This is a genomic window from Promicromonospora noduliphila, assembly GCF_056951025.1.
On the sequence record NZ_CM167806.1, the window covers coordinates 5,947,902 to 6,005,572 of the forward strand.

At 71.1% G+C, this 57,671-nt stretch carries 48 protein-coding genes (1 of these 48 only partly in view); 17 read left to right on the forward strand and 31 right to left on the reverse strand.

All coding sequences use genetic code 11. The features are described 5' to 3' along the window. On the forward strand, window positions 1-335 hold the final stretch of the coding sequence (locus AC0QU1_RS26055) for a sensor histidine kinase (protein ID WP_483573545.1). Its footprint begins 730 nt before the window's first position; 335 of the gene's 1,065 nt are visible here — the last part of the coding sequence; its start codon lies off the left edge, out of view; its stop codon occupies window positions 333-335. Window positions 336-391: 56 nt separating this feature from the next. Here the strand turns inward: AC0QU1_RS26055 and AC0QU1_RS26060 are convergent, their stop codons facing one another. From AC0QU1_RS26060 to AC0QU1_RS26105, 10 genes are all read right to left on the reverse strand, one after another. Next, window positions 392-1,204: an amino acid ABC transporter ATP-binding protein gene (locus AC0QU1_RS26060; protein ID WP_483573546.1), complete on the reverse strand. Its 813-nt coding sequence runs from the start codon at window positions 1,202-1,204 to the stop codon at window positions 392-394. Next, window positions 1,201-2,166 (reverse strand): amino acid ABC transporter permease, encoded by a 966-nt coding sequence (locus AC0QU1_RS26065; RefSeq protein ID WP_483573547.1) that lies wholly within the window; start codon window positions 2,164-2,166, stop codon window positions 1,201-1,203. The genes AC0QU1_RS26060 and AC0QU1_RS26065 overlap by 4 nt, the downstream gene beginning before the upstream one ends. Window positions 2,167-2,257: 91 nt before the next feature. Continuing rightward, window positions 2,258-3,190: an ABC transporter substrate-binding protein gene (locus AC0QU1_RS26070; protein WP_483573548.1), complete on the reverse strand. Its 933-nt coding sequence runs from the start codon at window positions 3,188-3,190 to the stop codon at window positions 2,258-2,260. Window positions 3,191-3,441: 251 nt separating this feature from the next. Further along, the gene (locus AC0QU1_RS26075) at window positions 3,442-3,618 is read right to left on the reverse strand and encodes a methionine/alanine import family NSS transporter small subunit (RefSeq protein ID WP_483573549.1); all 177 of its coding nucleotides are present in this window, start codon (window positions 3,616-3,618) and stop codon (window positions 3,442-3,444) included. Then, on the reverse strand, window positions 3,615-5,177 hold the full coding sequence (locus AC0QU1_RS26080; RefSeq protein WP_483573550.1) for a sodium-dependent transporter: 1,563 nt from the start codon (window positions 5,175-5,177) through the stop codon (window positions 3,615-3,617). The genes AC0QU1_RS26075 and AC0QU1_RS26080 overlap by 4 nt, the downstream gene beginning before the upstream one ends. 66 nt (window positions 5,178-5,243) lie before the next feature. Further along, window positions 5,244-6,500: an FAD-binding protein gene (locus tag AC0QU1_RS26085; RefSeq protein ID WP_483573551.1), complete on the reverse strand. Its 1,257-nt coding sequence runs from the start codon at window positions 6,498-6,500 to the stop codon at window positions 5,244-5,246. A 77-nt stretch (window positions 6,501-6,577) separates the two neighbouring features. Continuing rightward, window positions 6,578-6,925 carry an STAS domain-containing protein gene (locus AC0QU1_RS26090; RefSeq protein ID WP_483573552.1) on the reverse strand — a complete coding sequence of 116 codons (348 nt, stop codon included), beginning with the start codon at window positions 6,923-6,925 and terminating at the stop codon, window positions 6,578-6,580. Window positions 6,926-7,222: 297 nt separating this feature from the next. Further along, the gene (locus AC0QU1_RS26095; protein WP_483573553.1) at window positions 7,223-7,690 is read right to left on the reverse strand and encodes an aminoacyl-tRNA deacylase; all 468 of its coding nucleotides are present in this window, start codon (window positions 7,688-7,690) and stop codon (window positions 7,223-7,225) included. Window positions 7,691-7,779: 89 nt separating this feature from the next. After that, window positions 7,780-8,094 (reverse strand): DUF2087 domain-containing protein, encoded by a 315-nt coding sequence (locus AC0QU1_RS26100; RefSeq protein ID WP_483573554.1) that lies wholly within the window; start codon window positions 8,092-8,094, stop codon window positions 7,780-7,782. 8 nt (window positions 8,095-8,102) lie between these two features. Then, entirely contained in the window at window positions 8,103-9,920 is a 1,818-nt protein-coding gene (locus tag AC0QU1_RS26105; RefSeq protein WP_483573555.1) for a M15 family metallopeptidase, read from the reverse strand. A gap of 323 nt (window positions 9,921-10,243) precedes the next feature. Between AC0QU1_RS26105 and AC0QU1_RS26110 the strand changes: the two genes are divergently transcribed. The 5 genes from AC0QU1_RS26110 to AC0QU1_RS26130 all read left to right on the forward strand — a co-directional run bounded on the left by AC0QU1_RS26110 (window position 10,244) and on the right by AC0QU1_RS26130 (window position 15,540). Further along, window positions 10,244-10,522, forward strand: coding sequence for a hypothetical protein (locus tag AC0QU1_RS26110; RefSeq protein WP_483573556.1), 279 nt, complete (start codon window positions 10,244-10,246; stop codon window positions 10,520-10,522). 190 nt (window positions 10,523-10,712) lie between these two features. Then, window positions 10,713-11,300, forward strand: a complete 588-nt coding sequence (locus tag AC0QU1_RS26115; RefSeq protein WP_483573557.1) for a hypothetical protein — start codon at window positions 10,713-10,715, stop codon at window positions 11,298-11,300. A 349-nt stretch (window positions 11,301-11,649) separates the two neighbouring features. Beyond that, window positions 11,650-13,116, forward strand: coding sequence for a polyprenol phosphomannose-dependent alpha 1,6 mannosyltransferase MptB (mptB, locus tag AC0QU1_RS26120; protein ID WP_483573558.1), 1,467 nt, complete (start codon window positions 11,650-11,652; stop codon window positions 13,114-13,116). Further along, window positions 13,113-14,639 (forward strand): hypothetical protein, encoded by a 1,527-nt coding sequence (locus AC0QU1_RS26125; RefSeq protein ID WP_483573559.1) that lies wholly within the window; start codon window positions 13,113-13,115, stop codon window positions 14,637-14,639. Before mptB ends, AC0QU1_RS26125 begins: the two co-directional genes overlap by 4 nt. A gap of 232 nt (window positions 14,640-14,871) precedes the next feature. Further along, window positions 14,872-15,540, forward strand: coding sequence for an HNH endonuclease family protein (locus AC0QU1_RS26130; RefSeq protein WP_483573560.1), 669 nt, complete (start codon window positions 14,872-14,874; stop codon window positions 15,538-15,540). A 156-nt stretch (window positions 15,541-15,696) separates the two neighbouring features. Here AC0QU1_RS26130 and AC0QU1_RS26135 read toward each other — a convergent pair whose 3' ends face one another. After that, a complete protein-coding gene (locus AC0QU1_RS26135; protein ID WP_483573561.1) occupies window positions 15,697-16,305 on the reverse strand; it encodes a hypothetical protein in 609 nt (202 codons plus the stop codon). Further along, a complete protein-coding gene (locus AC0QU1_RS26140; RefSeq protein WP_483573562.1) occupies window positions 16,302-16,847 on the reverse strand; it encodes a hypothetical protein in 546 nt (181 codons plus the stop codon). The genes AC0QU1_RS26135 and AC0QU1_RS26140 overlap by 4 nt, the downstream gene beginning before the upstream one ends. A 278-nt stretch (window positions 16,848-17,125) precedes the next feature. Here AC0QU1_RS26140 and AC0QU1_RS26145 point away from each other — a divergent pair, with 278 nt between their 5' ends. Together AC0QU1_RS26145 and AC0QU1_RS26150 are read left to right on the forward strand one after the other, a co-directional pair. After that, window positions 17,126-18,670, forward strand: coding sequence for a glycoside hydrolase family 76 protein (locus AC0QU1_RS26145; protein ID WP_483573563.1), 1,545 nt, complete (start codon window positions 17,126-17,128; stop codon window positions 18,668-18,670). Between the two features lie 104 nt (window positions 18,671-18,774). Then, the gene (locus AC0QU1_RS26150) at window positions 18,775-23,667 is read left to right on the forward strand and encodes a DUF3418 domain-containing protein (RefSeq protein WP_483573564.1); all 4,893 of its coding nucleotides are present in this window, start codon (window positions 18,775-18,777) and stop codon (window positions 23,665-23,667) included. Between the two features lie 36 nt (window positions 23,668-23,703). On the opposite strand, the gene AC0QU1_RS26155 is transcribed toward AC0QU1_RS26150, so the two are convergent. After that, the gene (locus AC0QU1_RS26155; protein WP_483573565.1) at window positions 23,704-24,537 is read right to left on the reverse strand and encodes a hypothetical protein; all 834 of its coding nucleotides are present in this window, start codon (window positions 24,535-24,537) and stop codon (window positions 23,704-23,706) included. A gap of 45 nt (window positions 24,538-24,582) precedes the next feature. Beyond that, the gene (locus AC0QU1_RS26160; RefSeq protein WP_483573566.1) at window positions 24,583-26,985 is read right to left on the reverse strand and encodes a hypothetical protein; all 2,403 of its coding nucleotides are present in this window, start codon (window positions 26,983-26,985) and stop codon (window positions 24,583-24,585) included. A 223-nt stretch (window positions 26,986-27,208) separates the two neighbouring features. On the opposite strand from AC0QU1_RS26160, the gene AC0QU1_RS26165 reads away from it, so the two are divergent. Continuing rightward, the gene (locus AC0QU1_RS26165; protein ID WP_483573567.1) at window positions 27,209-27,400 is read left to right on the forward strand and encodes a PspC domain-containing protein; all 192 of its coding nucleotides are present in this window, start codon (window positions 27,209-27,211) and stop codon (window positions 27,398-27,400) included. A 154-nt stretch (window positions 27,401-27,554) separates the two neighbouring features. Then, window positions 27,555-28,994, forward strand: coding sequence for an alpha-amylase (locus tag AC0QU1_RS26170; RefSeq protein ID WP_483573568.1), 1,440 nt, complete (start codon window positions 27,555-27,557; stop codon window positions 28,992-28,994). A gap of 142 nt (window positions 28,995-29,136) precedes the next feature. Here AC0QU1_RS26170 and AC0QU1_RS26175 read toward each other — a convergent pair whose 3' ends face one another. Then, window positions 29,137-31,554 carry an esterase-like activity of phytase family protein gene (locus AC0QU1_RS26175; protein ID WP_483573569.1) on the reverse strand — a complete coding sequence of 806 codons (2,418 nt, stop codon included), beginning with the start codon at window positions 31,552-31,554 and terminating at the stop codon, window positions 29,137-29,139. A gap of 105 nt (window positions 31,555-31,659) precedes the next feature. Between AC0QU1_RS26175 and AC0QU1_RS26180 the strand changes: the two genes are divergently transcribed. Next, the gene (locus tag AC0QU1_RS26180) at window positions 31,660-32,961 is read left to right on the forward strand and encodes an MFS transporter (RefSeq protein ID WP_483573570.1); all 1,302 of its coding nucleotides are present in this window, start codon (window positions 31,660-31,662) and stop codon (window positions 32,959-32,961) included. 101 nt (window positions 32,962-33,062) lie between these two features. Further along, window positions 33,063-33,467 carry a hypothetical protein gene (locus AC0QU1_RS26185; protein WP_483573571.1) on the forward strand — a complete coding sequence of 135 codons (405 nt, stop codon included), beginning with the start codon at window positions 33,063-33,065 and terminating at the stop codon, window positions 33,465-33,467. A gap of 88 nt (window positions 33,468-33,555) precedes the next feature. Here AC0QU1_RS26185 and AC0QU1_RS26190 read toward each other — a convergent pair whose 3' ends face one another. Continuing rightward, on the reverse strand, window positions 33,556-34,377 hold the full coding sequence (locus tag AC0QU1_RS26190; protein ID WP_483573572.1) for a hypothetical protein: 822 nt from the start codon (window positions 34,375-34,377) through the stop codon (window positions 33,556-33,558). Window positions 34,378-34,514: 137 nt separating this feature from the next. On the opposite strand from AC0QU1_RS26190, the gene AC0QU1_RS26195 reads away from it, so the two are divergent. The 3 genes from AC0QU1_RS26195 to AC0QU1_RS26205 all read left to right on the forward strand — a co-directional run bounded on the left by AC0QU1_RS26195 (window position 34,515) and on the right by AC0QU1_RS26205 (window position 39,878). Next, complete coding sequence (locus tag AC0QU1_RS26195) at window positions 34,515-37,919, forward strand: DEAD/DEAH box helicase (protein ID WP_483573573.1); 3,405 nt, start codon at window positions 34,515-34,517, stop codon at window positions 37,917-37,919. Between the two features lie 171 nt (window positions 37,920-38,090). Then, window positions 38,091-38,921 (forward strand): response regulator, encoded by an 831-nt coding sequence (locus AC0QU1_RS26200; protein WP_483573574.1) that lies wholly within the window; start codon window positions 38,091-38,093, stop codon window positions 38,919-38,921. Between the two features lie 69 nt (window positions 38,922-38,990). Beyond that, on the forward strand, window positions 38,991-39,878 hold the full coding sequence (locus tag AC0QU1_RS26205; RefSeq protein WP_483573575.1) for an HNH endonuclease: 888 nt from the start codon (window positions 38,991-38,993) through the stop codon (window positions 39,876-39,878). A gap of 124 nt (window positions 39,879-40,002) precedes the next feature. Here AC0QU1_RS26205 and AC0QU1_RS26210 read toward each other — a convergent pair whose 3' ends face one another. Continuing rightward, a complete protein-coding gene (locus AC0QU1_RS26210; RefSeq protein ID WP_483573576.1) occupies window positions 40,003-40,923 on the reverse strand; it encodes a hypothetical protein in 921 nt (306 codons plus the stop codon). Window positions 40,924-40,976: 53 nt separating this feature from the next. Then, window positions 40,977-41,642 carry a hypothetical protein gene (locus tag AC0QU1_RS26215; RefSeq protein WP_483573577.1) on the reverse strand — a complete coding sequence of 222 codons (666 nt, stop codon included), beginning with the start codon at window positions 41,640-41,642 and terminating at the stop codon, window positions 40,977-40,979. Between the two features lie 290 nt (window positions 41,643-41,932). Here AC0QU1_RS26215 and AC0QU1_RS26220 point away from each other — a divergent pair, with 290 nt between their 5' ends. Next, window positions 41,933-42,466: a PDDEXK nuclease domain-containing protein gene (locus tag AC0QU1_RS26220; protein ID WP_483573578.1), complete on the forward strand. Its 534-nt coding sequence runs from the start codon at window positions 41,933-41,935 to the stop codon at window positions 42,464-42,466. An 8-nt stretch (window positions 42,467-42,474) separates the two neighbouring features. Here AC0QU1_RS26220 and AC0QU1_RS26225 read toward each other — a convergent pair whose 3' ends face one another. Then, window positions 42,475-43,335 (reverse strand): hypothetical protein, encoded by an 861-nt coding sequence (locus AC0QU1_RS26225; protein ID WP_483573579.1) that lies wholly within the window; start codon window positions 43,333-43,335, stop codon window positions 42,475-42,477. 14 nt (window positions 43,336-43,349) lie between these two features. Beyond that, entirely contained in the window at window positions 43,350-43,943 is a 594-nt protein-coding gene (locus AC0QU1_RS26230; RefSeq protein WP_483573580.1) for a DUF6318 family protein, read from the reverse strand. Between the two features lie 229 nt (window positions 43,944-44,172). On the opposite strand from AC0QU1_RS26230, the gene AC0QU1_RS26235 reads away from it, so the two are divergent. Beyond that, window positions 44,173-44,379: a hypothetical protein gene (locus AC0QU1_RS26235; RefSeq protein ID WP_483573581.1), complete on the forward strand. Its 207-nt coding sequence runs from the start codon at window positions 44,173-44,175 to the stop codon at window positions 44,377-44,379. Window positions 44,380-44,567: 188 nt separating this feature from the next. Here AC0QU1_RS26235 and AC0QU1_RS26240 read toward each other — a convergent pair whose 3' ends face one another. From AC0QU1_RS26240 to AC0QU1_RS26290, 11 genes are all read right to left on the reverse strand, one after another. Further along, on the reverse strand, window positions 44,568-49,127 hold the full coding sequence (locus tag AC0QU1_RS26240) for a LysM peptidoglycan-binding domain-containing protein (RefSeq protein WP_483573582.1): 4,560 nt from the start codon (window positions 49,125-49,127) through the stop codon (window positions 44,568-44,570). Further along, window positions 49,127-49,519, reverse strand: coding sequence for a pilus assembly protein TadG-related protein (locus tag AC0QU1_RS26245; protein ID WP_483616345.1), 393 nt, complete (start codon window positions 49,517-49,519; stop codon window positions 49,127-49,129). The genes AC0QU1_RS26240 and AC0QU1_RS26245 overlap by 1 nt, the downstream gene beginning before the upstream one ends. 143 nt (window positions 49,520-49,662) lie before the next feature. Beyond that, entirely contained in the window at window positions 49,663-50,043 is a 381-nt protein-coding gene (locus AC0QU1_RS26250; protein WP_483616347.1) for a TadE/TadG family type IV pilus assembly protein, read from the reverse strand. 212 nt (window positions 50,044-50,255) lie between these two features. Then, window positions 50,256-50,636 carry a TadE family protein gene (locus AC0QU1_RS26255; protein WP_483573585.1) on the reverse strand — a complete coding sequence of 127 codons (381 nt, stop codon included), beginning with the start codon at window positions 50,634-50,636 and terminating at the stop codon, window positions 50,256-50,258. 11 nt (window positions 50,637-50,647) lie between these two features. Further along, window positions 50,648-50,938, reverse strand: coding sequence for a hypothetical protein (locus AC0QU1_RS26260; protein WP_483573586.1), 291 nt, complete (start codon window positions 50,936-50,938; stop codon window positions 50,648-50,650). An 86-nt stretch (window positions 50,939-51,024) separates the two neighbouring features. Continuing rightward, window positions 51,025-51,945, reverse strand: a complete 921-nt coding sequence (locus AC0QU1_RS26265; protein ID WP_483573587.1) for a hypothetical protein — start codon at window positions 51,943-51,945, stop codon at window positions 51,025-51,027. 1 nt (window position 51,946) lies between these two features. Further along, a complete protein-coding gene (locus AC0QU1_RS26270; protein WP_483573588.1) occupies window positions 51,947-52,825 on the reverse strand; it encodes a type II secretion system F family protein in 879 nt (292 codons plus the stop codon). After that, the gene (locus AC0QU1_RS26275) at window positions 52,822-54,474 is read right to left on the reverse strand and encodes a TadA family conjugal transfer-associated ATPase (protein WP_483573589.1); all 1,653 of its coding nucleotides are present in this window, start codon (window positions 54,472-54,474) and stop codon (window positions 52,822-52,824) included. The genes AC0QU1_RS26270 and AC0QU1_RS26275 overlap by 4 nt, the downstream gene beginning before the upstream one ends. Then, the gene (locus AC0QU1_RS26280) at window positions 54,471-55,388 is read right to left on the reverse strand and encodes a CpaE/TadZ family protein (RefSeq protein WP_483573590.1); all 918 of its coding nucleotides are present in this window, start codon (window positions 55,386-55,388) and stop codon (window positions 54,471-54,473) included. Before AC0QU1_RS26280 ends, AC0QU1_RS26275 begins: the two co-directional genes overlap by 4 nt. Before the next feature lie 5 nt (window positions 55,389-55,393). Further along, window positions 55,394-56,089, reverse strand: coding sequence for an SAF domain-containing protein (locus tag AC0QU1_RS26285; RefSeq protein WP_483573591.1), 696 nt, complete (start codon window positions 56,087-56,089; stop codon window positions 55,394-55,396). Between the two features lie 496 nt (window positions 56,090-56,585). Then, window positions 56,586-57,443: a sigma-70 family RNA polymerase sigma factor gene (locus AC0QU1_RS26290; protein ID WP_483573592.1), complete on the reverse strand. Its 858-nt coding sequence runs from the start codon at window positions 57,441-57,443 to the stop codon at window positions 56,586-56,588. Window positions 57,444-57,671: the final 228 nt, after the last annotated feature.

The following is a 57,671-nucleotide window of genomic DNA, read 5'->3' on the forward strand; positions in this document are numbered from 1 at the left end:
CGGGCGGCACGGTGCGCGTGGCGGTGGCGTGCGAGGACTCCGCCGGGGCCGCGGCCAAGAACCCGGGCGCCAAGCCCGACGCCAAGCCGGCCAAGACCGTGGTGATCGCCGTCGAGGACGAGTGCGGCGGCATCCCGGAGGCGGACCTCGGCCGCGTCTTCGAGGCGGGCTGGCGCAGCTCCGGCGCGCGCACGCCCGAGCGCGGGGACACCCCGGGAAGCGGGGCGGGCCTCGGCCTCTCCATCGTCCGTGGAGTGGCCGAGGCCCACGCGGGGACGGCGTCGGTCAGCAACGTGAACGGCGGCTGCCGCTTCGAGGTCCGCCTGCCGGCCTGAGGCTCCGGGTCGGAGGCACGGGTCACGCGAGAGACCCGCACCTCCGGCCCGCACGGTCACAGCACGTGCGCCAGGAAGTCCCTGGTGCGCTGCTCCTTCGGGTCGTCGAGCACCGCCGACGGCTTGCCCGACTCGACGATCACGCCGTCGTCCATGAACACGACGTGGTCGGCGACCTCGCGGGCGAACCCGATCTCGTGCGTCACCACGATCATCGTCATGCCGGACCGCGCCAGGTCCTTCATCACCGACAGCACCTCGCCCACGAGCTCGGGGTCGAGCGCCGACGTCGGCTCGTCGAACAGCATGAGCTCCGGGTCCATCGCCAGCGCCCGCGCGATGGCCACCCGCTGCTGCTGGCCGCCGGAGAGCTGCGCCGGGTAGTGGTCCATCCGCTCGGCCAGCCCCACGCGCTCGATCAGCTCCAGCGCCCGCTGCCGGGCCGCCTGCTTCGACAGGCCGCGCACCTGCACCGGCGCCTCCATGACGTTCTCCAGCGCCGTCATGTGCGGGAACAGGTGGAACCGCTGGAACACCATGCCGATCCGCGAGCGCTGCCGCGCCACCGCCTTGGGGTGCAGCCGGTGCAGCACACCCTTGGCGTCCTTCCGGTAGCCCATGAGGTCACCGCCGACGACGACGGAGCCGCCGGTGATCTCCTCCAGCTCGTTGATGCAGCGCAGCAGGGTGGACTTGCCGGACCCGGACGGGCCGAGGATCACCGTGACGGACCCGCGCACGACGTCGAGGTCCACACCCTTCAGGACGTGCACGGCGTCGTGCCCGTGGCCGAACACCTTGTGCACGCCGCGCACGGTGACCATGTCCACGGCGTCGACAGCGTGGGCAGGGGGATCGACGACGCTCATGGCGTCACCTCCTTGGCGATGTCCACCTTCACGGTACCGGCGGCCGCGATCGCGGCCTGCCGGCCGCCCGGACCCTTCCCGCGGCCCCGGCGCCGGGTGCTCGTGCCGAACCCGCGCCCGTAGTACTGCTCCAGGTAGTGCTGGCCCACCATCAGGACCGAGGTGATGAGCAGGTACCAGAGCGCGGCGATGACCAGGAACGGGATGGGCAGGAACTCGCGGTTGCCCATCGCGGACGTCGCGAACTGCAGCTCCAGCGTGAACGGCACGGCGACCACGAGGGACGTGGTCTTGAGCATCGAGATGGTCTCGTTGCCGGTCGGCGGCACGATGACGCGCATGGCCTGCGGCAGCACGATGCGGCGCATGATCTTGCCGTCCTTCATCCCGAGGGCCTTCGCCGCCTCGGTCTGGCCTGGATCCACCGAGGTCAGGCCCGCGCGCACGATCTCGGCGAGGTACGCCGCCTCGTTGAGCGCGAGGCCGAGGAGCGCCGCCCAGAAGGCGGTGATCACGTCGTCGGTACGGAACGAGAAGAACTCGGGACCGAAGGGGATGCCCAGCGACAGCCGCGGGTAGAGCACGGCGATCAGGCCCCAGAAGATGAGCTGGGTGTAGATCGGCGTCCCGCGGAAGAACCAGATGTAGACCCAGCTCACCCAGCGCATCACCGGGTTGTCCGACCGGCGCATCATCGCGAGCGTGACCGCGAGCACCACGGCGATCGCCATGGACGCGAACGTGAGCACCAGCGTCCACATGACGCCCCGGATCACCACGACGTCACGCAGGTAGAGCCAGACCACGTCCCAGCGGAAGTTCTCGTTGGTGATCAGCGCGTTGGCCACCATGGCGGCCAGCACGAGCACCACGGCCGCCGCGACGAGCCGGCCGGGTCGCGGCACGGGCCGCGCGTGGATGCGGTTGGGCACGGGGTCGCCCGCGGGGGTCTGCGTCGTCACGTCGCCCCTCCTTCCCTCGAAAAGATGAGTGCACGGTACCCGCGGCAGCACGTGGTGCTGACCACGGGCGCCGTGCACCCGAGCGGACGGGTCACTCGGCCGGGTTCAGCTCGGCCTCGTCCACGACGGCGTCCTGGCTGCCCCAGGCGGCGAAGGCCTCCTCGAGCACACCGTCGTCGATCAGCTTCTGCACGGCGGCCTGGACGGCCTCGGTCAGCTTCTCGTCGTCCTGCGCGACGGCGATGCCGTACGGCGCCGCGTCCAGGACGTCGCCGATGGTCTCGACCTCGCCACCGGTCTGCTCGACCGCGTAGGCGGTGATCGGCGAGTCGGCGTACATGGCCTGGAGCTTGCCGCCCACGAGGTTGGTGGTCACGTCGGCCTGCGACTCGTAGCGCACGACGTCGATGGGCTCCTCGCCGTCCTCCTCGCACGTCTTGGTGGCCTCGGTGAGCTCCTCGTCCTGGATGGTCGAAGTCTGCACGCCGATGGTGCTGCCGCACAGGTTCTCCGGGTCGAAGTCCTCCGGGTTGCCCGCCGCGACGCCGTACTGCGAGCCGGCGGTGGCGTAGCTGATCATGTTGACCTGGGCCGTGCGCTCGTCCGTGATGGTGAACGCGGAGACGCCCAGGTCGTACTTCGAGCCGATCGCGGGGATGATCCCGTCGAACGCGGCCGACTGGACGTCGGCCTCCAGGCCGAGCACCGCGGCGACGGCGTTGACCATGTCGACGTCGAACCCGACCGGCGTCTCGCCGTCGACGTCGATGAACTCCGCGGGCGCGTACGCGGTGTCCGAGCCGACGGACAGCGTGCCCTTGTCGGCGATCTCCTTCGGGAGCAGTGCGGCGATCTCGTCGTCGACCTCGATGGTCGAGGGGTCGAACGACGCATCGGCGCTAGCCTCGTCGGAAGCGCCGGTGCCGGCGTCCGCCGGCTGCTGCGACGCGTCGGTGCACGCGGTCAGGGCGAGGGTGGCCACGGCGAGTGCTGCGGTGGCGGTCAGGGCGGAAAGCCTGCGCATCAGGGGTCTCCTGGTCGGGTTATCAAGACATCTCGCGAGGCCCCTGTACGACCCGACAGATCTCTGTCATCAGGGGAGCAGAGAACCCGACGGCGCCTGGGGCGCCTCGACTCGAGTCTCACCCAACCGTGACTGGTCGCTGGCGTAAACCCGCAAGTTTGAGACGATTGTCACACTGTGATGAAGGGCATGTTTCTGATAGATTTCGCCCGCTTCACAGCGGGCTGACCTGCGCTTACGTCTGCCGGCCGTCAGGTGTCGTGCTCGACCGGCTCGTCCGGGCGGTCCTCCGGGCCGCCCTCGTGCTGCCAGCCGTGCGGCCAGTCGGTCCGCTCCGGCCGCCGGGCCAGGGCCACGATGCTCACCGCGAGCCCGCCCCACACGACGACGAGCGAGACGACCAGCAGTGTGATCGCTGCGCCGCTCATGACTTACCTCCGAACGTCGGCCAGGCATCGAACTCGTCGGGCTGGACGCGCCACCGCATCCGGGTGAGCACGAGCGCCATCACCACGAACAGGGCGACGATGCCCCAGCCCATCACGTTGAGATACCACCCGGGGTACCCCTCGTAGCCCTCCAGGACCAGGCTCACGATGCGCGAGACCAGCATGGCCGTGAGCACTACAGGGCCGAGCACGACGATGCAGAACGTCCACCAGCGGCCCACCGGGATGGTGGACACCCCGTTCAGGTGGAACCGCATCTCCTCGGTCCGCCGCAGCACCCACCCGATGACGACGGTCGTCGCGACCGCCGAGGCCACGATGCCGATGTTGTTGGCCCACTGGTCGACGGTGTCGAGCGCGACCAGGCCCGTGGTGGTGGAGAACGCCAGCACGGAGAGCACCGCCGACACCACACCGATGCGGACGGAGGCCTGCACGCGCGTCCAGCCGAACTTCTCCTGGAACGACGCCGAGACCACCTGCAGGATGGACAGCAGCGACGTGTAGCCGGCCATCACCAGCGAACCGAAGAACAGCGCTCCGAACAAGCCTCCGGCCGGCATCTGCGAGACCAGGGCGGGGAACGTCACGAACGCGAGGATGGGGCCGGTGATGCCCTCCAGCTCCGCCACGGCGAGGCCCTGCTCGTGGGCGAGGAAGCCGAGCGCTGCGAACACGCCGATGCCGGCGAACACCTCGAAGCCCGAGTTGGCGAACGCGACCACGAAGCCGGGCGAGGTCAGGTTGGCGCGGCGCCTGCGGTACGACGCGTACGTGATCATGATCCCGAACGCGATGGACAGCGAGAAGAAGATCTGGCTGTAGGCGGCTATCCACACGTTCGGGTCGGCCATCGCGCCCCAGTCAGGGGTGAACAGCGCGTTCAGCCCGTCGGCGGCGCCCGGCAGGAACAGGGCCCGCACCACGAGCGTGCCGAACGCGAGCAGCAGCAGCGGCATGAACACCAGGTTGACCTTCTCCAGGCCCTTGGCCACGCCCGCCGCAAGCACGACGATCGTCGCCACCCACACGAGCGCCAGGGGGATCAGCACAGCGGGCACGAAGTCGAGCGTGAACCAGGGGTCGGCGCCGCCGACGTCGGCGAGCTGGAGGTAGGTGCCGGTGAAGAAGGCCGCCGTGTCGTCGCCCCAGCGCAGGTCGAACGAGTACACGAAGAAGCTGAGCGCCCACGCGATGATCACCGCGTAGTAGACGGCGATGACGAAGCAGATGGCCACCTGGAACCAGCCGAGGCCTTCCAGCCAGTGCTTGACCCGGCGGAACGCCAGCGGCGCCGAGCCACGGAACCGGTGCCCGACCGCGTAGTCGAGGAACAGGATGGGGATGCCCGCCGTAAGCAGCGCGATCAGGTAGGGCACCAGGAAGGCGCCACCGCCGTTCTCGTAGGCCACCCCCGGGAAGCGCCAGATGTTCCCCAGTCCGACGGCGGACCCGACGGCGGACAGGATGAAGCCCAGCTGCCCGCTGAACTCCTCGCGCTTCTCGGGCTCCGCGGTAGTGCTCTGCGCGTCGCTCATGCTCCGATCCTCCGAGAAAATCACCCGAAACGCGAACTTGACCTCGGGCAGGCGTTCTGCAGGGCGTCACCCGGCGAGCAGCTTCTCCACGTATCCGCCGCGGAACGTGCCGGTCGGGTCGAGGCGCGCGGCCAGCTCGACGAAGTCGCCGAACCGCGGGTAGAGGCCCGGAAGGTCGGCCACGGGGACCATGAACAGCTTGCCCCAGTGCGGCCGTGCGCCGAGCGGCAGCAGCGCCGCCTCCAGCTCCGGCAGCACGGCCCGGACGCCCGGCCAGTCCTGCCGCCAGGTGAAGTGCAGGGCCAGGCTGTCGCCCGGCGTGGTGCTGAGCCACAGGCCGTCGCCGGCGACCGTGCGGATCTCGGACGTGAGCAGCAGCGGCCCGATCCGGTCCCCGAGGGCACGCACGGCGCGGACGGCGTCGGCCCCCGCCACGCGCGGCAGCAGGTACTCCGACTGCAGCTCCTCGCCCAGCGACGGCGTGAAGTCCAGGCGGAAGTGCGGCAGCCGCTCGAACCACGGCCCGGGCACCCCGCCCTGCTCTGTGCACGCGACCGCCGCGACGTTCGGCAGCGGGTGCATCGCCCGGGTCGCCGGGGCCGCCCCGAGCTGGGCCGGGAGCGCCGGGGCCGCGCCCACGCCGTCGTCCACCCGGGACTTGCACCAGACCAGGCGGACGTCGGGCTCGAACCAGCTCGTGAAGACGCTCACAGAGTAGGCGCTGCCCATGACGGCGTCGAGGTTCTCGAACAGCGCGTCCCACGGCAGGCCGGTGAACACGTCCTGGCGCACGTCGAACGTCGGCGCCGTGGCGAGCTCCACCCGGGTCACGACCCCGAGGGCGCCGAGCGCCACGACCGATCCCGGAAAGTCGGCGTCACCCCGGCGCAGCGTCCGCACCTCGCCGTCGGCGGTCACCAGCTCCACGCCGACGACGTCCCCCGCGAGCGAGCGCGTCCCGTCACCCGAGCCGTGGGTTCCGGTCGCGACGGCGCCGGCCACCGAGATGTGCGGCAGCGAGGCCATCGCGGCCAGCGCCCGGCCCTGCGCGTGCAGGTCGGCCACGACGTCGCCGTAGCGCAGGCCGCCGCGGACCGATGCCACACCCGTCACGGGGTCGACCTCGAGGGCCGCCCTGCCGTCGTCGAGCTGGTCGAGCTGGACGTGCACGCCCGTCGTGTCGGCGACGTCGCAGAACGAGTGGCGTGACCCGAGGGCCCGGACGCGGGGCTCGCCGGCGACGATGCCGGCAAGCTCCGCGAGGGTCCGGGGACGCTCGACGCGCGCGGAGGAGTAGGTGAGGTTCGCTGCCCAGTTCTTCACCGGACCAGGGTGCCACCCCTGCGCCCCCGCCGGACGCGAGCGTTCAGACTGTGTCAGCGGCCTGTGTCAGCGGCGGCTCAGGCGCTGGCCGCGGCGTTGCGGACCACCGGGATCCGCTGACTGATACCGACCATGTCGAGGACCTCCATCACCACGGCCGACGGCTCGCGGAGCAGCACGGGCGAACCCGTCTCCTCGCCGAGCACGAACACCTGGAGGATGAAGGCGACCCCGGAGGAGTCGATGAACGTGACGTCCCGAGCGTCGACGATGACGGGATCGGGGTCGGGTCGTGCCGCGAGCGTGGCCATCGCCTCGCTCGCGTTCTCGCGCAGGAGTGCGTCGATGTCACCCCAGAGGGTCAGCACCGTGCCCTCGTAGGTGTTCCGGCACGCAATACCGGATCCCAGTCGTCCGGGAACCATGTCCTGCGCTGTGTCTGACGGGAGAGGGTCCATGGGGTCATTCGCTCCGTCCTGCATTGGTCGGGCCTCGACTTCGTTAGACGCTGACGTCCACACACTGACGTGGACGTCGACTTGGACACTTCTTGGTGCTGTCTGACCACTCCTTGCCCCACCGGGGCAAGAATTGCCTACGGCGAGTGTTCACCCGGCACCCGGCTTCCGTCCACCCCCCAGGCGTTACGGTCACGTTGCACGAAGGAGAACTGGCCGGGCTTCCGCATCGTCGCGGGCCTGCTCGGCGCCTGCCCGAGAGTCTCAGGCAGGGTCGGTCACGTCCGCAACCGTGGCATCGAGCGCCGTCGTGAGGTCGACGGCATCGACCGTTGCGCCCACGCCGTGAGCGCCTCCGCCGATCGACACGGGCCCCGGCTCGCTGAGCCGGGAGTCCGCGACGACGGGCCACTTGTGCAACGCCCCGAACGGGGTGATGGTTCCCCTCTCGTAGCCCGTGACCTCGAACGCCACGTCCTTGTTTGGCATCGACAGCCGCGAGACACCGAGCAGGGCGCGCAGCTTGGGCCACGAGATCTGCCGGTCACCCGGGACGAGCACGAACAGGAAGTCGTCGTCGGCCCTGCGCACCACTATCGTCTTGATCAGCTTCGCCGGGTCGACGCCGCGCGCGGCGGCGGCCTCGGCCAGGCTCGCGACCTGGCCGTGCCGCGTGATCTCGAACGGGATCCCCGCCGCCTCCAGCGCTGCGACGGCGCGTTCTTCGCTCATGCCATTTCCTATCCTGAAAACGCGAGTCTGCGTTGTCTCGCAATATGGTCAAGGATCACCCGCGGGGCAACTCGGACCGCACCCCCGGCTCAGTCGTCGTACTCGGTGCGCTCGGTGCGCCAGTACTCTGCGCCGTCGCGCGTGCGCTGCACCAGGCCCTGGTCCACCATCGCACGCCGCACCGCCACGGGATCGTGTGCCAGACCCTTCAGCCGGTCCGTCAGCTCCCGCTCCGTCATCGGCTCCAGGAGCGTAGGCAGCGCCTGCACCGCCAGGTACCGCGTCACGGCGATCTTGTCACGCCAGCGGCGCGGCATCGCCTCCAGCCGCCCGGACCGCAGGAAGCGCCGCGGGTCGTCGACGGCGCGCGCCGCGCGCTCGCTCGGGTCTTGCTCGGTCGTCACGCGTGCGGTCAGTCCTCGGTGTCCTCGGTGACGACGGCGGGCTCCTTCGGCATCGTCGCCAGCGGGCTGGGCGACACCGAGGGGCTGGGCGACGGCGTCGGGTCGTCGGTGTCGGCGGACTCGCTCGACGACGGCGACGGGCTCTGCGCCGGCTCCGAGGTCGAGGGGGACGGCGACGGGGAAGGTGACGGCGACGTCGAGGGCGTCGGTGTCGGGGTGGGCGTCGGCTTCGTCGTGGGCTTCGTCGGCGGCTTCGTCGGCTTCGGGGGCGTCGGGTCGCTCGGCTCGGGGACGCTCGGCTCCGGGTCCGGGTCCGACGGCCTGGGCGACGACGGGTTGTCGCCCGGCCGGTCCGACGGCTTCGTGCGCGGCTTGCGCTTGTCGTCGTCGGACTTCTCGTCGCCGTTCTTCGGCTTGGGGTCGAGCGCCGGCTTGTAACGCGGGGTGGTGGAGTCGTCGGGGCTCCACATGCCGACGTCGGAGGGGTCGATGGCGCGGTTCGGGATGGAGCCGGCCGCGAAGAACTCGAAGTGCCAGGGCTCGGGCTTGGCGCCGCCGAGCCGGGCCCAGGACGGGTTGTCCCAGCCGTAGTCCGGACCGTGCAGCCGCAGCCAGACGTACTCGGGCGAGTTGCCGCCCGCGATCGGGTTGTCCATGTCAACGGCCAGACCCCAGCCGTGGTTCGACGTCCCCGGGATGGCCGCGAGGTGCGGCTTGGTGTTGGCCACCATCACCTGCAGCTCGTAGGACCGGTAGGAGTCGGTGATCGGGATCGGGTAGCCGAACTCCTCCTCGAACTCCTCGCTCAGCGCGGTCAGCCGTTCCGCGGCATCGCAGCGCAGCATGTGCCCCGGCGCGAACTCCAGCGGGCACAGCACCGCGGCCGGGATGCGGCCGTTCGCGTAGCCGAGAGTGGAGCCGCCGAACATGGACACGACGTCGAGCAGGCTCTCGCGCAGCGATACGCCCGCGCGCTCCTCGACGCCGTCCACCTCGACCAGCGCGTTGGGCGACGACGGGTCGAGCATGTTCGCCAGCCGGATGGCCGCGATCACCACCTGGTCGTAGGTGATGTAGCCGCCGTGGGCGTCCTCGGTGTGCGACCCGACCTCGGACGTGTGCTCGTCCGACACCTGCACGGCCGGCGTGTCGTCGTCCTCGTCCGAGGGCGGCTGCTCGGTGTCGTCGTCAGACGTGTCGCCGTTGTTCGTGTCGCCGTTGTTGGTGTCGCCGTCGTTGGCGCCGGCGCCGTCGTCCTGCTGGCCGCCGTTCCGGTCGTTGGCGTTCTGGCCGCCGTTCTGGTTGCCGTCGCCTTGTCCTGCGCCGTCCTGCTGGTCGGCGTCCTGCTCGCCGCCGTTCTGGTCGGCGTCCGGCGTCCGGCCGCCGTCCGGCTCGGATCCACGGGCGACAGGCGCGTCCTCGATGCGGAGGCCCTCGTTGTTCTCGCCGAAGGCGAGCTGCTGCATCTGGTACGTGGTGTAGAGCATGCCCAGCTCGGCGGCCGCCTGCGCGACCGTGGGGCTGAAGTTCGGCCCCTGCTCGCGGGCCTCGCGTTCGGCGCGTTCGAGGACGGCGACGATCTGGCCCAGCGTCACACCCTCGGGGGCCGTCTCGGTCTCGCCGACGGACACGTTCTCGACCAGGCCGTAGAGCCGGATGGGGAGGTCGCGCTCACCGCTGGCCACGTGCGAGGCCGGGACGCTCGACGCGGCCATGACCAGCACGCCGACGGCGATCACCGTGGCGACGGCGCCGGTCCAGGCGGTGCGGAGGTACCTGCGCAGCTCTGCACGGGGGATGTGCCGCAACCTCGCCAGGTCGTTCACGCGTCGTCCCCTCGGTCGGTGCGCCGTCGGGCGGCGCGCGGTACGTGCGATTCGGATCCTCGCACGCTTAGGTGAATTCGAGCGGCGTAATTATCGGCACCCAGGTGAACCGCCCCTCACCAAGAAGACGCCGAACCCCTGGGTCTGTGACGCCCCTCGCGAGCGAGGCGCTCCACGATCGACAAGGGTAACGATTCGGACGTATACCGCAATGAAGTCTTCCCGGTACATCCCGGAATACTCCACACTGACCCGGGTCCGTACGGGCGCGCCCGCGCCCGCAACCGAGCGGCCGCCGTCGCGGCCGTGGAAGGAAGTCCCTCATGACCGAGACTCCCAACGCACCTGCCGTCCAGGGCGCAGCCCAGGACCCGCAGGCGAACACCCTGGCCGTCGTCGGCTTCGTGCTCGCGTTCCTCACCCCGCCGATCGGGATCATCCTCTCGGCGATCGCCGTGTCGAAGGCCGGCAAGGCGGGCCTGGACAGCAAGCTTGCGAAGTGGGGCCTGGCGCTCTCGATCATCTTCACCGTGCTGTACCTGGTGTTCGTCGGGATCGGCGTCTACGCGGCGCTCTCCATCCCTGGCGCCACGACCATGTGAGCCCGGGCGCTGCCGGGTGCCCGGTCGAGGCGCCCGGCAGCGCCCTCAGCAGCACAGCGGCCGCCGTTCCTCCGGGAGCGGCGGCCGCTGTCGCACTTGGTGTGCATAACGGTCTATCCAAGACCATTCGGATACTCCACAATATGGCCTGACATTTTCTAAAACCTGCAACCAGGGGAGCACTACCACCATGACCACGCCCGACACCACGACCCCCGAGGCCACGACCGAAGAGAACGCGGCGGCGACCGCCACCGAGGTCGTGGAGACCGAGACCGCCGAGCCGGCGGCGACGTCCGAGGCGAAGGCGGAGACCGAGGCCCCCGCGACCGAGACCGTTACCGAGGCCCCCGCCGCCGAGACCGCCGAGCCGGCGACCGAGACCGCGCAGGCGGAGGCCGCCCCGGCCGAGACCCCCGCCCAGACCGAGACCGTCGCCGAGGCGCAGGCCGTCGAGGCCCCCGCCGTCGTCGAGACGGCCGCTGCCGCGGTCGCCGCCCCCGCCGCGGTCGCGACCGCCGTCGCGGCCCCTGCCGCCGAGGAGGAGGAAGAGGACCCGCAGACCGCGGTCTTCAGCCTCCTCACCTTCTTCCTCGCGGCCCTGCCCATCGTCGGCGTCATCCTGAACGCCGTGGCGGTCGCCCGCGCCGGCAAGGAGGGCTTCGACCTGTGGCTCGCCCGCTGGGGCCTCGCGCTCGCGATCATCGAGACCGTCGGTGCCCTCCTGCTGGTCGGCCTCGGCTACTACCTCGGCCTGCTGACCGCCGGCGCCGTCTGAGCCCACCGGGCCGGTGCGCGGTGCGGCCGGCGCACGGCCGAGCCGGCGCGCAGCACGGCCGGCGCAGCACGGCCGGCGCACAGTGCGGCGGCGCGCGCGAGGACGACGGCGGGGTGGTGCGGAGATCTTCTCCGCGCCACCCCGCCGTCGCTCTCTTTGCCCCGGTGACCACAGATCCGCGCGCGTCGCATCCCGGGCCTGGACCACATCGCCGTCGACGGCGCTGCCGACCGTCACCGACGGAATATCGCCCCTGAGCAGCAAGTGTTCGCTGCCCGGACACCCAGCGTTGGGGTGGTGTTCGTGCAGGCGTCGGAATCGCGTACCGGCCCGCCCCTATGTTGCGAGCGTGCTGACCCCGAGCGTGTTGACCCGTGGCGTTGTCGGAGCCGTGCTGGTCCTGCTCGGAGGACTGGTGGTCTCCGCACTGCCCGAGTCCGCGCCGATCCTGGACAGCGAGCCGCTGGCCACCTTGCGCAGCCACACGGCGGGGCGGATGGTGGGGCTCACCGTCGTGCTGCTCGGTCTGGGCCTGCTCGCCGCGGCCTGGCTGGCGCTGTGCCGGGCCGTCGCCGGTGCCGAAGGAGCGGAGCAGGCGGGAGCGCTGGAGCTGGTCCGGCGGGCCACCGTGCTCTGGTCCGTGCCCCTGCTGCCGGCTCCCCCGCTCTTCTCCCGCGACGGCTGGTCGTACGCCGCGCAGGGCATGCTGACCAACCTCGGGGTGTCGCCGTACGAGAACGGGCCGGCGGCGCTCGTCGGCCCGATCGTCGAGGCCGTCGACCCGCGCTGGATGGAGACGCCCGCGCCGTACGGCCCGCTGCCGCTGATCTTCGGGGACCTCGGTGCCGGCCTGACCAGCGACCCGTGGGCGCTCGTCGTCGTACACCGGCTGGTGGCCCTGGTCGGGCTGGTGCTGCTGGCGTGGGCCGTGCCGAAGATGGCCGGCTGGACCGGCGCCAACCCGGCCCTGGCCTCCGCCGTCGTGCTCGCGTCGCCGCTCATGATGGCCAACGGTGTCGGGGGCCTGCACAACGACCTGCTGATGGTGGGCCTCATGGCCGCCGCGCTGGTGGCCGGCGTCGAGCGCGGCTGGGCGACCGGTGCGGTGCTGGGTGGCCTGGCCGCTGCCGTCAAGCTCCCCGGCGGACTGATCTGCGTGCTGGTCGTCCTGGTCTCGCTCCCGGCCGGCGCGCTGCTCGTCGACCGGGTGCGGCGCCTGGCGCTCGTCGCGGCGGTCTCGGTCGGGACCCTCGTCGGGAGCGGCATCCTGTGGGGCCTCGGGGTCGGCTGGATCGGGGCGCTGAGCGTCCCGGTCTCCCTCGACACCCTGCTCTCGGTCCCGACCCTCGTCGGACAGGTGCTCGACTGGGTCTCCGCGACAGTCGGGTCGGGGCTCGATCCCACCGCCTTCCGGGACCTGGTCCGGGGGCTCGCGATGGTCGCCCTCCTCGTGGTCGCCGGCTGGATCGCGCTGCGCCGGCCCACGGGGAACGCGCCCTCCGCCGTGCGCGGGGCCGCCCTCCTCATCGGCGCCTCGCTCCTGCTCAGCCCCGTCGTACACCTCTGGTACCTGCTCTGGCTGACGCCGTTCCTTGCGGCCCTGCGGCTGCCGCGCGTCGGCACCGTGGCCGTCCTCGCGGTCTCCGTGCTCGCGGGCCTCGTCGCGCCGCTGGACTCGTCGCTGCACGGCGCCTACCTGATCATCATGGTCGGCGCGATGTCCGTCGCGGCGCTGATGGCGATCCTGCTGCTGACCCGGCGAAGCCGCGAACGGGTCCGCCACATTGCCGACGCCGGGCTGGCCAGGATCGGATGACCCGCGCTCTCCGGCGGCTCCTCGCCGACCCGCGACGTGCCGCGGTGGGCGCCGCGGCCCTGAGCGCGGTGCTGCTCTCGCTCACCGTGCTGCTGGTCGACCCGCCCTACGCCACCGGCGACGAGCCCCCGCACATGGACTACGCCTACCAGGTGTGGCACGGCAGCCTCCCCGTCTTCGAGGAGGGCCTCGTCTTCCGGCCCGACGGCGCGGTGGTGCCTCCCGTCCAGTGGACCGCCCAGCACCCGCCGCTGTTCTACCTGCTCGTGTCCTGGTTCGTCGGCCCCCTGGTCGACGCCGGCCACCCCGTCGCCGCGGTGTACGCCGCCCGCGCGGTGAACGTGCTCCTTGCGGGGTTGTTCGTACTGGTGACCTGGTGGAGCGCGCGCCGGATCTGCCGCCAGGAGAGCCCGCTGCCGCAGCTCGTCGCGTTCGCGGCGGGCCTGGCCGCCGCCGTCGCGCACGCCGGAGGCAGCGCCTTCAACGACATGCTCGCGGCCGTCCTCGTGACCACGATGTTCGGGCTGGGCGCGACGGCGATCCGTCGCGGCCTGGACACCCGCCTCGTCGTCCTGCTGAGCCTGCTGGCGGCGGCGTGCGCACTGTCACGGCTGTCCACGGCGCTCATCGCCGCCGTCATCGGCGCATTCGTCGTGCTGGCGGGGGCGCTGCGGGCCGCTCAGCGCCGGGGCGCGTGGGGTCCGGTCGTCGGCCTCGCCGTCGGCGGACCCGTGGCCGCACTGGCCGCCGCTGGCTGGTTCTACGCCCGCAACCTCGCCCTGACCGGGAACGTCCAGGGTTCACACTTCGACTGGGCGCTGGCCAACCAGGTGCGCCTGGAGCGGCCCGTGTGGCAGGTGCTGGTGGACCCGGTCACGTGGGCCCGGCTGCCCGACCTGTTCTGGTGGGCGGGCCGCGTCTCCCCTGCGGCGCCGTATGCGGCCACCACCATGGTGATCACCACGGTCCTGCTGCTCTGGACCCCGCTCGCCGTCGCGCTGGTGACCCGCCTGCTGCGGCGCCGCGGCCGGACGGCAAGCTCCGGCGGACCGGGCGCTGGACGGACCACTGTCCGGACTGCCGCATCGACCGGCGAGCGGACCGGCGACGGCTGGCACCCGGCGGACCGGCTCCTGGTCACCCTCCTGCCCTGGGCGGCCGTCGCCGTCTCCCTGACCGTGCAGGTGCTGTACAGCGCCGCGAGCGGCAGCCTGTTCCCGCGGTACCTGCTCCCCGTCGCACTGCCGCTGTTCCTCGGTGTGGCCGCCGGGCTCACGTGGCGGCCCCGGCTGCTCGTGCCGCTGTGGGGGGCTGTCGCGACGGCGGACCTCATCAGCTGGCTCTTCGCCGAGCTGACCACGCCGGCGGAGCCGGGACTCTACGCGGAGCCGACCACGCTCGCCGCTGTGGTCGGCATCCTGGGCGTCGCCGGCGCCGTCGTCGCGACGCTGGCCGCGCTGCGCGCGAGCCGGGCCGCCGTACCGGTGAACCCGGCACTGCCGGCGAGCGCCGGCGTGCGCTGACGCCGGTCGGTTCGGGGCGCGTCCGCCGGTTCCGCAAGCGTCGGCTGGTTCGGAACGGCCCGACGCCCTCCGCCGCTCCACAGGCCCTGAGCCGCCAAGGCGGCTGGTTCTGCTCGGCCACAAACCCGGTCTAATGGGTGAAATTTCTCCAACCGTCACATCCGGGTCATATGGTCGTCACTGGCGGCCCAGACGATGAACGCCCAGGTCAGTCTCAAGGAAGGTCCGCCCCATGTCGTCGTTCGTCTCCCAGCGCGGGCTCCGGGTCCGGCATCTCGTCGCGTCCGTCACGGCGCTCGCGCTCGTCGCACTCCTCCTCGTGGTCTACCCGCAGCCGGCGGGCGCCTACCCCCCGGACATCCCCTCCAAGGCGCAGGTGCAGTCCGAGCTGAACGCGCTCACCGTGCGGGCGGAGGGTGCTTCGACGCCGTACAACCGGGACCTGTTCCCGCACTGGATCAGCCAGGGCAACAACTGCAACACCCGCGAGGTGGTGCTGCAGCGCGACGGCAGCAACGTGCAGGTCGGCAGCGACTGCTACCCGACGTCGGGAAGCTGGTACAGCGAGTTCGACGGCCAGACCCGCACGGCGGCGTCGGACATCGACATCGACCACATCGTGGCCCTGGCCGAGGCCTGGTACTCGGGCGCCAGCTCGTGGACCACCTCCCGGCGGCAGGACTTCGCGAACGACCTCACCGGCCCGCAGCTCATCGCCGTCACGTCCGAGGTGAACGTCTCGAAGAGCGACAAGGACCCCGCCGAGTGGGTCCCGCCGCTGGCCAGCAAGCGCTGCGCGTACTCGAAGATGTGGATCCACACGAAGTACCGCTGGGACCTCACCGTGGACTCCGCGGAGAAGACGGCGCTGCAGAACCTGCTGAACACCTGCTCGTACTGATCGGCCGCACCACCCGGAAGCACGAAGCAGGGCGTCCGCCGGGCGCCCTGCTTCTGTTCTTCCCTGTGCGACCGGCTCGCGCTGTACGACCGGCTCGCGCTGTACGACCGCTCGCGCTGTGTGACCTGCTCGCTGCGACCTACCCGGGCGGCCCCGCTACGCCGCGTCCTCGTCCCGCGGCGCCGCACCGCGCGTCGTCGCGGCGCCGGACAGCGCGACGCGGAGCGCCTCCTCGGCGTCGAGCACGCTCTGGTAGGCGTCCTGGCAGAGGGCGTACCCGACACAGGCCTCATCGAGGACGGCGATCGCGGCGCCGGACGCGGCGGCGACCTCGTCCGGCCCCGCGCTGCTCCCGATCGACGGAAGCCGAGCGGCACTCTGCTCGGCGGCGCGCAGGCTCGCGGCGCCGGACGCATGGCCGGCCTGCGCGGACTCCAGCGCGGCCGCGTAGTCGTCGAGGGTGCCGGCCATCGCGTCGAGACCCTGCACCTCCAGCACGATCGTGGCGTGGCCGCGCAGCGCGGTCTGCATGGTGCGGAGGCCCGCCGCGGCGTCCCGCACGGCCTGGGCGTTGCCCCGGAGCGCCACCGGGTTCCCGTCGGGCGGGCTCTGGACGGGCGCTCCCCAGCCGGACGCCGCGGCGCGCAGGTCGTCGATCAGCACCTCGACGTACTCCGGCGCGTCGAGGTGCTCGAAACCACGGCGTCTGCGGCTCAGCTCATTGATCTGCCTCTCGCACAGGTCGATGAGCTCGCTGAGCGTCATGCCGGGCCTTCGCCGGCCCGGTGGACCGGCCGGACGGGCAGGGACCGGGAGGTGGTGGTCGCGCGATCGGTGGTCGCGCGCTCCGCCGTCGGACGGTCGGTGGCCGCGCGATCGGCAGCGGAGCGCTCGCGCGTCGCACGACCAGCGGCCGAGCGGTCGCGGGCCGAGCGGTCGCGGGTAGGCCGGTCCGCCGGACGGCCCGAAGCCCTGAGCGTGACCGGCTCAAGCGGCCCATCCGGACCGGCCTCGTGCCCGGCCCCGGCACGCTCCCGTTCGGCCGACTCCAGCACCGACAGCACCCGCTGGACCTTGGCGATCTCGCGGAGCGCGGCGGCCGGGTCCGCCTCCCTCCCGGCAGCGCGCAGCACGTGCCCGACGGCGTCCCGCGCCGCCGTCGGCCCCGGGACCACCCCCTCGCCGAGCGCGATCACGTCGGCCAGCCCGGCGAGCCGCACGGTGATGGCGACCCGGCGCGTCGTCGGCCAGCCGACGCCCGCCGCGTTCAGGCGCTGCACGGAGCGCGCGATCGTCTCGGGGCTCATCGTGCGCCCCCCACCACGTCGACCACGTTCTGCTCAGGCATCCCGCTCCTCTTCACGCATCTCCGCACGTCACAGAGACTTCGAAAGGGTAGGTCGCAAGCCTGGGGGAACAACATGGGGAGGGATCCCCATGGACTGCGCACCCGATCTGCCGGACACCGTTGACGTGCCGCCGCATTCCGGTGAGTCTGGTGCGGCCGCGGGCCGGACCCGCTGCCGCACTGCGCTATCGCTCCACCCTCCACAGACGGACGCAAGGACGAGCACAGGGAGAACCGATGACACCGCTGTCAAAGACACCCTCCGCGCACCGACACCCCCGCCGACGCCGCGCACGGCGCCTGCTCGGCGCCGGCGTGACCGTGGCCCTCGCCGGCCTGCTGGCGGTGCCGCTGTCCGCCACGGCCCCGCCGGAAGCGGCGGCCCGGGCCGAGGCCGCCGAGACGGCGGCGCCCCAGGCCGTCATCTGCGACATCTACTGCGACGCCAGGGACCCCGCGCACGCGGCGGGCGACCGCGTACCGGTGAGCGCCACCGTCCACGGCCGGACGATCCGGCTGCACGTCTCGGACCCCGACGTCATGGGCTGGGGCTCGATCGACGGCGGCCAGGCGGGCGACGAGGTCTGGCTGGACCGGTCCTTCGACGGCGGACGTACGTGGGCGTCGGGCAGCCGGCTCGGCATCACGACGACCCCGGCGGGCTGGACCGGCTGGCGCACCCAGATGTACAACGTCGACGACTGGAACACCGCCGGCGTCGGCGCCCTGCGCGCCTGCGGTAAGGCGGGCGACCGGCCCGAGATAGCCTGCACCGGCTGGGCACGCAACGACCGCAACGCCGGCAGCCGCTCGACGGCGGCCGCGACCGCGCTGATGATGCTGTGGGACCGCGACACCGGCCTGTTCGAGACCAACGGCTGGTGGACGGCGGCCAACGCGCTGACCGCCGTCATCGACAACGCCCGGATCAGCGGGATGGGCAGCTACCGGTACGCGATCGCGCAGACCTACGACAAGAACGTCAACGCGCGGCAGGGCCAGTTCCGCAACGAGTACCTGGACGACACCGGCTGGTGGGGCCTGGCGTGGATCGCCGCCTATGACCTGACCGGCGACAGCAGGTACCTGAACACGGCCCGCGCCGACGCCGACCACATGCGCGCGTGGTGGACGAGCAAGTGCGGCGGGGGCGTCCAGTGGAACACGGGCATCGCGTACAAGAACGCCATCACCAACGAGCTGTACATCCAGCTCAACGCGGCGCTGCACAACCGCATCCCGGGCGACACCACGTACCTCCAGCGGGCACGGGAGGGCTGGGACTGGTTCCGGAACAGCGGCATGATCAACTCCGGCAACCTGGTCAACGACGGGCTCACCGACGCCTGCGTCAACAACGGCCAGCCCACCTGGACCTACAACCAGGGCGTCATCCTCGGCGCCCTGACCGAGCTGCACCGGGCCACCGGGGACGCGGCGCTGCTCACGACCGCCCGGAACCTGGCGAACGCCTCGACGTCGTCCACGTACCTGAACCCGGGCGGGGTGCTGCGCGAGGTGAACGAGGGCGACGACTGCAACAGCGACGGAGCCTCGTTCAAGGGCGCCTACGTCCGTGGCCTGGGCAAGCTCAACGCCGCGCTGGGCGACCGCCCGTACAGCGGCTACCTCGACCGGCAGGCCGACGCCGCGTACGCGAACGACCGTGACTCGCTCGGCATGTACGGCCCGCACTGGAGCGGCCCCTTCGTCCGCACCACCTCGGGGCACGGCTGCCAGCACGGCGCCCTGGACCTGATGAACGCGGCGCAGGCGAGCTGAGCCCGCGTGCCAGACCCACGGATCACCCGGATGACCTGTGGGTCTGGCACCCCGCCGAGGCCCGGCGGCATATCACCTTGCCGTTCCTGGGAGAATGAGGGGTTGTGAGTACCGAGTCCTCCCCCACCCCCGCGTCCGACGGCGACCGTGGCCGCCCGGGCGGGGGCCGGAACCGTCGCCGGGGCTCGGGCAGGCAGGCCGGTGAGCAGTCGGGCCGGCAGAACCGTCGGCCGCGCCGCGGCGGCCCGCAGCGCATCTCGGCCGCCCAGCTCGAAGCGGCGGCCGCCAAGCGCGCCGCTGTCGAGGTTCCGCCCATCACCTACCCGGCGCAGCTACCGGTCTCCGCGCGCCGCGCGGACATCGCCGCCGCGATCCGCGACAACCAGGTGGTGATCGTGGCCGGCGAGACCGGCTCGGGCAAGACCACGCAGATCCCGAAGATCGCCCTCGAGCTCGGCCGCGGCCGGCAGGGCCAGATCGGGCACACCCAGCCCCGCCGTCTGGCCGCCCGCACCGTGGCCGAGCGCATCGCCGAGGAGCTCGGCACGCAGCTCGGCGGCGTGGTGGGCTACCAGGTCCGGTTCACCGACCAGTCCAGCGACGAGACGCTGGTCAAGGTCATGACCGACGGCATCCTGCTCGCCCAGATCCAGCGCGACCCGGAGCTGCTCGCCTACGACACGATCATCATCGACGAGGCGCACGAGCGGTCCCTCAACATCGACTTCCTGCTGGGCTACCTGTCGCGGCTCCTCCCCCGGCGGCCGGACCTCAAGCTGATCATCACGTCGGCCACGATCGACTCCGAGCGGTTCGCCGCGCACTTCTCCCCCGCGGCCCTAGCGCGGCGGGGCGGCGCGCCCGAGTACGTCACCGACGTGCTGGCCGACCTCGCCCCGATCGTCGAGGTCTCGGGCCGCACGTTCCCGGTCGAGATCCGCTACCGGCCGCTGTCGCCGGACGACGGCGAGCCGGACGCCGAGAACGAGCAGCCCGCGCAGCGCCCCGGTACCTCGCGCGGGCCCAGGGACTCCGGCGGCAGGAAGAAGGGCAGGTCGCGCGGCGGGGACGAGGAGAAGGACCTCGTCACGGGCATCATCGAGGCCTGCGACGAGCTCATGCGCGAGGGCCCCGGCGACATCCTCGTGTTCCTCTCGGGCGAGCGCGAGATCCACGACGCGGCCGACGGCCTCACCGGGCACCTCAAGGAACGCGCCCGCGACCCGAAGCACCCGCAGCACGTCGAGATCCTGCCGCTGTACGCGCGGCTGTCGAGCGCGGAGCAGCACCGGGTCTTCCAGCCGCACACCGCGCGGCGCATCGTGCTGGCGACGAACGTCGCCGAGACGTCGCTGACCGTCCCGGGCATCCACTACGTGGTCGACCCGGGCACCGCGCGCATCAGCCGCTACTCCAAGCAGACCAAGGTGCAGCGGCTGCCGATCGAGCCGGTGTCGCAGGCCTCGGCCAACCAGCGCAGCGGCCGCTCGGGCCGTGTCGCCGACGGCATAGCGATCCGCCTCTACTCCGAGGAGGACTTCGTCGGGCGGCCCGAGTTCACCGAGCCCGAGATCCTGCGCACCTCGCTCGCGTCGGTGCTGCTCCAGATGATCTCGGTCGGCGTGGTGAGCACCCCCGACGACGTCGCGCGCTTCCCCTTCGTCGAGCCGCCGGACACGCGCGCCATCCGCGACGGCGTCCAGCTCCTCACCGAGCTCGGCGCGCTGGAGGTCGCCGACGGCGTCACGCGGCTCACCCAGGTGGGGCGCACGCTCGCGCAGCTCCCGATGGACCCGCGCCTGGCGCGCATGGTCATCGAGGGCTCGCGGCACGGCGTCGCGCGCGAGGTGGCGATCGTGGCCGCGGCGCTGTCGATCCAGGACCCCCGCGAACGCCCGGCCGAGCAGCGCGCGCAGGCCGACCAGCAGCACGCCCGGTTCGCCGACCCGCGCTCCGACTTCCTCACCTACCTGAACCTCTGGGAGTACGTGCGGGAGCAGCAGCACCTGCTCTCTGGCTCGGCGTTCCGCCGGCTGTGCAAGGCCGAGTACCTGAACTTCCTGCGCATCCGCGAGTGGCAGGACGTCGTGGCCCAGCTCCGCGAGATGTCGAAGCCGCTGGGCATCGAGATGTCGTTCCAGCCGCGTCGTCGGTCTTCCGGCGCTCGGTCGGGCCCGGGGGAGGGCGGCGATACCGCTGCGCCGCCTCGCTCACGGGCCCCAGGGGGCCCTCCGCTACGGCTTGACGGCGGCGCAGCGGTATCGCCGCCCTCCCCCTCCGAGGCTGAGTCGCCGTCGTATCGGCAGACGTGGGACGACGACACGATTCACCGGTCGCTGCTGGCTGGGTTGCTCTCGCAGATCGGGATGCAGGACACCGGCGAGGTCAAGGCGTCCGCCGTCGCGCACCTGCGCGGGGCGCAGCGGGAGGCGGCGCTGAAGCGCGCCAAGAAGCAGGCCCGCAACGAGTACGTGGGGGCGCGCGGGGCGCGGTTCGCGATCTTCCCCGGGTCGCCGCTGTCCAAGAAGCCGCCGGCCTGGATCATGGCCGGCGAGCTCGTGGAGACGAGCCGCCTGTGGGCGCGCGACGTCGGCCGGATCCAGCCCGAGTGGGCGGAGGAGCTGGCCGGGCCGCTGGCCCGGCGCACCTACTCGGAACCGCACTGGTCCAGCAAGCAGGGCGCAGCGATGTGCTCGGAGAAGGTGCTGCTGTACGGGGTGCCGATCGTGTCCGACCGGCGCGTGCTCTACGCGAAGGTCGACCCGGAGGCGGCGCGCGAGATGTTCGTGCGGCACGCGCTCGTGCAGGGCGAGTGGACCACGCACCACCGGTTCTTCCACGACAACCGCGCCCTGCTGGAGGAGGCGGGCGAGCTGGAGGCCCGCTCCCGGCAGCGCGGCCTGGTCGCGGACGAGGACGACCTCTTCGCCTTCTACGACGAGCGCGTCCCCGACTCCGTGGTGTCCGCTGCGCACTTCGACCGCTGGTGGTCGCGGGCGCGCAGGGAGACGCCGGACCTGCTCACCTTCACGATGGAGCAGCTCGTCGGCGACGCGTCCGTCGACACGGCCCAGTTCCCCGAGACGTGGCCGCAGGGCGAGCTCACCCTGCCGCTCACCTACCAGTTCCAGCCCGGGTCCGACGCCGACGGCGTGACCGTGCACATCCCCGTCGCCGTGCTCGCCCGCGTGGTGCCCGACGGGTTCGACTGGATGGTGCCGGGCCTCCTCGAAGAGCTGACCATCGCGACCATCAAGTCGCTGCCCAAGACGGTGCGGCGCGAGCTCGTTCCCGCGCCGGACGTCGCGCGCGAGGTCGCCGCCTGGATCCGCGCGGAGTGCCCGGCCTGGGAGGACATCGCGCGGGCCGGCGACATGGCGGAGCCGTACACCGCCGCGTTCACGCGGGCCGTGCGCGCGCTGCGGGACGTCGTCGTGCCGGCGGAGGTGTGGGACGCTTCCCGGCTCGAGCGGATGCCGGGGCATCTGCGGATGACGTTCCGGGTGGTCGAGGAGCGCGGGCGGGGGCGGTCGGCATCGTCGGTGGTGCTGGACGAGTCCAAGGATCTGGTGCTGTTGCAGCGGAAGTTGGCTTCTCGGGCGGAGGCTGCTGTGCGGTCTGCCGTGCGGGGGGCTGTGGGGGCGGCCTTGGCTGAGGCTCGGGCTGCTTCTTCTGGCTCTGCTTCGGCTGGGGGCTTTGGTGCGGGGGCCTTGGCTGGGGCGGGTGCGGAGGGAGAAGACCCCCGCGCGGACGCGTTCACGGGCCCCGGGGGGCCCTCCACTTCGGGAAAAGATACGTCCGCGCGGGGGTCTTCTCCCTCCGCACCCTTCGTAGGTGCGTCGCCTTCATCTGGGGGCCGCGACGGGCGTTCTTCTTCGGTGGGGACGGGCGGCTCCCAGGGTGGGGTTGGCGAAGGGGTTGGTGTCGGGGCGGACGTCGGTGTCGGGAGGGCTGGTCGTGGTGTGTCCGGTGTGCCCGGCAGTGGTGTGCCCGGTGGTGGGACGGCCGAGAGTGGGGCGGCTGGGGTTGTTGTCGGGGAGCGGAGTGGGCTGACGGCGTGGCCCTCGGGGCTGCCTGGTGGTGAGCTGCCGCTTTCCGTGTCTACCGACGTGGGGGCCGGGGTGGTGGTGCGGGGGTTCCCGGCGCTCGTGGAGGAGGTCGCTCCCAAGGTGAAGGGCCAGGCCCGGTCCGTTGGTGTGTCCCTTCGGATCCTGGCCGAGGAGAGTGCCCAGGCTGCCGCCCATGCCGCCGGAGTGCGGCGGCTGCTGCTGTCGGAGACGGCGCTCGGGGTCGGGCGGATCACGTCGCGGTGGACGGGGACGCAGTCGCTGACGATGGCGGCGTCACCGTATGCGAGCACAGAGGCGCTGGTCGCCGATCTGCAGCTGGCGGCTGTCGTCTCGTTGACGTCTGGTGGGGACTCGGCGCGTTATGACACGCCGTCGGGTGGGCCGGACGCTGCGTCGGTGCGGTCCGCCGCGGCATATGCCGAGGCGCTGGCCTTCGTGCGGCAGCATCTGGAGGACGAGGTGCACCGCGTCGTCGGCCACGTGGTGGCCGCGCTGACGGCGAGCCGGACGCTCGAGGCGGAGGTCCGCGCGTCGGGCAGCCTTGCGCTGCTGAACACGCTGCAGGACCTCCGCGAGCACCGCGCGAGCCTGATCCACGACGGGTTCGTGTCGGCGACGCCGCCGCGGCGGCTGCCGCACCTGGCCCGCTACCTGCGCGCGGACTCGCACCGCCTGACCAAGGCCGCGGAGAACCCGGCGCGGGACTCCGACCTCGCGTGGCGGATCGGCGACGTGACGTCCGCGTACGAGAAGGCCCAGGCGACGTACGCCGCCGGTGCTCCTGACGCGGCCCGCGCTGCCGAGCTCGCCGAGGTGCGCTGGATGCTGGAGGAACTGCGCGTCTCGCTGTTCGCGCAGCAGCTCGGCACGGACGGACCGGTCAGCGAGAAGCGGATCCGGAAGGTACTGACGCCGAACGGCTGGTGAGGATCGTGCGGCCGCCGCCGGATGGCGTCGGCCGCGTCAGTGGGTCGGTATCGGTTCCGTCCTGGCAGTGAGACTGAGCTCCCGCGCCGGGTATACGGCGACGTCGCGGACCGTCCGTTCACCGAGCGGCTCGGCGAGCTCGACGACGAACGGCGTCGGCGGGTTGGACTGACAGGTCGCCATGCCGTCCAGCGGTTCGACGTTGATCACGACGTCTACCGTGTCCTCGCCCTCGGTGAGCGTGGTCAGCCGCACCCGGCCCTCGGCGGCCTCCCCGCCCGCGCACGCGCTCTCGGTGATCAGCAGGTGCACCTGGCGCGACGCCGGGTCGAACGGGTGGCCCGGGTCGGGCGTGACGTTCGCGGCTCCGGCCGCGACCGTCCGCAGCGCACAGGTGCTGGCACCGAAGAGCATCCAGCCGGGTGCCGGCACGTTGGGGTCCTCGACCCGCTCGATCTCGAGGAACTCGTGCGTGTGGAGGTCACCGGGTTCGAGCTCGGTCGGCTCGGGCAGCTCGCGGAGGAGCGCCACGTGCTCGGGCCGCTCCTCGAGGACGAGCCACTCGGCCGGCTCTATCTCCGGGACGTCCATGCCCGCCAAGGCGGTCTGGCCGTCCCTCCCCAACGTCTCGGCGGTGCGCCCGTCCGTGAGCACCTCCGCCGGTACCCGCAGCTCGTCGCACGAGTACAAGGGCGGCTGGGCGCCGCCCACGGAAGCGCTGCTCGTGGACGGTTCACGCGCGGAGGCGTCGCCTCCGGTGTCCGGCGCGGACGCGCCCGGGCTGGCCGACGCACAACCCACCGACATCGTGACGATGAGGGCGGCGACCATCGGTCCGATGACTTCCCGCGACCTTCGTTGGATGCTCATGCCCGGTTTGTGTTCCGCCGCACCAGGGACTTGCGCCAAGGGAGCTCAGCGCCAGTACGCCGCCCGGCCGTAAGCACTCATCAACGGGTTTTCGCCCTTCTTGACGAGCACCACCTGCACGGCCGTGTTGCGGTGCTGGTACGACTCCGTGCCCGCGCCAGCGCCGTTCCTCGCCCAGCCGAGCCAGCCGATCCCCGCCACGTGGACCCGGTAATAGATGTTGTACCGCTGGGCCATCTCGCCGGTGAGCCGCATCTTGTAGGCGGAGGTCCGATCGCTGCGGTCGTACGTCCCCGCAACCTTGGTGTCACTCACGTAGGACCGCCAGCCGTCGCCCTCGACCTTCGCCGACACCTGGACGCCGCCCGAGTAACGCAGGCCGTCCACGTCGACCCGCAGGGCGTTCAGCCGCTGCGAGGTGTCGGTGAGCCCGGCGGTGGCGCCGCCGTGGACCCGCGGCTTCCAGCCGGCAGGGCGCAGGTAGGGCTGCACTGTCACCTGGTTCTGGGTCGCCCGGTCGTAGAAGGGCGCGTTCCCCGTGCCCGACGCCGACGGTCGCTTCCCCTTGGGCAGTACTCGCATCTGGACCGCCTCGATGCGGTAGCCGTATCCCGTGGTGCCGGAGTCCGCGCCGTTCTTCGCCCAGCCGAGCCACCCGTACCTGGGGACGTAGGCGCGGTACCACACGTCGTAGAACCGGGCGTGCGGTCCTGCCGGCTTGACCCGGAAGGCTTCGAGGCGGCGGTTCTGACCGACGCTGCCGACGTACTGCGTGTAGGTCTTGGTCTTCAAGCCTTCCCAACCACGGCCCTGGACGTAACCCTCCATCTCGAACCAGAGCACCGAGTCGGTGTCATTCTCGCCCTCGATCGGCGGCGCGGAACGAGTGGCGTACGACCTCGAACTCGGGTACGCGACCAGCGCCTGCACAGCCATCGCGCTACCCGTCGAGCCAGCAGTCTCGCCATCCTTCGCAACGCAATAGCAGTAGTTGCTCATCCACCTCGAGCCCACATGACTGACCCCATAGTTGACGTGCATCGGGTCTCGTTCCCTGACCGTGAAGGGCGTCGAAGTCACCGATCGAGGGTTCATGCGAGGACCATGCGCTGTGACCCGAACCGAGATCCGGCGTCCGACGTCGTCGGGCGAGCTCAGGTACTCCCTGCTCGTCGCGCCCTTGATGGCTACGCCGTTGCGGAGCCACTGGTATGTGTACGACGAAGGCGTCGGTGTGAAGCCCGAGAACTGCGCCCGGTAGTAGCTGTTGTAGCTCGGATGACTCTGGTTGCCGCTCCATGCCAACGAGACCACCTTCGCCGAGCCACCCGAGAAGGAGCACGATGTGGCGCAGATCCGCGCGGTCGTCGTGACGGCGTCGGCGCCGGGGTACTGCACATACTCTGCGCGAAGGTCTCGGAAGCCGGTGCCCATCTGACTCTGGTGTACCAGCACGTCTTTGACACGCGTGTCGAACGTCGTGCGCGCGACCCCGGTGGTGCCGTCGTACAGCGTGACCGCGCCCGTCGCCGTCGGGCCGCGCGACGTCTGCAGGTCCTCCGTCACAGTGATCCGGAGAGGAATCATCCCGTCGTCCGGCTGCGTGTCCTCGGGCTCTGCGACCGACACCACCGGTGGAGTGTCCAGGGCAGTGCCAGGTTCGGCAACGTTGATGAAGCGCGTCGTCGACGAGCCCTTGAGGCCGGTCTTGTCGACCTCGACGATCTTCAGGAACTGGACCCCCGTGAAAGTCGGAACGAACGGAATCACAGCGTTCGCAGTCGCATGAATAGTCGTCCACTCGGTAGGCCGGAGGTTAGTGCTGGTCGTAACGCCGTACGCAAAGGACACCGTGTCGGCACTCACCGGTGCCGCGACCACGAAGGCGCCCGGTACTCCCACGCCACCGCGTGGACCAGTGCTGTTCGGATAGACCGCCTCCGTGCCGAGCACTGGGAGAATGGAGAGCGAGGCATTTGGCGCACGGTGCAGGAGGAACGGACACTCGACGGCAGGCCCTGTCAGAGTTCCGTCCGCACTCTGGGCACGGACGACGAGTGTGTTCACAGCGTTGTCCGTGAGCCAGTCCGCCCTGGCTGTGCCGCCCAGCACGCCTTCTACAACCGGAAGATCTTGCTGGCTGCGCACCGCACCGGCGGCATCGACAGACTTGACCTCGGCATGTGCGACAGTCGGGTCATCGAAGGTGACGTCGAAGGCCATCGACGACCAGTCCTCGTACTCCACGACAACCGTGATCGGCTCCGCTCCGCAGGCCTGCCCTTCGATGCCGACGCCAGAAGGCGCTGGCAGATCCGCCGCATCAGCGACGGCCGGAGTCACCGGCATCAGCACAGAGGAAGCGACCAGCGCCCCGCCCGCGAGCGCCGCCCCGGCGCGGGTCGCTACGACGCGGAGCCGCGCGGGAAATGAGGAAAAGGACACCACGGCGACTCCCGGTCATCGAGCAAACGGACTCAGGTTAGGGGGCGCCGAGTGCGCCCTCAATGCATCTCGCCGCAGTTCACCCGGTGTCTTTCGGGCCGCTCAGGCCTGAGTGGGTGTGAGGGTTCGGCGCGATATCACCCTGACCATCCGAGGCCCTACTTCAGGGGCAGGCCCGGGGGTTACCCGATGGCCGCCGGCACGTCGCGGAAATACTGTCGATGGCATGAGCACAACGACACTTTCCCGTCCGCGCCGCGGGCGCATGATCGCCGGTGTCTGTGCCGGCATCGCGCGCCGATTCGGCTGGGACCCGACGCTGGTCCGGGTTCTCGCCGTCGTCTCTCTCTTCATCCCCGGTCCGCAGATCCTCGCTTACCTCGCGTTCTGGCTCCTCATGCCGAACGACCCCGAGTAGCCCGACCGTCCCCTGACCCACCGAGAGCCCGGACCACCACGGTCCGGGCTCTGGTGTTTCACCCCGGATGTCTGCAATGCTTTGCAGCAAGATCCGGAAAAGGCCGCGCAACGCCGCGCGCGCCCGAGCCGGGACGACGCCGCAAGGAGCCGCCATGACGCGCCATCCGAACGTGCCCAGACGCCTGCTCGCCGCCCTCACGACCTTCGCCACCGCGCTCACCCTCGGCCTGGTCGCCAGCGCGGCCGCGCCGACGGCGGAACGGGCCGAGGCAGCCACTCCGCCGCACGGCGACGGGGACGTCATCCTGAACCTCTTCCAGTGGACCTGGGACTCCGTCGCCGCGGAGTGCACCAACGTCGTCGGACCGGCCGGGTTCGGCTACGTCCAGGTCTCCCCGCCGATGGAGCACATCCGCGGCACGCAGTGGTGGACGTCGTACCAGCCGGTGAGCTACCGCATCGAGTCCAAGCTGGGCACCCGCGCGGAGTTCGCGAACATGGTCGCCACGTGCCACGCGGCGGGCGTCGGCGTGATCGCGGACGCCGTCATGAACCACATGGCCGGAGCCGGCCAGTCCGGCACGGGCGTGGCGGGCACCCAGTTCTCGGACGACAACTTCGCCGGCACCTACAGCGCCCCCGACTTCAACGACTGCCGCACCAACATCTCCGACTACACCAACCGCTATCAGGTGCAGAACTGCCGCCTCGTCTCGCTGCAAGACCTGCGCACCGGCTCCGACTACGTGCGGAACCGCCTTGCCGACTACCTTGACGACCTCGTCTCCCTCGGCGTCGACGGGTTCCGGATCGATGCCTCGAAGCACATCCCGGCGTCGGACCTGGAGGCGATCAAGAGCCGGATGAACAACCCGAACGTGTACTGGTTGCACGAGGTGATCGGCGCGGCCGGCGAGCCGATCCAGCCGTCGGAGTACCTGGGCAGCGGCGACTCGCACGAGTTCACGTACGCGCGCCGGCTCAAGGCGGAGTTCGACGGCCAGATCAAGAACCTGCGCTTCATCGGCGACGGCGCGCTGCCGTACAACCGGGCGGGCGTGTTCGTGGACAACCACGACACGGAGCGCAACGGCGAGTCGATGAACTACAAGTGGGGCGCCAAGTACATCCTGGCCAACACGTTCCTGCTGTCGTGGCCGTACGGGTCGCCCACCGTGTACTCGGGCTACGAGTTCTCGAACAACGACGCCGGCGCGCCCGGCGCCACCGAGACCTCCGTCCCCGACGCGACCTGCGGCGCCGGACGGTGGACCTGCACGCAGCGCTGGACGGAGGTCCGCGGCATGGTCGGCTTCCACAACACGGTCTCCGGCACAGAGGTCACGAACTGGTGGGACGACGGCGGCAACCTCGTCGCCTACGGCCGGGGCACCCGCGGATACGTGGTGCTGAACAACACGGCGTCGACCGTCCAGCGCTCGTTCCAGACGTCGCTGCCCGCCGGCACCTACTGCGACGTCGTCGCGTCCGCGAACTGCTCGGTGACGCGGACGGTCAACGGGGACGGCTGGTTCACCGCCTCGATCCCCGCCTACGGGGCGCTGGCGATCCACGTGGGCGGCAAGCCCTGACGGAGTGGCCGGGGTGAACACGCTCGCGGGGGTGCGTTGCGCTGAGTAGATCCTGTCTACTCGGCGCAACGCACCCCCGCGAGGTGGCGATCAGGGCGAGAGCCGGACGCGGGCCGAACCCGCGCCCGACCCACGTCGGTCCTCAGCGAAACAGCCGCCGTGCGCTGCCCAGGTCGAGGAAGACCGTCTCACCGGTCGCGTCCTGCACGCCGTCGTTGTCGGTCACCGCGTACGCGCGGCCGTCGCCGCCGATCGTGAAGCCCTCGAGCTTCTCCTGCGTCCAGCCGTTCGTCGCGCGCAGCGCGGGCAGCACGTCGATCGCGAGCTGCTTGCGCAGCACCGGAACCGTCCCCGGACGCGGGTCCCGCTTCGGCAGGTCCACCGTGTAGACGGCCTTGAGGGCGGCGGCCGGGCCGTTGAGCTTGTCCCGCTCGATCACGGCGAGCGTGTCCCGGTCCACGACCGTGACCTCGGACAGGCCCACCCAGTCGCCGTCGGCGGTGGGCGCGGACAGCGGGTAGCCGAACCAGGTCCACTCGCCGGTCTCGACGTCGTACCGCCCGATGCGGGCGTAGCCGCCCAGGCCGTCGTCGGTGGTCAGGCCGCGCTGCAGCGCGACGAACAGGTGCTCGCCGGCGCGGTCGACCGTCCCGGCCACACCCTCGATGCCCCACTTGCCGAGGCCGGCCGCGACGTCGTCGGGCAGGCTGACCCGCTCCTGGACGCTGCCGGACGGCGACACCCGCACCAGCGCGTTCTCCGCACCGGTCGCGCCCTCGACGCCGAGCCAGAACCCGCCGGCCTTGCCCCGGACCGCGGGTCGCGCCCAGATGCCCTCCGCGTCCAGGCCGACGGGCTCGCCGTCCTCCGTGACGACGATCTCGCGGTCGATCACCGCGGGGGCGTCCTCGGTGCCGCGGGGTCCGGCGGTCGAGACGGAGAGGATCGACGTCGGAGACTTCGCGGCGTCGGTCACCGTCCACAGGCGGTCGCGCTTGCCCGGGTCGGCCGAGAGCGCGCCCAGCGCGGTCCAGCCGATCGGCTTCCTCTCGCCGCCGAGCCGCACGTCGGCGGAGACGATCGACGGGAAGGCGCTGGTACCCGCCTCCTGCGCGTACCGGTACCCCTTGCCGAAGATCGAGACCGATGCGCGGACGCCGTCCTCGGCCGAGTCCTCCTCCGAGGAGACCACGAGCAGGTTCCGCGACGGGACCGTCACGAGTCCCTCGGGGCCGTTGGTCGTGGCCAGCACCTGGACGAAGCGGGGCCGCGACGCGCGGGACACGTCGTAGACGGCCACGAAGTTGGACCGCTCGGAGCCGACGAACGCGTAGCGGACGCCGTCGAGCGTCGCGACGGTGAGCCCCTCGATCTCCACGCCCTTCTTGCCCGCGCGGTCCTCGTTGTGCAGGCCGACGCGGACGGCGAGCTCCTCGACCTCGGCGCCGGCGTCCCAGACGACGTCGCCGGTCGTGGCGTCGAAGACCGACCAGCCGCGCGTGCCGCCCTTCCAGTCGCCCTCGTTCGCGGTGGCGACGTGCTCGTCGTCGATCCAGCCGATCGCGTCGGGCTCGCGCGGGGCCGCCTCGATCGAGCCGGTCTGGTCGATCGCCCCGTCGTCGTCGGCGTCCACGCCCTCCAGCGCGACGTCGCCGGCGGTGAACACGTTCTCGAGCTCGCCGGACTCGACGTCCAGCACGGCGATGCCGTTGTTCTCCTGCAGCGTCACCGCGACCTTGGTGTCGGACGGGTTGATCGCCACGTACTCCGGCTCCGCGTCCTGCGGGGTGTCCAGGCCGGCGGCCGCGAGCACCGCCTCGTCGAGGGTGACGGGCCGCACCTGCCAGGCCGCGGGATCGGTGCCAGGGAGGTCGACGAACTGCAGGAATCCGGCGGGCGCCTGCGGCAGGTCGCCCTCCTCGCCCTCGCCGGTGTCGGGCAGGGCGTCCTCGTCGCGCTGGTTCTCCATGGCGATGACGGCGTGGGCGCCGTCGTGCGTGACGGCGATCGAGTCGGGCTGGCCACCCAGCTCGATCGACCGGACCCGGGTGCGCGTCGCGAGGTCCACGATGTCGAGGCGGCCGGACGGCGCCGTGAACGACGTCGAGCTGTCGACCACCACGAGCACGTAGTCGCCGACGACGGCGACCGACGTCGGCTCGTCGTGCTCGGAGCCGAGCTCCGCGAGCGACAGGGTGCCGAGGCCCTGCGGCGCGGCGGGGTCGCTGATGTCGACGAAGCCGATGCGGCGCGCGGCGGCGTCGGTGTGGACGAGGGTCCTGCCGTCCTCGCTGACGGCGGAGATCTCGGCGACCGTCGCCTCGGCGGGGTCGGTGCCCGCCGGAACGTTCTGGAAGACGGGGTAGGTGGCGAGGCGGTGGAACGTCTCGCGCGGGCTGGTCCAGCCGGTCGAGACGCCCAGTGCGCCGGCCGAACCGTTCGAGACACCCGTCTCTGCGGCACCGGTCAGCGGGTTGGCGAGCGCGGGGAACGCACTCAGACCGAGCGCGAGAGCCGCGCCCGAGGCGATGAAGGCCGCATGGCGGCGGTGAGGAGACACGCTGGGCACGGTGACGCGATGCGGTGTCGGTGGGTTGGCGCGGGGATGTCCCGCAGGTGAACTTCCCCGCGCTGGTTCGGGGCCCGCGCCGATAGGCTCGGCGGCGTGACCGTCCTCGCCGAGCTGCGCGCCCTGCTGCGCCTGCCCGGGTTCCGCAAGCTGTTCGCGGTGCGCCTGGTCTCCCAGGCCGGCGACGGCATGTTCCAGGTGGGGCTCGCCAACCTGTTGTTCTTCAGCCCGGAGTCGCAGGGGTCGGCAGCCGCGATCGCCGGGGCGTTCGCGGTGATGCTGGCGCCGTTCACGGTGGTGGGCCCGTTCGCGGGCGTGTTCCTGGACCGCTGGCAGCGACGCCAGGTCCTGGTGTACGGCAACGCGGTGCGCGTGCTGCTCACCGGCACGATGGCGGTGCTCATGCTCACCCAGGGCGTCACGCCGACGATCTACGTGCTGGGACTCGCCGCCCTGAGCGTGAACCGGTTCCTGCTCGCCGGCCTCTCGGCGGGCCTGCCGCGGGTGGTCCAGGGCGACCTGCTGCTCACGGCGAACGCCCTCACGCCGACGCTCGGCGCGGGGGCCGCGTTCCTCGGGGGCGGCCTGGGCTTCCTGCTCGGCTTCGCGATGCCAGCGGGCCGGGCCCACGATGCGACGGCGCTGGCCTGCGCGGCCGTCGTGATGGGTTGTGCCTCGCTGCTCGGGCTGCGGATGTCGCGCACGCTGCTGGGCCCGCTGCGCCCCGCCGTCGGCTCCATCCGCAACGAGCTGGTGGTGGTGGCCCGCGGCCTGGTCGACGGCGCCCGCTACCTGGCCGCGCGGGGCACCCCCGGTCAGGCGCTGCTCGTGATGGCGCTGCACCGCTTCCTGTACGGGGTGGTGTTCATCGCGTCCATCCTGATGTCGCGCAACCTCCTGGCCGATCCCGGCGACTCCGCCGCCGGCCTCGCGACGTTCGCCACGGTGATCGGCGCCACCGGCATCGGCGGCGGGCTCGCGATCCTGTTCACCGCGGCGCTGGCCCGGCATATGGCCCCGCAGTCGTGGATCGCGGTGATGCTGCTGGCGGCCGGGTTGTCGCAGCTGATCCTCGTGCCCGAGCCGGGCTTCGTCACCGTGGTCACCGCCGCCGGGCTGCTCGGCCTGGCGGCGCAGGGCGCGAAGATCGCCGTCGACACGATCGTGCAGCGGGACTCCGAGGACGCCTACCGCGGCCGCGCCTTCGCCTTCTACGACGTCCTCTACAACGCGGCCTTCGTGGGCGCCGCGGCCCTCGCGGCCTTCCTCGTGCCCGACGCCGGATGGTCGCCGGGACTGTTCTCCGCCCTCGCCGTGGGGTACGTCGCCGCGGCGATTCTGTTCGGTCTGCGCGCCTCTCGCACGGCTTCGCTCGTCCGGCAACCGCTAAGCGGGTGAATTCGTGGATGAGGTCCGGTCTCTAGAGCCGAAGATGCCTGTTTTGCCGCTCGAACGGTGCAAGGATTGAGGCTAGTTACCTACAGGGAAGGCTCCCGTTCATGTCCGACGCACCCGCTGTCACCCCTACGCCCACCTGGGGTGAGGTGTTCCCCTGGTTCCGCGAGGTCATGGCTGAAGACGACGCTTGGTACGTCGGCCGGGTCGACAGCAAGACCGATCTCGGTGTCGCGCGCCTCGCTGATGCGGCCGTGACCCGTCTCAAGCCGCTTCCCGTCGGCCGGCTCTTTCCCGCAGTGCGGCGGGTCGAGCGGCTCGACGACCTCACCTGGCCCAAGCACCGGCTGCTCAACGCCCTGCACCGCGGCGGCTGCTTCACCGGCGACGACCTGTCCTACATGGTGATCGCAGAGATGCTCTCCTGGGAGTCCGTCGGCCCGATCATCGTGAAGCAGATCCTCGAAGTCGTGGCGCTCGAGGAGATCCGGGCCAGCTCCGCCAAGTAGCTCGAACGGGATCTCGGCCACGGCAGATCCCAGTCGTCGCGGTCCTGGATCACGACACGGCCCGGCTCCTGGTCACGACACGTCCTGGTTATGCCTCGGCGGCGACGACGGCGTCCGCGTCCGGTGGCGCGGCGGCCGCAGCCAGGCGGCGGGCGGCGACAACCGCGAGCGCTGCGGCGCCCACCGTCAGGAGCCCCTGCAGGATCTGCACGGCCGCGTACCCCCAGCCGAAGACGGCCAGCGAGCCGAACGCCCCCAGTATCCCCAGCACCCCGACGACGGCGGCCAGCAGCGCACCGATGCGCCGCGCCATGGGCGACGCCCAGCCGAACAACACGGCCGCGGCGACCACAAGCAGGTTCAGCGCCGCGGTCAGCAGCAGGGATCCGATCATCCCGGGTAGCGGACCTCCGTAGGACAGCACCGCGATCAGGGGCAGCGCCACGCTCGCCCAGAGGGTGTGGACAACGGCCCCGACCAGCGCGACGACCAGGCCCGTGCGCCGGGCCGACCGCGGGTCGCTGAGGAGCAGGGCGAGCAGCGCACCGGCTCCTACGACACCCAGGACGAGCACCGCGACCAGGGTGCCGAGGATCAGCTCTGGCCGGGCGCCCAGCACGAGCTGTACCACCACCGTGCCGAGCTGGAACAGCAGGTGCACGCCGGCCACGACGGCCGCCGCGACCAGGAGCGGCCGCGCGCGGAGTGCCACCGCGCCGACCGCCAGCACGACGGTCGCCATCATCGCGGCGTTCTCCACCACGAAGACCACGTTGTCCACCGTGAAGCCCAGTTCGAGCTGCGCCCCCGGGATGAACACCCGCAGGGGCACCGATACCCACGCCGCGACGGCGAGAACGATGATGCTGAGCGCGGCGGGCCGCCGGCCGGCCTCGGGCATGAAGTCCATGACGCACACTCTCCCAGGAGCCACTGACACTGTGGTGGCCCGCCGGCGAACTCCCGGCGTCGGACCTCGCCGTCGACCTGGCGGCACGCTGTGGATAACGTCGGGGACCCGGTCCCGGGGCGTGGAACCATGGACGGGTGCCCACGCCGATCCCCGCCCCGCGCCTCCACCCCGCGGCCATCAAGCTGCTGGTGGGCAGTGGCGCGTACCAGCGCGGCGAGGACTACCAACGGCAGGGCCGGGTCATCTCGTGGGAGTGGCTGCCGGACGACCTGCTGCTCATCTCGTGGGTCCGCGGCAGCGGCCGCAGCACCTACTCGTGCTCCATCGAGTTCAGGGCCGACAAGCCCGGGCCGCCCGTCGTCGTCGGCTCTGACTGCACCTGCCCCGTCGGGTCCGCGTGCAAGCACGTGGCGGCGACCCTCATCGAGTCGGGGTCGGACGGGCCGGCCTCGATGGTCCGGCCGGCGTCGTCGCTGGTCCGGGCACCGCAGGTCCCGGAGTGGAAGGCGGCGGTGCAACGGCTCGTGCCCGCGGCCGCCGGTCTGCCGGCGGACCCGTCGGCAGACGACGCCCAGGCGGAGCTGGCCCTGCAGCTCCGGATCGACGGCACGGCCTCGGCGCAGACCCTGTCCCTGTCGATGCGGCCGGTCCAGCGCAACGACCGAGGCGCGTGGGTCGGCGGCACCGCCTCCTGGAACTACATCCGCAACGGGTTCCTCCGCGGCGTCGACCCCCTGGTCCGGGAGTGGTTCACCACGATGGACGCCCTGCGCGCCACGAGCCCGCACGGCTACGGATACCTCAGCACGGGCGACTGGATCAGCCTGGACGATGTACTAGCCCGCCCGTTCTGGCACCACCTCTCCGCCGCCGCTGACCTCGGCATCAGCCTCGTCGGCAAGTCCAAGCGCGAGTCCGTCCGCCTGGCCCGCGAGGCCTCCGTCGCGATGGACCTCTCCCTGCCCGACGGCGGCGCGCGCCTCGCGCGGACCGTCGCCTTCGACGGCGTGGTCACCACGGCGACGTCCGTCGGGCCGCTGGGCCACCACGGCCTGTTCGCGGTCGAGGAGTCCCCCTCCGGCCGCACGATCACCCTGGGCCCGACCGCGGCGCCGCTCACCGATCAGGAGCGCGCGGCGGTGCTCCTGGCCGACGTCGACATCCCGGCCGACGCGGTCGACGAGTTCCTCAAGGACTACCTGCCACGGCTCCGCCGTGAGGTGCGCGTCCGCGCCGAGGCCGGTGTCGAGCTACCGGAGCTGCCCCGTCCGCAGCTCGTCGCTGCGGTCGAGGCGGTCTCGGCGGCCGAGATCAGCGTGACGTGGCGGTGGGCCTATCCGCCGTCGGACAAGGAGTACCCGCTCACCACGGCGCTGGAGGCGGGCGCTGACCTGCGCGACCTCGCGGCGGAGGCCGCGACCCTCGGCCGGACCGTTGCCGCGGTGCGCGACATGCCGGGCTTTGGTCACTTCCGGGTGGCGCCGGAGGTGTTCCGCGGGCTGCAGGCGATGGACTTCGCCACCCTGGTGCTGCCCGTGCTCCGGAAGCTACCCGACGTGCGCGTCGAGGCCGACGACCTTCCCGAGTACCGCGGCCTCGAAGCGACGCCCGTGGTCAGCATGCGCGCCACCGACAGCGGCGACATGGACTGGTTCGACCTCGGCGTGACCGTCGCCGTCAACGGGCGGGAGATCCCGTTCGGGCCGCTGTTCGACGCCCTCGCCAGGAACCAGCGGCGGTTCATGCTGACCGACGGCACGTGGGTGCGCACGGACCTGCCAGTGTTCGCGAAGCTGCGGGGCCTCATCGAGGAGGCGCAGCGGCTCTCGGACCAGCCGGGCAAGCTGCGGATCAGCCGGTTCAACGCCGGCCTGTGGGCCGAGCTGGAGGACGTGGCCGACATCGTCGAGCAGTCCGACCGGTGGCGGCGCTCGGTGAGCGATCTGGTCGCGCTGACCGCGGACGGCGTCGACGGGCCGGAGCCGGTGCCGCCGCCCCTCGGCCTGAAGGCCGAGCTGCGGCCGTACCAGCAGCACGGCTTCGAGTGGCTCACGTTCCTGTGGCGGCACGGGCTCGGCGGGATCCTCGCCGACGACATGGGGCTGGGCAAGACCGTCCAGACCCTCGCCTTCATCGCCCAGGCCCGGCAGGAGGCGCCGGAGCGGCCTGCGGATCTCCGCGAGGTGCCGGGGCACGGCGGGGAAGCCTCCCGGCGCGCGGGTGGCACCGGTCTCAGTGCCTCCGCGAAGCACCGCGGCGAGGCAGAAGTTTCGCGCGGTGAGCACGGCGGCCGCGCGCCGTTCCTGGTGGTCGCGCCCGCGTCGGTGGTGAGCAACTGGGCCGCGGAGGCCGCACGGTTCACCCCGGACCTGAAGGTCGAGCTGCTGCCGACCACTGCTCGGAAGGCAGGTACGACGGTCAGGAAGGTGGCCGAGGGGGCGGACGTCGTCGTGACGTCGTACGCGGTCTTCCGGCTCGACTTCGACGCGTTCGTCGACGTCGGGTGGAGCGGCCTGATCCTGGACGAGGCGCAGTTCGCCAAGAATCATCAGACGCGCGCCAACGAGTCGGCCCGCCGGCTCAAGGCACCGTTCAAGCTCGCGATCACGGGCACGCCCATGGAGAACAACCTCATGGAGCTGTGGGCGATGCTCGCGATCGTCGCGCCGGGACTCTACGGATCGGCGGCCAAGTTCCGCGAGGACTACGTCAAACCCGCTGCGGGCGAGGGTGACTCGGCTCCGCTGCTGGCACGGCTCCGCCGTCGGATCCGGCCGTTGCTGCTGCGCCGCACCAAGGAGCAGGTGGCGCCGGAGCTGCCCGAGCGGCAGGAGCAGGTGCTCCGCGTGACGCTGGACGCCCGGCACCGCCGGATCTACGACACCCATCTGCAGCGCGAGCGGTCCCGCCTGCTCGGGCTGCTGGACAGCTTCGACGAGAACCGGGTGGCCGTGTTCCGCGGGCTGACGACGCTGCGCCGCATGGCACTGGACGCCTCCCTGGTGGACCCCGAGTACGACGGCGTGGCGTCGGCCAAGCTGGGTCTGCTCGCCGAACACCTGCTGGAGGTCGCGGCCGAGGGACATCGTGCGCTGGTGTTCTCCCAGTTCACGTCGTTCCTGGCCATGGCGGCGGAGATGTGCGCGTCGCTGGGGATCCCCTATGAGTACCTCGACGGATCCACCACGCGGCGGTCCGAGGTGATCGGCCGCTTCAAGGACGGGTCGGCGCCAGTGTTCCTGATCAGCCTCAAGGCGGGCGGGTTCGGGCTCAACCTGACCGAGGCCGACTACGTCTACCTGCTCGACCCCTGGTGGAACCCCGCCACGGAGGCGCAGGCGATCGACCGGACGCACCGGATCGGGCAGACGCGGAACGTGATGGTGTTCCGACTGGTCTCGGAGAACACCATCGAGGAGAAGGTGATGGCGCTCAAGGAGCGCAAGGCCCGGCTGTTCGACGCCGTCCTGGGCGACGACGCCGGCGCGTTCGCGGGAGCACTGGGGGTCGAGGATATTCGGGGGTTGCTGGAGGGATAACACTCGGCTCTTGCGCGCCGTTGGTCGATCCTGCCGCGACCTGTCGTTCGTCCAGTTTCGCCAGCAGGCGCTTGGGAGGCTGGTCGCCTCGCCGACAGTCGCGCAGGCCTCGGTCCGGCCGGCGTCGGTCGTCGTTCCGTCCGTCGTCCGCTGACCGGTACGTTTGCCCTCGTGTCTCCCGTGGCTGACCTGATCGGGGCTGTCGCCAGCCTGCTGTGGCCCCTCCTCGTCATCGTCGTGCTCGTGGTCTTCGGCAGGCAGCTCCTGTCCAAGCTGAGCGACTCCGAGGACGTGACCCTGGAGATCGGCGGGCAGCGCCTCAACTTCAAGCAGGCGACGGACCAGCAGTCCGACATGATCACGGACCTGCAGCGTGAGGTCGCGTCGCTGAAGCGGCGGCTGGACGACGTCGGGCGGGACTTCCGCGAGCACGCCGTGGAACTGTCGCCCAACGGGTACGCCGACCGTCAGGGAGGCAACGATGGGCTGCGGCCGATCGAGACCCCGGACGCCGTACCGACGGAGCCCGAGGACGCTGAACACAGCGAACCCGGCCAGTTTTTCCGGCCGGACCGCTGGCAACCGACGCAGACAGTGCCCGGTGGGCAGGCTACGACGCCGCGTCCGACACCACGTTCGATCCTCTGGGTCGACGACCACCCCGAGAACAACGCGATGCTCGCGGAATCGTGGCGACGCGACGGGGCCGACGTCGAGACCGCGCGCTCGACCAACGAGGCGATGCGCCTCCTCGGCGGACGCTCGTACGGGCTGATCATCTCGGACATGGGCCGGCTCGAGTCCGGCGTCGACGTGCCGGACGCCGGACTGCGACTGCTGACGCAGGTCCGGGCGAACGACGCGACGACGCCGTTCGTGCTCTACGGGAACGTCGGGCCCTTTGCCGAGGCGGCGCTGGCCGCAGGCGCCTCGCTGGTCACCGACTCGACGTTCGAGCTGGTGGAGTTCGCGAGCGGGCTGGGGACGTTCGCCGGGGCGTGAGGTCGTGCACCGCGCGACTCACCCTCTTGGGGAGTGCCGCGGATGATCCGCGTCTGATGAGGTGTACTCATGGACCCCGCCGAACATGCATTGCGTACCAGCATCATCTCGTGGGTCAACGAGCGCGCCGAAGCCAACGGAGGCTTCATCCACCGTGACGACCTGCTGGACTTCTGGATCGACGGTCAACGGCTCCCGATCATCGACTACTCTCGCGGCATCCGAAATCCAGCGGCCTTCGAATCGACCTTGTCGATCGTCAGTACCGCTGACGGACCTTATGACGATGCAGAGTCCGACGATGGACTGCTTCACTACGCCTACCGGGACGGCGACCCTTGGACCGGGGACAACCGCAAGCTCCGCAATGCGATGGACACTGGCGCGCCCTTGATCCTGTTCCGGAAGGAGGTGCCGAAGATCTACACGCCGGTGGCTCCGGTGTATGTCGTGGACGACTACCCGGAGGAACGCACCTTCGTCATCGCGCTGGACGAGGCCTTCACCTCCAGGACGGACGCGGAGCAGGACCCCGAACCGGAGCGCGAATATGCGCGCCTGCTCGTGAAGCAACGGCTCCATCAGCCGGCGTTCCGCACGCGTGTCCTCATCGCCTACGAAACCCGATGCGCTGTGTGTGAGCTCAAGTACGGCGCCCTGCTCGATGCGGCACACATCGTTCCGGACTCGGATGAGCGTGGCATCCCAACCGTGAACAATGGACTCGCGCTCTGCAAGATCCACCACGCCGCCTATGACCAGAACATGCTCGGCGTCACGCCCGACTTCGAGGTTCGCATCGCTGCGAAGCTCCTCGAGGAGACTGACGGCCCGATGCTGAAGCACGGACTGCAGGAGATGCACGGCCGCCACATCCAGCTGCCCAAGCGCCCCGCTGATCATCCGAGCCGCGATCTGCTCGCCTGGCGGTACGAACGGTTCGGGGTTCATGCCTGAGGGCGAGACCTCGACTGCGCGACGGACAGAGCATGACTGGCTCGATATCGGCTCCGCGGCAGATCGACCGCCGCGCGAAGTAGACCCGCCTGGCCTGAAGGCACGATGATCGCGCGACTGGCCGTCAGTCCCGAATGATCGCCTGCAGTTCCCCGATCCGGATCTGTGCACTGTTGCTCTGCGGGGGAACCTCGATCCGGCCGGACTGACCACCGCCCGTCCACTCGACCACCCAGTAGGCCGTACCTGTGAGGGTCAGGGTGCCCGGTGTGTTGTTCAGATCGGCCCCGAAACCACAGGTGGGTGACGGCTCGGCGCTGTTGCGGCCGTCGTACGCTGTGCCCCGTGCGTTGGCGCCGTTGCACGTGATCGCACCAACAATGGTGCCGTCAGCGGCGGTCAGGGTCCACTCGATCCGGTCGAGCGTCCCGGTTGCGCTGACGACCAGGCCGCCGTCGCTCGCCGAACTCTCGATCGGGCCGGTCGTGTTGTTGGCGGGATTAGCGACCCAGAGCCAGATCGGAAGCCCGATCGCTCCTACGGCGTTTGGGTTGCTGGTTGACACCGGTGGGGTGGAGCCGATCTGGCCCATGGAAAGGTTCATCGCGGCGACGGCCCGGCGCGCGAGTTCTTCGGCAGACGGGCCAGCCGGGGCCGGAGCGGTTGGGCGCCAGTAGACAGCGTAACCATCGCAATCGGCTGGTGGCGTGTCGTTCTCCGCACATTCGGGCGGCGTACACTCCACTAGGAACCCATCATCGTGGCCCTCCCAGTCGTTACCATCCTGAGGATTGTCAGAAAAAATGCGCTCGTAGCAGCGTCCATTCCAGGAACCGTACGGCGAGGAGCACGGGATCTCCTCGCCCTGGAACTGGCAGATCTGCGGGCCACCTTCGCCACCAACGGGGGGGTCCTCGTTTCCACCACCGCCGCTACCTCCGTCATCTTCGCACGGGATAACAACGCCGTCCGGCAAGGTTATGGGGATACATTCACTAGCGATCGCATCCGACACCGGAGCGAGCGCAAAGAGTGCAGTCGCCACAGCGATTCCCGATAGCGCCAGGTCTCGGCCCATCTTTAGAGCAATTCCCGGCCTCAGCATGCCTGCTCCGGGTGTGGAGTCTCGACGTTGATCGTCCAAGCAGTGTCGGGGCCCTGATGCCGAATCAGATAAGAGAACAAATATCGGCTAGGCGCACCCTCCTGACGAGCGATTCGATCCCCGTTCTTATCAAAGTTGCTAACCGCGCCGAAATCTACACATGCTGACAACCCCACGGATTCGAAGCCATTATCGTTCGGCTTGTAATCTGTAACATCTGAACCGACCACCTTGGCGGCGCCGGTCGTGTATCGACCCTCGCGAGCAAGCTGCTCGAACGCGTCGCCAGTAGGTCCCCAGATGTCCGGGTTTCCCCAGAACGGCAAGAGCCTGCTTTCCCAGTCTTGGTACCCGTTGTTCGCCACCTGTGCCGTTGTCGCGTAGTACTCGACCAAACGTGCCTTCGCGTCGGCGATGTTCTTTGCTCTGAGCTGCGCCGGTGTTGTCGGCGAGGGGGACGGCGTCGGAGACGGCGGAGGCGAGGGGGTCTCAGAGGCCGAAGCCGAGGGGGACGATGAGTCCTGGCCGGGGATCGCACCTTGGACCGTGTCCGGCTCGAACACTCCCGATCTCACGACCGCGAAACCAGCCACCGCAATCACTGCGACCCCGATGAGGACGGCGATCGTGCGCGTGGGCGTGATGGCGGACGAGACCATCGGGCAGCTCCCTCAACTTCGGGCAGAACTCAGTGAACACGGCCGTAAGCAAGGGTGCGCCATATCGGTCTTCACGGCAAGGCGCTGGAGTGATAATTCACAACATCCAACCAACAGTGGTCAACGAAGGGTCTCTTCTCTGACATGGGCTAGTCATGATCGAGATCGGGAGACCCGTTCCTTCGTTGCGTATATGCAACTCAGGTGGCGGATGATGCGATTACTCTACACACTTGACGCATGACACTTCTGACCGCTCCATCCGAGTCCACCTTCGGGACCGGTGGCTGATGAGCATCTTCGAGCGCACCGACTTCCGCCCTGAGGGGTTCGAGGACGTCATCGGTGAGATGGTCGACTCTATCCGCCGCAGCTTCGCCGGCATCGTCGTCGACCATCTTGAGGACCTCCTCGCGATGCCGCACCGCCAGATGTGCCTGGTCGACCGACACGTGAATCTCATGGAGGACGAGCGCGACTACACCGTCGACCTGCTGCTGTTCCATGTGATCCAGATGCGCTACATCGCCATCCAGGTCCAGATCGGTCGCTTCGACCCAGCCCTCGTCGCCCGTGCGCGCTACACACTTCAGCTCGTGGACGATCTCGTCCGAGTACCCAGTGCCCACGCACCCACCGTCGGCGTGCTGCTCTGCACCGACGCCGCCGCGGACCAGCAGCCTGGCCCCGTGGCCATCACCCTCTACGACGGCCTCACTCCCGCCGAGCAGTCCGAACTCCCGCTCTCACTCGAGCTCACCGCCCTGATCGACCGCTGCCTCGACACCACCAATATCCGGTCCGCCGATCCCAACCCCAGCTGAGGGACCGCCTACTCGCCGTACAGGTCCTCGACGAGTCGTGCCCTCGCCTCCAGGATCTCCAGGCTGCCCGACGCCGACACCGTGGTCCCCTCTCCCGCCACGTCACGCCACGTGGGTTCGCCGGCCAGTCGGAACTGACCGTGCCACGTGGTCGTGAGCGAGATCGTTGCCTCGCCCTGCTCCGCGTAGGCGTGCGCGATCGTGTGTGCCGGATAGGGCGCGCCCGGATCGGTGGTGGTGAAGGGCGCCGACCCGTCGCCGAAGTCCCACGAGTAGCTGCTTGGCACCGCTCGGATTTCGACCGGAATGCCGAACAAGTTGGTGCTCATCGTGCGGGGAGTGGCATCGGTGAAGGCGATGGTGTCGACGTTGACGAGCGTCCAGCCGTCCGGCGGCTGCACATTCACCTCCGACGGCGCGATCTGCATCTCCCGGAACGCGCGAGCCGCGGCCGCTGGGATGTCGATCTGCTGGCGACGCTCCGCCAGGCAGGATTCCTCCTCGACCAGTTCGGCGTCCGACCATCCGCCCGACTCACGGCGCTGTTCGAACAGCGCACCGACCGCCTGCTCGTTGTCCTCGCACTCGATCCCGGCGTAGGCGAGCTGACGGCCTTCGGGGCAGGATTCGGCGAAGACCGTGGCACCGTCGAGATCTCGCAAGAAGCACATAGCGGGGGTAGTGCGCCATTGGCGAATGGGTGGAGCCGCTACGTTAGGCTCCAAATAGCCCGCCGGGGCTTGAGAGCCAGCCGAAGGTGACGGAGCGACGGCTTCCACCGAGATCTGATCGTGCTCTGAGGTTCCACTGAACGTCGGTTGCTCATCGGGCGATGCACCCGCGAGAGCCAACGCAACTGCAACGGTCACGGCACTGACCGTGCTCATTGCTCGGGCCTGGGCGCGATCCCGACGATCGTCCAGCGATCGTCCTTCCGACCTACTTCGACACGATGCTCCGACACCTGAGCCTCAGCCGACGAGATCACAGAACCGTTGGCGGCCAGCGTCTCTGATGCTTCTTGCCTGACTTCAGCGTCCAGTGGGTAAATCCCGGTCAGATCATCTTGGAGGTACTGCTCGAGAACCTTCACCTCGGTCTCTCCCCCCTCGTATTTCTGATCTCGGTCGCGAATTCGTGTTGCGTCTTCGAGCGCTTGTTGGCAGAACCCGCACGCCCGATGCGACATCGCCTCGAACTCCTCGGTGTCCCCCGTAGCCATCACATACGGGTAGAGCTCGATGAAGTACTCCGCCGCAGCCGCCGCGCCCTCCGCGTCGTCGCGGTCCATCGCGGCCGGCCGCTCCGGCTTCGCCGGTGGCGACACCGAGGGCGACGGGCTCACGGATATCGACGGTGACGGGTTACCCGTCGGGGAGACGGTGTTGTCACGATCCGGCGTCGAGCCGGTACATGCCGTCAGCGCAAAGCTGACCGCCACGACCAACCCCGCCAATCTCATCGCCGCGCCAGCCATCCGCGCCCCTGCCCCTCATGCCCCCGTCGTTGCGGATACGCAACGAGACTCCACCGTTGCGGATACGCAACGACCGAGAATGACGCTAGCCGGGCCCACACGATCCGGAAAGTGGGCCCTGTGGAAAACTCAGCCGTGGGTGGCGGATCCTCGCTTTGCTCTACAGGCTTGTTGGCATGAGGAATCACCGATCACCATCTCCACTAATGCGCGAACGAGCGTGTCCGAAATGAACAGGTACACCGCGATCGCCTTTCGCGACGAGCGCCAGTGGACCGTCCGCGCCCTCGGCGTCCCTGGCGCCGTCACCCGGGCCACGTTCCTGGAGGACGCCGAGGCCGCCCTAGGAGTCCTGCTCGCCCAGCTCACCGGCGAGGACGCCGGCAGCTTCGTCATCGACCTCGCACCCATCCCCGGACCGGGCGGGTTCGACTAAGAGCCTTCTGCGCAAACGACCTCCGGCCGATCAGAACGAAGGCCGACAGCGTGAAGGCCGACAGCGTCAAGCAGGAGATACCCGGACGCGATGTTGCTGTGAGTAGCCCTCGTCGACCCACAGCAACACAGCCCCGGGAGCAACTGTTTCCAGAGACCCGAACCACAGCCCGCACCAACGAAGCCGCCTTACCGCCCCGTGCGCTCCCGGCGTCGCTCCTGTTCGTCCACCTGCGCCAGCAGCTCCTCGGTGTCCGGCTCGGGCTCCATGGCGAGCTGCTCCAGGTGGTCCCGCAGGCGATCAACGAGCCGCCCGACCGCATCCCGCCGCCCGGAGGCGATCTCCGCGCGGATGCCGTTCCGCCACGACCGCTCGTCCACCGGATCGGCCAGGCGGCCCACCTGCGAGGCGTGCCGCGCCATCGCCACGTCGCCGGAGAGCAGCGCACGCCGGGCCACCTCGTGCGAGACGTCCACCACGCCCGACGAGATCGTGTGCATCAGCTGCTCCGCCCACGCATACTTGCGCAGCGGCACGCCCTCGAACGGCTTGCCTCGCACCAGGTCCAGCGCGGCCAGCAGGTCCGCCGTCGGCGTCTGGGTCAGGTCCGAGCCGACCAGGTCGCAGAACCGGTGCCAGTCTGTGGTGACACCGCGCAGCCGGTAGCCGGCGGACTCAAGGTCGGCCTGGCCGCCGTCGTCCGTGGACCAGTAGCGGGGCAGGTACTCGTGGCCCGACGTGTCCACCCCCAGCCAGCGCCGCGCACGCGAGACCGCGGAGCGGCGCGTCGCGAGGTTTGGCTCACGGGACGGCCACAACGCCTTCGAGATGTCCGAGCCGCGCGAACCCGGGTTGAACGCCAGGAATGCGATCAGCTCGGTCGCCTGCCGCTGGTGCGTGGAGGGCAGCTCGACACCCGTCGCACCGGCGAGCTCCACGCTCCCCAGCACTCGCACCACCGGAGGAGCCGCCTCGGCAGGAGCGGCCACCGGAGCCGTCTCGTCCGGCCCCGCACCCGTCCCGGCACCCGGGACGACGGGCGTGCCGAGGGGAGGTGTCGCCACGCTCACGGCTGCCTTAGCCCACGGCGCGAACCTGTCGGACTCTTCGCCGGACTCCGCAGAGCCCCCGGCCGCCCCTGGCAGATAGCCAGGCGCCGGCGCAAGACCCGCCGTCTCACCCACCATCTCCGAACCCGCCACGCCCGAACCCAGCAGGCCCGAGTCCAGCACTTCCGAACCCACCACAACCTCCGAATCCGCGGCACCAGCGCGGACAGCACCCATGGGGATCTCCTCCAGCGACGGTTCAGCGCGGTCGATCGAACGGCTCCACTCGGGGCCTGCCGCGGTCTCGGGCTCCGCCAGCAGGGCAAGGGCCTGTGCATAGGTGGCGGTGTCGAGCTGCTGTGGACGCACCGCGACATAGGCCGGCGTGAGGATGCCGCGAGTGGTGTCGCCGTTGGTCAGCTCGCCGGTCAGGTCGAGCACCCAGTCGCCGACCTCGGCGCTCGACGTCACGGCGGCGATCCCCACGCCGGGTACCCGATCGACCAGACGCTCCAGCCTCGTGCGTTCCGCCAGGCCGAGCCGCTCGCCCACCAGCAGGATCTCCGGCGTCCAGGCGTCGGTCGCCAGCCCGCGACCCCGCGCGTCGGCTACCGAGGTAGCGCCCACCTGGGCGAGCGTGCGGTCGACGTCGGACGCACGCGCCTCCAGCTCGTGGAGGATTCCCTCGAGGCTGGGGACGTGCCGCACCCGGCCCGTGTCGACCACGCCGGGCAGCTCGCCGAGGGTACCGACGACGGTGACCTGCAGGTCGTCCGCCCACAGGCTCGTCGCCAGCTCAACCGCGAGCGCCGCGAGCGTGGCCTGCGCCGCGGCGTCCGTACCGCGGATGTCGAGGCAGGCGAGGTTTTCGAGGTCGAGCATGAGATGGGTGTCCTCGTCGTCGTGACCGATGGTGACGAGGGCCGGGTAGGGTGCCTCGCCGTCCGCGGTCCCGGCGGGACCCTCCGTCAGCTCGCCCGAACCGACCTGCGCCGCCGCGCCGGCGTCGCCCGCCGCCAGCTGCCACACGAACCGGTCGGTCGTGCTGGCCCACGGCTCGGGCAGGTTGGCGGGGCGGTCGAGGTACAGCTCGACGAACTCACCGCTCTTCAGCCGTGCGACGCGCACACCCGGCAGCGACAGCCCACGCTCACGGTGCCAGAGCGCGAGGCCGCGCAGTGCGTGGTCCATCTGGGTGCGCCCGAAGGGGTCCTCGACCGTGTGCAGGTCGCGCTCAAGCGCACCCGCCGGGGTCTCGGGGCCGGGCACGACGATCGTCTCGCCCGGCTCGCGCCCCTTTCGCGCCCGGCGCCGCTTGACGGCGACCAGCGTGAGCAGCCCCGCGGCAAGCAGTCCGCCGACGCCGACGGCGGTGCGCACCCCGACCGACTCGTCGAGGTCGTCACCGAGGTCGGAGACAACCTCGACCGCCGTGTCCAGCAGGGACTCGTCGCCCCCCGTCGCACTCGGCGCGGCCGTACCGGCGGCGGTCACGATGCCGGCCTGGGCCCCCGTACCCGCCGAGGGGTCCTGACCGGCGTCGCCAGAGCCCTCCCCGGCCGCACGGCCCGCGGCCCCCGCCGCAACGGCCGGGGACGCCGAGCCCGACGGGGACGCCGCAACAGGCGGAGACGACTCGACGGGAACTTCCGGAACGCCCTCTTCGACAACCGGCTCGTCGCCCGCCACCACGTCGCCTGCCACCGCCTCGGGCGAGACCTCCTCGGTCACCGGCCCGCCGACGGAGGTCTCCTGGACGTCCGACTCCGGCGTGGTCTGCCCGGGCTCCTCGGTCGACGCACCGCGATCCGTCGCCGCGTCCCCGGACGCCAGATCGCCCCAGGTCGTACCGCTCTCGGACGGCGCCTCCTCGGCAGCGGGCACGTCGGGCTGGTCCTGCGGCAGGAGCTCGTCGGCGATCAGCCCGGCCCCCGGAGCCGACTCGTCCAGCGAGCCGCCCTGCGGCGTGGACCCGTTCTGCTCCAGGTCGGGCTCGTTCTCGAGGTCTTCGGGCGTGACCTCGTCGTACTGCGGCCCCGGGGTCTCGCGCGGTGCCGGCGGAGCCTCCGGAACGAGGTTGCCCTCCGCCGTCTCCTCGGGGGCGGGCTCCTTGGCACCGGACCCGCCGAGACCCACCGATCCGGTCGCGGCGTCCGCCGGGTCAGGCTCGCCAGCCCCGTCCCGCCGCGCACCATCCTGCCGCGCGCCGCCGTCCGCCCCGGCGTCGGATTCCTTCGGGGGCGCCTTCTGCCCCACCCGGCTCTGGTCGACGGCGGGAGCCTCTCCGGCGGGCCGTTCCCCGGCGGGCTGCTCCGCCGACGGCTCCTCCTCGACGACGTCGTTGCCCGCGCCGCCCCCGTCCGGCTCGACCGGGTCCTCCGGCGCCCCCTCGGTGGGCGGAGCGGTCTGCTCGGGAACCTGCCGGTCGGTCGGGGTGGTGTCGGAACCGTCGGCCTCGGGCGTGGACCCGTCCCCCGCGGAAGGCCCGGCATCCTCGCCGCCAGGCTCGTCCGCACCCGGCGACTCCTGCCCGGCGCCATCGCCACCGGCCGCGCCATCGGCACCCGCACCGTCGTCAGCGCCCGCGCCACCGGCGCGCCCGCCGTCGTCCCCGGTGCCCGACGGTGCCGCCCCCGCCCCCGGGACGGTGATGGTCCAGCCCGGGTAGATCAGGTCGGGATCGGTGAGCCGACCCCCACCCGGCTGCTCCGTGGCACGCGACGCCTCGAACACCTCCGGGTACTTGGTCCCGTCGCCGAGCTCCTCCTCGGCGATTCCCCACAGCGTGTCGCCGGGCTCGACGACGACCTCGGCCGCGCCCGCGCCGGGATTCGTGACGTCAACCGTGTCAGCCGACCCGCCGGCCCCATCGCCGGTCCCGCTGTTCGGGGCCCCGATGTCCACAGGCGCGTCCCCGGCGTCGGCCGCGCCGCCGTCGCCCGACGCACCGGCCGGCAGCCGCAGCACCCAGCCGGGCTCGATCCAGTTCCCGGCGTCGAGCGCGCGACCGTCGGCCTGCCGCACGCCGTAGTTCAGGTCCGCGATCTGCTTGAACCGCGCGCCGTCGCCCAGGGTCTGCTCGGCGATCCGCCACAGCGAGTCGCCCGGCTGCACGGTGTACGTGGCCGGCGGCGCATCGTCGGCCACCGCCGGCTCCTCCGCCTCCTCAGCCATACCGCCGACGCCGGTAGGACCCGCGACTCCCGGCAGGACCGGCGCCGTCACGACGGTCTCGGTCTCACCGGTCTCGACGGACGTCGTCGCGGCCGCCGCTGGCGACACCGAGGGCGCGGCGACGAGCATCGTGATCACCGCGCCGACGAGCGCCGCCGCGGCCCGCTGCTGTGCCCCGAGCCCGCGCACGTGCGGCGAGCGCCGGCCCCCCAGCGCCGCGACCACCTCGATCACCACGGCGACGGCGAACGTCAGCCAGCCGACCCAGCCGACGATCTTGACCAGCCCGATCAGCACGGAGCCCGTCACGTCGGGGCTGCTCAGCGTGGAGATGATCCGGTCGAGACTGACGGGACCGGTCCAGATCGGTCCGCCGAGCACCCACAGGCCGACCGGGATCCCGACGACGAGCGCGACCAGCAGCAGCGCCGCACCCAGTCCTCTCACCACGCGTGCGCCAGTGCCTCGCTGCGGCGCGCCGGGCTCACCGGTCACCGCACGTCCCTGGACCGTCGAGGTGCTCATCAGGATTCCTCCTGTCCTATCCCGCGGACCGCCCGCGCCTCGGCGTCGGCCGTGACACTGAGCGAGCTGATTCCGATCAACCTCAGGAACGTCGTCTGGTACGTGACCTCGGTACCGACGCTGACGGCGGCGCCGTTGACGGCGGTCACCCCGCCCTGCACGCCCAGCGCGTCGAGGGTGTCGGCGGCGGCCTGCGTCGCGCGCGCGGGATCCACCTCGGGCGGCAGGCCGAGCTGCGCGCGGTCGATCCGGATCTGCTGCGCGGCGGCCCGTGCCGCCTGGTCGGCCGCGTACTCGGCCGCGTCCTCGGCGTGCAGCCGCCCGCCGCCGTCGACCACCAGGCCGATCGCGATGATGAGCGCGGGCACCATGCCTGCCGCGAGGATGTTCACCTCGCCGCGCTCGCGCGCCGCCCGCCTGTCCGACGGCGACCCCGCCGCCGTCCGCCTATCCGACGGCAACCCAGCCGCCCACCGGCCCGACGGCCACCCCGCCGTCCGCACACGCCACACCCAAATCCGCCTGACCCCCCTGGTCATGACCGCCCCCGGTACGCGTCGAGCACCGACGTCCCTGTCGCGCTGATCGTGCGCGAGCCCGGTGCGCCCGGCAACCCGAGGTCGCGCAGCGGCACCACGCACTCGACGTACACGGTGATGGTTCCGACGGTTCCGAGCGGCAGGGCGAACGCGTCGGTCGTCGGCATGACCCGCGTCGATGCACAGCTCACCCCGGAGTTCACCAGCGTCGACGTCGCCGTCGACGTCGCCTGGATGCCCGCCATGCTCGCCGTCCGGCTGATCGACGCCGCCCGCGCGGCCTCGTTGGCCGCCGACTGCACCACACCCTCCGCCAGCACCAGCCGCCCGGCCATCACGAGCAACAACCCGATGAGCAGCAGCACGGGAAAGATCACTGCCGTATTGATCGCGACGTTCCCGGCCTCGTCCGACTCCCTGCCAACCCCACCAACGACGTCGGCGCGGTCCGAACGGAGCCTCGGAGCGGGCAAGGACCTGCGCGCCGATGTATCTGTTCCCGAAGTGGAGGGCCCCTTGGGGCCCGTGAACGCATCGGCGCGCGGATCCTTCCGCACACTGAGACGCACGCGACCAGAGCGACCGACCCTCATGGCCCCACCACCGCCGACGTGAACCGCTCCACCGGCCCCGTGGCCGACTGCTCCACCCGCAGCCCGCGAAAACCGGGCACGATCGACGGCGCCAGCCCGATCACGGTAGCGGTCGCCATCTCCTCCCCGCGGGTGATCGACACCCGGACCGTCGCGAACGCGTCGCCCCCGCGAGCGAGCCGCGCGGCGGCCTCCGCGTAGCCCGAGTCGATGCTGCCACCCTCGACGCGTGTGGCCTGGACCGCCCCGTTGGCCACCGACTGGGCGGTGTTCTGCGCGTGGAAGTACAGCACGCCCTGCACCATCGCGAAGATGAGCATCAGGACGATCGGATACGTGAGGACGGTCTGGAGCGAGGCGGCACCGCGTTCGTTCATCCCATCGTCCCCTAGCCCCCGTCGCCGAGCTGCGCCATGTACCGCTCGACGAGGCCGCGGATCGCGACGCCGAGCGCGACGGCGATCCCGAGGCCCACGACGGACAGCACGACGACCTCGATCGACTCCAGCCCGGCCTCGTCCTCGCCGCGCGCGGCGAGCCGGCGCCGCAGCTCGGCGGAGCGCTCCGCGAAGCGGGTGTTCAGGGCGTCCAGGTGGGCCCGCGCGGCGGACGCGCGCAGCGACGCTCGGGCGGCGGCACGCGACACCGCCGCGCGGCTCTGGCTCAGGTGCTGGTTCATGGTGACTCCCGGGGTGCAGTCTTCTTCAAACAAATGGGTAAGAAGCGGCTCGTGTGACACCGCGATGTCACTGGGGGCGAACCGGTTCAGGGCGCAGTCTGAAACATAGTGACCCCGATGGGGAAGATGAGCATCAAAAAGTACACAAAAACAGTCATGGTCCCGGGCACGGTCATGCGCACCGTCGCGTCGTGCGCGAGCTGCTGCTCGACGTCGAGCTGCGCGTCGCGCATTGCCGCCGCCTTCGACTGGAGCTGGTCGTGGATGGCCGAGCCCTGCGTGCCCGCGAGCTCCACGATGGCGGCGACCTCGCCGAGGGCGTCCACCTCGACCTCCTTGCCGAGATCGCGCAGCGCCACCCACGGCGGCTGGCCCTCCCAGCGGCTCCGTTCGAGCGCCGCGGCGATCCGCCGGAACGGCCACGACCCGGCGACCTGCGCGGCGGCGAACGTCGCCTGTGTGGCGCCGGCGCCGGAGATGCGCTCGATCGCGAGCAGCTCGAGGTAGGTCGACACGGCGCGGGAGAACTCCTGCCTGGCCCGCCTGGCCTTGGCCCGCGCGTCGAGGTCGGGCAGGAACCAGGCGCCCAGCGCGAACACGAGCGACGCCCCGAGCGGCACCGACACGGGCATCCCGAGGTTCAGCAGTCCCACGCACAGCCCGAGGAACGGCACGGCGACCAGCACGATCACCGTGCCGAGCGCCTTCTCGCCGTAGTGGTCGGTCGCGGTCTTGCCGATCAGGTCGAGGTCCGCGCGCGACGGGCCGCCGCGACCCAGCACCGCGAGGGGCAGCCGGCGCTGCGCCCACGCCCCGAACACCTGCGTGTACCGCTGGGTGGCGGTCAGCTCGCCGCCGTCGGACACGGTGATGGGCTCTACCTTGTCCTCACCGCTGAGCCGGTCCAGCGCGGACTGGAGTCCCGGCGTCGACGGCAGGAGCTCGCGCACCACGAGGAACAGGCCGAACCCCGCGACCAGGCCGGCACCCACTGCCCATGGCCACATGTCAGGCCCCCCGCTCGTCGGGCAGGAACCGCGGGATCGGCTGCCCCATGCTGATCCTGCGCATCCACAGCAGGCAGACGACGTACGCGCAGAACAGGACGACGGCCACGACCTGGCCGAGCGGCGAGTCGTACCCGCTGAGGTACCCGGACATCGCGGTGGCGGCCAGCACCACGAGGGTCACGATCGTCACCCAGCGCACCGTCGCGCGGCCGGTCGCCCGTTCGGTCTCGATCTCGCGCCGCGCCTTGGCCTGCGCCGACAGGGACTCGGCGAGCTGCCGCAGGGCGGGCGCCACCGCGCCCGTGCGGTTGTCCGACTCCAGGATCATGGCCGACGCGATCAGGTCCGCCGAGTAGTCGTCCATCTCGTCCGCCCACCGGTACAGCGCCGGCTTGATGGGCTGGCGCGCCTCCAGCCGCGCCACGAGCCGGGCGAGCGCGGGCCGCACGGACGGCGCCGCGCTGTGCAGCGTGGCCGCGATCCCCTGCTCCAGCCCGACGGCGCCGCCGGAGAGCACGCCGATCAGCGACCGCACCCAGGCGGTCAGGTCGGTCAGCTTCTCCACCTCGTTCGACTGCGTGGTGGTGCGGAACAGCGACGGCAGGCCCACGATCAGCACGGGCACGATGAGCACGAGGGACCACCAGCCGGTCACGATCCCGATCACGAGTCCGGCGGCCGCGCCGAAGCCCACCACCTTGCGCTGCGGGTAGAGCGGCCCGCCCTTGGTCAGGCCGAGCAGGCGGAGCAGCCCGTGGAAGGGCGGGGTGGTGCGCGCGGGCTTCGGCGTCGGCTCGTACTTCTGCGCCCCGACGACGACGAACCACACCCCGAGGCCCAGGCCGAGGCCGGTCAGCACCGCGATCAGCGTGGTCATGCGATCCCCCAGAGCCCGTCGCGGTAGTTCAGCAGGCTCGCGTCGAACCCGACGGCCTCCAGGTCGGCCAGGAACGACGGCGTGACGGCGGGCACCGCGCGCCCGTCCGGCCCCGGCTCGAAGACGTCGGTGATCGCCACCGGGTTGCCGGCCTCGCCGCGCGTCACCTCGATCACCTCGGCGACGTAGCGGGTGCGGCGGCCGTCGCCCGCCGCGTCGACCCGGAGGAAGACGATCAGGTCGATCGACTGCGCGACCTGCCGGTACGCGTACGTCTCCGACAGCGTGGAGTCCTGCACCGCCATACCCACCAGGCGTTCGACGACGTCGCGCGCGCCGTCGGCGTGCACCGTCGACAGCGAGCCGTTGCCCATCTGCATCGCCTGGAACATGGACACGATCTCGGGCCCGCGCACCTCGCCCACGATGACGCGGGAGATGTTGTGCCGCAGCGACTCGTACACGTTGACGTTCGTGTTGATCTCGCCCACCCGGCGGCCCGACGTGTTCATCTCGCCCGAGCCCTCGCGCGTGCGCAGCGCCACCACCCGCTTGTGCTTCTCTGGTTCCAGGTGCAGGTAGAGCTCGTAGTCGGTCTCGATGGTGGCGATGGACTCCCAGGAGTCCAGGGCGGCGCACAGCGCCCGGAGCAGGGTGGTCTTCCCGGATCCCTGGCCCTGTCCGGACACGACTATCGACTTGCGCGCCCGGACCGCTGCCGACAGGAACTCGACCAGCACCGTGTCGATCGTGTTGTTCTGCCGCAGCAGCTCCAGGTCCACCGACTGCAGGCGCTGCAGGCGGATCGTCACGCGCGGCCACGGCACCACCCAGCCGACGGCGGCCAGGCGCACCCGCCCGGGCAGGTCCAGGTTGAGGAACGGGTTGGCCCGGGTGAACGACCGCTCGTTCGCGGGGTCACGCGCCGCGAGGAACTGCAGGAAGTCGATCAGCTCGGCGTCGGAGTCCGCGATCGGCTCCGCGTAGGTGCGGCGGCCGTCGCCCATCAGCATGAGCACGGGCGCCGTGCCCGTGATCTCGATGTTCTCCACGTCGGGGGTGTCGATGAGCGGCTGCAGCCGGCCCAGCCGGAACAGCGCGTCGAACAGCGCCCGCGTCACCTCGACCTGGTACTCCGTGGTCCAGTTCCGCTGGCCGCCCGAGAGCAGGGCGTCGTTGTGGTCGCGCACCACCTGCTGGATCAGCTCCTGGCCGAGCGCCTCGCGCTGCTCCTCGTCCAGCTCGCGCGTCGAGAGCGCCGTCGTCAGCCGCGAGGACACCTCGCCGCGCAGGCTGTTCACCTGACGCCAGAACTCGGCGTCCCGCAGCCGGGGGTTGCCGGGCTGGCCGTGGTACTCCCGGCCGGCCCTCGCCACCGCCCCGACCCAGGGCGAGGCGCCGCCCGACGACTGCGCCGTACCGCCGCCCTGCCGCGCGGGCGCCGCCGCACGGGGGTCGGCGGTGCGCGCCGCGCCGTTGCCCTGCTCGATCACGGGTGCGGCCCACGCACTCTGCCCCTGGGCGGGCCGCTGGTCCGCCGCCGGCCCTCCGTTCGGAGCGGGCGCCCGGCGGGGCGGCGCGGCGGCCCGGTCGCCCGCGTCGTCGAAGATGGGCAGGGAAGAGAGGTCGGGAAACTCGGGTGTGCTCACGCGTTGCCCCTCCGGTCGCCCTGCCACGGCCCGCCGGCCTGCGCGCTCCGCGCGGCCGATTGGGCGTCCATGCCCGAGTGCTCGGGCGGGCGGCGCTGGCCGGTTCCCCTGCCCGCCTCGCGCGGGCCGGTGGCGAACCGGGCGCGCCGCTTCTCCGTACGGTCCTGGAGCCGCGAGATCACGGGCGCCGCCGACCGCACGAGCGGCGACGTCGAGTACCGCCGCCCCGCGGGCGACCCCACCGACAGCACCTCGGCGTTCACCGGGTCCCAGGCCAGCGAGCCGACGGTGCCGAGGCCGAGCGTCCGCGCGATCTCGTTGGCGTCGTACGGCCGGCCGGGCCCGATGGTCAGGGCGGTGAGGTTGGTGAGCTCGCGCGCCGCCGCGTCGACCACCGACGTACGGGACTTGACGAGCTCGCGCGTCACCGCGATGTCGGGCAGCCGCGAGCCGGTGGTGATCACCACCTGGTCCGCGAGCCGGACGATCGGCTCGCGGTCCTCGCGCACCACGCCGCCCGTGCCGAGCCGGCCGAGATCGACGAGGACGTCGATGCCGCCGCGCTCCAGCGCGACGAGCTGGTTGGCCAGCGGCCCCCAGAGGTTCGCGACCGCGGGGGCGGTGTGCGGGCTGACGATGCCGGGCAGCAGCTTCTTGTCCGGATCGTTTCGAACGAGCGGAATGGTCTGCTCCCAGAAGGCGGCCTCCAGGTCGCCGTGGGAGTGCGCGATCGCGAGCGGCTGCAGGCCGCGGTCGTGCGGGAGCTGGCCGCGGAAGTACCCGGCCAGGATCGACGACCCGGCGAGGTCTGCCTCGACGAGCAGCACGGGACGGGGCCACTGGAGCGCCAGCACGAGAGCCGCCGTCGTGGTTCCCGGCGAGCCCTTCGCATTGGCCAGGGCAACGAGGGCCATCCGGATCACCCCGCCCCGACGGAGTCGAGCACGATGGCGACGCGGCCGGTCGCGGCGCGGGCCGCGAGACCGGCGGCGTTGGCCGAGGCGACCTCCACGTCGACGATCATCTGGTCGCCGAGGGTCGACAACTCGGAGCTCACCACCGTGGCGGCGATGGCGAACGGCGCCTCGGCGGGCGGCTCGCCGCCGGTCGCCGGCGTCTCGACCACGCGCACGGCGTCGCCGGCGGACAGCGGGCTCATCGGCATCTGGTTCGGTGCGAGCGCGATACCGACGATGGACTGCCCCGCGGCGGGCCGGAGCTCATCCGCCACGCTGGTCGTCGTCAGGAGCTGCCCTTTCTTGAGGTCGGCCGTCGCGACCTTGCCCACCATGTCGCCGAGCTGCTCGGCGGGGACTGGGGCGAGCAGTGTCGGTCCCGTGGGCAGATCGACGGTCCCCAGGTCACCGGACTCGATCACCGAGCCGCGCGGGATGTCGGTGGTGACGGCGAGCACCTGGTACGTCTGGCCGAGCGAGCTCGTCAGGTACACGCTCGCGAGCACGCTCAGGGCCACGAGCGCGAGACCGAGGGCGATGAGAGCGGGCCGACGACGGGCGCGCGTCGGCTTGAGCGGCCCCGGCGGTGCGGGTCTCTGGGGTCTCGTCGCTGACCGGGCCTGCTGTTCCTGGCTCGCGACCTTCGTGCCACTGCTCACCGTGCCGTCTCCTCCGAACCCACCGGCGGAGTCCGCCTCGGGTTCCCCCGCAGCAGGACCCGTCGGGGTTCCCATCCGTGCGCCTGTCTCCACCGTGCTCCTGCCCGTGCTGGTCGAGGGTAGTCCTGCGTGCTGTCACCGCAGGTAATCCTTGTCCACACGGGCGGACCCGGCAGGTTGAACGCTAATCAGCGCCATGGAGCGCCGCTAGGTCAAGCAGACTTCAAACTTGTGGAGATGGCTTGAATATTGAGTGACCATCAAACAGTCGGCCTCTTACACGCCAGGAACCACAACCGTGGTCTTGACTCCGCAGGTCAGCCTATGAGAAAGAGCCTCTCGCACCGCCTGGCCTGCGTAAAGCTCCTCGGGACGGCCTTTACGTTCAGCGTGGCAACCGACCGGTGACAGACCGAGAGGGCCCCGCTGGCGGTGGGACCCTCTCGCGATGAGGCGAACTTCGGACGGCTCCGGGGCGTCACGCACCCCCCAGTGCTCAGCCCGTCGGCCGTCGTCGTCCCTCACCGTCCCGTTCGCCCGGCTGTCCCCCAGACAGACCGCCGGACTGAACGGCTTCCGCCAGCCGTCGCACTGCGCGACTCGCCCGCTGGCGCAAGGCTGCGTGCGAGATGCCCAGCTCGTGGGCAACCCGCCGCTGATAGTTCCCGCGACCCGAGCCCAGCTCGGCGTACTCCGGGAGATCGGGGTCCGGCGCGTACAGCCGGGCCAGGAGTGCTGACTCTTCCCTGGTCAGGGCGCCCTTGTCGAGCCCCCACGCGATGACGTCGAGCACCTCGCCCGTCGTACCGAGCGACATGCTGCCGAGCGAGTAGACGGTGTCCGGCCCGGGGTCGGGCTGGGTCGGGCGCTCGAGGACGGTCAGCGTGTCCGTGTCGGTGGGGATCTCCGCCACCCGCGGACCGCGGCTCGCGCGGCCGCCCCGCGCGTGCGGGGCCCGGTCGCCGGCGACGCGCGTCAGGGTGTGCCCCTGGAGGCGCATGGCCACCCGGCTGCTGCGGTCGAGGTCGTAGTGGGTGATCGCGTCCCACATCGCGGCGGCGGCCTCCTGCTCGAGGTCCTGCACATCCGGGTAGTGCCGGCGCGACCGGCGCACGATGGTGCGTACGGCGGGAAGCATGCACTGCAGGACCGCCCGCCCCGCGGCGAAGCTGCCGCCCGCGTGCTCGACGATGAGTGCGTACAGGACCTCGTCCGCCTCGTCGGGAGCCAGCCGCACCCCTTCACCGGTGCGCAGGCCCGCGAGCGCGGGGAACCGTGCGGCAAAGCGCTCGATCTCGGTGGCGAACGATCGCGTGCGGACCAGGTCGGCCCAGTCGTGGTCAAGCTCTCGCATCAGCGTTCCCGATGCTGGCCCGGGCGTCCGTGCAGGCATGGCGATTCCCCCCTCCGTCCAGGCCTGAGTCCATCCAGGGGGTGTTGCCCGCCACTGTTGCCCGCTTGCTCCGGACAACTGTGACCTACGTCACAGTTGGCCAAAACCCGTGGACGACCGATGTCACACGAACGCTTCACCAGCCATTTGTGCTCAGCAGACGCAAGAGACGGACAACGGGAGAGGCGA

What these genes read in the sequence shown, in the direction of transcription:
- AC0QU1_RS26060 (WP_483573546.1), bottom strand. Translation starts at nt 1,204, where the DNA reads ATGAGCGTCGTCGATCCCCCTGCCCACGCTGTCGACGCCGTGGACATG.
- AC0QU1_RS26070 (WP_483573548.1), bottom strand. Translation starts at nt 3,190, where the DNA reads ATGCGCAGGCTTTCCGCCCTGACCGCCACCGCAGCACTCGCCGTGGCC.
- AC0QU1_RS26075 (WP_483573549.1), bottom strand. Translation starts at nt 3,618, where the DNA reads ATGAGCGGCGCAGCGATCACACTGCTGGTCGTCTCGCTCGTCGTCGTG.
- AC0QU1_RS26080 (WP_483573550.1), bottom strand. Translation starts at nt 5,177, where the DNA reads ATGAGCGACGCGCAGAGCACTACCGCGGAGCCCGAGAAGCGCGAGGAG.
- AC0QU1_RS26090 (WP_483573552.1), bottom strand. Translation starts at nt 6,925, where the DNA reads ATGGTTCCCGGACGACTGGGATCCGGTATTGCGTGCCGGAACACCTAC.
- AC0QU1_RS26095 (WP_483573553.1), bottom strand. Translation starts at nt 7,690, where the DNA reads ATGAGCGAAGAACGCGCCGTCGCAGCGCTGGAGGCGGCGGGGATCCCG.
- AC0QU1_RS26110 (WP_483573556.1), top strand. Translation starts at nt 10,244, where the DNA reads ATGACCGAGACTCCCAACGCACCTGCCGTCCAGGGCGCAGCCCAGGAC.
- AC0QU1_RS26115 (WP_483573557.1), top strand. Translation starts at nt 10,713, where the DNA reads ATGACCACGCCCGACACCACGACCCCCGAGGCCACGACCGAAGAGAAC.
- AC0QU1_RS26125 (WP_483573559.1), top strand. Translation starts at nt 13,113, where the DNA reads ATGACCCGCGCTCTCCGGCGGCTCCTCGCCGACCCGCGACGTGCCGCG.
- AC0QU1_RS26130 (WP_483573560.1), top strand. Translation starts at nt 14,872, where the DNA reads ATGTCGTCGTTCGTCTCCCAGCGCGGGCTCCGGGTCCGGCATCTCGTC.
- AC0QU1_RS26135 (WP_483573561.1), bottom strand. Translation starts at nt 16,305, where the DNA reads ATGACGCTCAGCGAGCTCATCGACCTGTGCGAGAGGCAGATCAATGAG.
- AC0QU1_RS26140 (WP_483573562.1), bottom strand. Translation starts at nt 16,847, where the DNA reads ATGAGCCCCGAGACGATCGCGCGCTCCGTGCAGCGCCTGAACGCGGCG.
- AC0QU1_RS26145 (WP_483573563.1), top strand. Translation starts at nt 17,126, where the DNA reads ATGACACCGCTGTCAAAGACACCCTCCGCGCACCGACACCCCCGCCGA.
- AC0QU1_RS26155 (WP_483573565.1), bottom strand. Translation starts at nt 24,537, where the DNA reads ATGAGCATCCAACGAAGGTCGCGGGAAGTCATCGGACCGATGGTCGCC.
- AC0QU1_RS26165 (WP_483573567.1), top strand. Translation starts at nt 27,209, where the DNA reads ATGAGCACAACGACACTTTCCCGTCCGCGCCGCGGGCGCATGATCGCC.
- AC0QU1_RS26170 (WP_483573568.1), top strand. Translation starts at nt 27,555, where the DNA reads ATGACGCGCCATCCGAACGTGCCCAGACGCCTGCTCGCCGCCCTCACG.
- AC0QU1_RS26185 (WP_483573571.1), top strand. Translation starts at nt 33,063, where the DNA reads ATGTCCGACGCACCCGCTGTCACCCCTACGCCCACCTGGGGTGAGGTG.
- AC0QU1_RS26190 (WP_483573572.1), bottom strand. Translation starts at nt 34,377, where the DNA reads ATGGACTTCATGCCCGAGGCCGGCCGGCGGCCCGCCGCGCTCAGCATC.
- AC0QU1_RS26205 (WP_483573575.1), top strand. Translation starts at nt 38,991, where the DNA reads ATGGACCCCGCCGAACATGCATTGCGTACCAGCATCATCTCGTGGGTC.
- AC0QU1_RS26215 (WP_483573577.1), bottom strand. Translation starts at nt 41,642, where the DNA reads ATGGTCTCGTCCGCCATCACGCCCACGCGCACGATCGCCGTCCTCATC.
- AC0QU1_RS26220 (WP_483573578.1), top strand. Translation starts at nt 41,933, where the DNA reads ATGAGCATCTTCGAGCGCACCGACTTCCGCCCTGAGGGGTTCGAGGAC.
- AC0QU1_RS26230 (WP_483573580.1), bottom strand. Translation starts at nt 43,943, where the DNA reads ATGGCTGGCGCGGCGATGAGATTGGCGGGGTTGGTCGTGGCGGTCAGC.
- AC0QU1_RS26235 (WP_483573581.1), top strand. Translation starts at nt 44,173, where the DNA reads ATGAACAGGTACACCGCGATCGCCTTTCGCGACGAGCGCCAGTGGACC.
- AC0QU1_RS26240 (WP_483573582.1), bottom strand. Translation starts at nt 49,127, where the DNA reads ATGAGCACCTCGACGGTCCAGGGACGTGCGGTGACCGGTGAGCCCGGC.
- AC0QU1_RS26255 (WP_483573585.1), bottom strand. Translation starts at nt 50,636, where the DNA reads ATGAACGAACGCGGTGCCGCCTCGCTCCAGACCGTCCTCACGTATCCG.
- AC0QU1_RS26260 (WP_483573586.1), bottom strand. Translation starts at nt 50,938, where the DNA reads ATGAACCAGCACCTGAGCCAGAGCCGCGCGGCGGTGTCGCGTGCCGCC.
- AC0QU1_RS26265 (WP_483573587.1), bottom strand. Translation starts at nt 51,945, where the DNA reads ATGTGGCCATGGGCAGTGGGTGCCGGCCTGGTCGCGGGGTTCGGCCTG.
- AC0QU1_RS26270 (WP_483573588.1), bottom strand. Translation starts at nt 52,825, where the DNA reads ATGACCACGCTGATCGCGGTGCTGACCGGCCTCGGCCTGGGCCTCGGG.
- AC0QU1_RS26280 (WP_483573590.1), bottom strand. Translation starts at nt 55,388, where the DNA reads ATGGCCCTCGTTGCCCTGGCCAATGCGAAGGGCTCGCCGGGAACCACG.
- AC0QU1_RS26290 (WP_483573592.1), bottom strand. Translation starts at nt 57,443, where the DNA reads ATGCGAGAGCTTGACCACGACTGGGCCGACCTGGTCCGCACGCGATCG.